The organism is Labrys sp. 22185, from assembly GCF_052045555.1.
Taxonomy (GTDB): domain Bacteria; phylum Pseudomonadota; class Alphaproteobacteria; order Rhizobiales; family Labraceae; genus Labrys; species Labrys neptuniae.
In genome coordinates, this window is the sequence record NZ_JBQEPH010000035.1 from 1 (window position 1) to 55,481 (window position 55,481).

General features: G+C 60.8%; 58 protein-coding genes and 3 pseudogenes (1 of these 61 running past the window's edge). 21 read left to right on the top strand and 40 right to left on the bottom strand.

The window, feature by feature from the left end; translation table 11 throughout:
• The 3 genes from ACTJKX_RS32985 to ACTJKX_RS32995 form a co-directional block, all read left to right on the top strand.
• Positions 1–318: ATP-binding cassette domain-containing protein (locus ACTJKX_RS32985; RefSeq protein WP_440727868.1), on the top strand; the 318-nt coding region annotated here is incomplete at its 5' end.
• Positions 315–1,781, top strand: coding sequence for an HlyD family type I secretion periplasmic adaptor subunit (locus tag ACTJKX_RS32990; RefSeq protein WP_394314840.1), 1,467 nt, complete (start codon positions 315–317; stop codon positions 1,779–1,781). The genes ACTJKX_RS32985 and ACTJKX_RS32990, both read left to right, overlap by 4 nt.
• Before the next feature lie 828 nt (positions 1,782–2,609).
• Positions 2,610–4,475: a hypothetical protein gene (locus ACTJKX_RS32995; protein ID WP_440727869.1), complete on the top strand. Its 1,866-nt coding sequence runs from the start codon at positions 2,610–2,612 to the stop codon at positions 4,473–4,475.
• 72 nt (positions 4,476–4,547) lie between these two features.
• Here the strand turns inward: ACTJKX_RS32995 and ACTJKX_RS33000 are convergent.
• Positions 4,548–5,318, bottom strand: a pseudogene (locus tag ACTJKX_RS33000) (DDE-type integrase/transposase/recombinase); the annotation flags it as partial.
• Between ACTJKX_RS33000 and ACTJKX_RS33005 the strand changes: the two are divergent.
• Positions 5,318–5,608, top strand: a pseudogene (locus ACTJKX_RS33005) (transposase); the annotation flags it as partial. The pseudogenes ACTJKX_RS33000 and ACTJKX_RS33005 sit on opposite strands and share 1 nt — an antisense overlap.
• Before the next feature lie 68 nt (positions 5,609–5,676).
• Here ACTJKX_RS33005 and ACTJKX_RS33010 read toward each other — a convergent pair.
• The 3 genes from ACTJKX_RS33010 to ACTJKX_RS33020 are packed head-to-tail and all read right to left on the bottom strand — an operon-like array spanning position 5,677 to position 9,919.
• Positions 5,677–6,114 carry a ribbon-helix-helix protein, CopG family gene (locus tag ACTJKX_RS33010; protein WP_440727870.1) on the bottom strand — a complete coding sequence of 146 codons (438 nt, stop codon included), beginning with the start codon at positions 6,112–6,114 and terminating at the stop codon, positions 5,677–5,679.
• A 3-nt stretch (positions 6,115–6,117) separates the two neighbouring features.
• On the bottom strand, positions 6,118–8,106 hold the full coding sequence (locus tag ACTJKX_RS33015) for a conjugal transfer protein TraG (protein WP_440727871.1): 1,989 nt from the start codon (positions 8,104–8,106) through the stop codon (positions 6,118–6,120).
• A gap of 43 nt (positions 8,107–8,149) precedes the next feature.
• Positions 8,150–9,919: a relaxase/mobilization nuclease domain-containing protein gene (locus tag ACTJKX_RS33020; protein WP_440727872.1), complete on the bottom strand. Its 1,770-nt coding sequence runs from the start codon at positions 9,917–9,919 to the stop codon at positions 8,150–8,152.
• Positions 9,920–10,164: 245 nt separating this feature from the next.
• Here ACTJKX_RS33020 and tnpA point away from each other — a divergent pair, with 245 nt between their 5' ends.
• The 3 genes from tnpA (at position 10,165) to tnpC (ending at position 12,995) form a co-directional block, all read left to right on the top strand.
• Positions 10,165–11,043: an IS66 family insertion sequence element accessory protein TnpA gene (gene tnpA, locus ACTJKX_RS33025; RefSeq protein ID WP_440727873.1), complete on the top strand. Its 879-nt coding sequence runs from the start codon at positions 10,165–10,167 to the stop codon at positions 11,041–11,043.
• Positions 11,040–11,393, top strand: coding sequence for an IS66 family insertion sequence element accessory protein TnpB (tnpB, locus tag ACTJKX_RS33030; RefSeq protein WP_440727874.1), 354 nt, complete (start codon positions 11,040–11,042; stop codon positions 11,391–11,393). Before tnpA ends, tnpB begins: the two co-directional genes overlap by 4 nt.
• Positions 11,394–11,465: 72 nt before the next feature.
• Positions 11,466–12,995 carry an IS66 family transposase gene (gene tnpC, locus ACTJKX_RS33035; protein WP_440727875.1) on the top strand — a complete coding sequence of 510 codons (1,530 nt, stop codon included), beginning with the start codon at positions 11,466–11,468 and terminating at the stop codon, positions 12,993–12,995.
• Positions 12,996–13,111: 116 nt separating this feature from the next.
• Here tnpC and ACTJKX_RS33040 read toward each other — a convergent pair whose 3' ends face one another.
• The 14 genes from ACTJKX_RS33040 to ACTJKX_RS33105 form a co-directional block, all read right to left on the bottom strand.
• Positions 13,112–13,885 (bottom strand): lytic transglycosylase domain-containing protein, encoded by a 774-nt coding sequence (locus tag ACTJKX_RS33040; protein ID WP_440727876.1) that lies wholly within the window; start codon positions 13,883–13,885, stop codon positions 13,112–13,114.
• A gap of 3 nt (positions 13,886–13,888) precedes the next feature.
• On the bottom strand, positions 13,889–14,224 hold the full coding sequence (locus tag ACTJKX_RS33045) for a DUF736 domain-containing protein (protein WP_440727877.1): 336 nt from the start codon (positions 14,222–14,224) through the stop codon (positions 13,889–13,891).
• Positions 14,225–14,291: 67 nt separating this feature from the next.
• Positions 14,292–14,837: a S26 family signal peptidase gene (locus ACTJKX_RS33050; protein ID WP_440727878.1), complete on the bottom strand. Its 546-nt coding sequence runs from the start codon at positions 14,835–14,837 to the stop codon at positions 14,292–14,294.
• Positions 14,834–15,352: a DUF2840 domain-containing protein gene (locus ACTJKX_RS33055; RefSeq protein WP_440727879.1), complete on the bottom strand. Its 519-nt coding sequence runs from the start codon at positions 15,350–15,352 to the stop codon at positions 14,834–14,836. The genes ACTJKX_RS33050 and ACTJKX_RS33055 overlap by 4 nt, the downstream gene beginning before the upstream one ends.
• 682 nt (positions 15,353–16,034) lie before the next feature.
• On the bottom strand, positions 16,035–16,919 hold the full coding sequence (locus ACTJKX_RS33060; protein ID WP_440727880.1) for a replication initiator protein A: 885 nt from the start codon (positions 16,917–16,919) through the stop codon (positions 16,035–16,037).
• A gap of 14 nt (positions 16,920–16,933) precedes the next feature.
• On the bottom strand, positions 16,934–17,209 hold the full coding sequence (locus tag ACTJKX_RS33065) for a helix-turn-helix transcriptional regulator (protein WP_440727881.1): 276 nt from the start codon (positions 17,207–17,209) through the stop codon (positions 16,934–16,936).
• A 142-nt stretch (positions 17,210–17,351) separates the two neighbouring features.
• Entirely contained in the window at positions 17,352–17,678 is a 327-nt protein-coding gene (locus ACTJKX_RS33070) for a DUF2285 domain-containing protein (protein ID WP_440727882.1), read from the bottom strand.
• Between the two features lie 226 nt (positions 17,679–17,904).
• On the bottom strand, positions 17,905–18,120 hold the full coding sequence (locus ACTJKX_RS33075) for a transcriptional regulator domain-containing protein (RefSeq protein WP_440727883.1): 216 nt from the start codon (positions 18,118–18,120) through the stop codon (positions 17,905–17,907).
• Between the two features lie 265 nt (positions 18,121–18,385).
• Entirely contained in the window at positions 18,386–20,038 is a 1,653-nt protein-coding gene (locus ACTJKX_RS33080; protein WP_440727884.1) for a DUF6138 family protein, read from the bottom strand.
• Between the two features lie 271 nt (positions 20,039–20,309).
• Positions 20,310–20,519, bottom strand: a complete 210-nt coding sequence (locus ACTJKX_RS33085; RefSeq protein WP_311945041.1) for a cold-shock protein — start codon at positions 20,517–20,519, stop codon at positions 20,310–20,312.
• Between the two features lie 161 nt (positions 20,520–20,680).
• Positions 20,681–20,884 (bottom strand): hypothetical protein, encoded by a 204-nt coding sequence (locus ACTJKX_RS33090; protein WP_311945040.1) that lies wholly within the window; start codon positions 20,882–20,884, stop codon positions 20,681–20,683.
• A 308-nt stretch (positions 20,885–21,192) separates the two neighbouring features.
• Positions 21,193–21,594 (bottom strand): single-stranded DNA-binding protein, encoded by a 402-nt coding sequence (locus ACTJKX_RS33095; protein ID WP_440727885.1) that lies wholly within the window; start codon positions 21,592–21,594, stop codon positions 21,193–21,195.
• A 432-nt stretch (positions 21,595–22,026) separates the two neighbouring features.
• Positions 22,027–22,248: a helix-turn-helix domain-containing protein gene (locus ACTJKX_RS33100; RefSeq protein ID WP_311934714.1), complete on the bottom strand. Its 222-nt coding sequence runs from the start codon at positions 22,246–22,248 to the stop codon at positions 22,027–22,029.
• Positions 22,249–22,455: 207 nt separating this feature from the next.
• A complete protein-coding gene (locus ACTJKX_RS33105; protein WP_440727886.1) occupies positions 22,456–23,307 on the bottom strand; it encodes a hypothetical protein in 852 nt (283 codons plus the stop codon).
• A gap of 201 nt (positions 23,308–23,508) precedes the next feature.
• Between ACTJKX_RS33105 and ACTJKX_RS33110 the strand changes: the two genes are divergently transcribed.
• The 7 genes from ACTJKX_RS33110 to ACTJKX_RS33140 are packed head-to-tail and all read left to right on the top strand — an operon-like array spanning position 23,509 to position 30,056.
• Positions 23,509–24,195, top strand: a complete 687-nt coding sequence (locus tag ACTJKX_RS33110; RefSeq protein WP_440727887.1) for a GntR family transcriptional regulator — start codon at positions 23,509–23,511, stop codon at positions 24,193–24,195.
• Between the two features lie 14 nt (positions 24,196–24,209).
• Positions 24,210–25,337: an ABC transporter ATP-binding protein gene (locus tag ACTJKX_RS33115; RefSeq protein ID WP_440727888.1), complete on the top strand. Its 1,128-nt coding sequence runs from the start codon at positions 24,210–24,212 to the stop codon at positions 25,335–25,337.
• 28 nt (positions 25,338–25,365) lie between these two features.
• Positions 25,366–26,436 carry an ABC transporter substrate-binding protein gene (locus ACTJKX_RS33120; RefSeq protein WP_440727889.1) on the top strand — a complete coding sequence of 357 codons (1,071 nt, stop codon included), beginning with the start codon at positions 25,366–25,368 and terminating at the stop codon, positions 26,434–26,436.
• Entirely contained in the window at positions 26,433–27,608 is a 1,176-nt protein-coding gene (locus tag ACTJKX_RS33125; protein ID WP_440727890.1) for an ABC transporter permease, read from the top strand. The genes ACTJKX_RS33120 and ACTJKX_RS33125 overlap by 4 nt, the downstream gene beginning before the upstream one ends.
• Complete coding sequence (locus tag ACTJKX_RS33130) at positions 27,605–28,420, top strand: ABC transporter permease (RefSeq protein WP_440727891.1); 816 nt, start codon at positions 27,605–27,607, stop codon at positions 28,418–28,420. The genes ACTJKX_RS33125 and ACTJKX_RS33130 overlap by 4 nt, the downstream gene beginning before the upstream one ends.
• Entirely contained in the window at positions 28,417–28,650 is a 234-nt protein-coding gene (locus tag ACTJKX_RS33135) for a hypothetical protein (RefSeq protein ID WP_440727892.1), read from the top strand. Before ACTJKX_RS33130 ends, ACTJKX_RS33135 begins: the two co-directional genes overlap by 4 nt.
• Positions 28,647–30,056, top strand: coding sequence for an amidase (locus tag ACTJKX_RS33140; RefSeq protein WP_440727893.1), 1,410 nt, complete (start codon positions 28,647–28,649; stop codon positions 30,054–30,056). The genes ACTJKX_RS33135 and ACTJKX_RS33140 overlap by 4 nt, the downstream gene beginning before the upstream one ends.
• A 15-nt stretch (positions 30,057–30,071) precedes the next feature.
• Here ACTJKX_RS33140 and ACTJKX_RS33145 read toward each other — a convergent pair whose 3' ends face one another.
• Entirely contained in the window at positions 30,072–30,827 is a 756-nt protein-coding gene (locus ACTJKX_RS33145) for a GntR family transcriptional regulator (protein ID WP_440727894.1), read from the bottom strand.
• 13 nt (positions 30,828–30,840) lie between these two features.
• The gene (locus tag ACTJKX_RS33150; RefSeq protein ID WP_440727895.1) at positions 30,841–31,989 is read right to left on the bottom strand and encodes a M24 family metallopeptidase; all 1,149 of its coding nucleotides are present in this window, start codon (positions 31,987–31,989) and stop codon (positions 30,841–30,843) included.
• A 130-nt stretch (positions 31,990–32,119) separates the two neighbouring features.
• Here ACTJKX_RS33150 and ACTJKX_RS33155 point away from each other — a divergent pair, with 130 nt between their 5' ends.
• The 5 genes from ACTJKX_RS33155 (at position 32,120) to ACTJKX_RS33175 (ending at position 36,391) form a co-directional block, all read left to right on the top strand.
• On the top strand, positions 32,120–32,854 hold the full coding sequence (locus tag ACTJKX_RS33155; protein ID WP_440727896.1) for a maleate cis-trans isomerase family protein: 735 nt from the start codon (positions 32,120–32,122) through the stop codon (positions 32,852–32,854).
• Positions 32,855–32,862: 8 nt separating this feature from the next.
• Positions 32,863–33,564, top strand: coding sequence for a GntR family transcriptional regulator (locus ACTJKX_RS33160; RefSeq protein ID WP_440727897.1), 702 nt, complete (start codon positions 32,863–32,865; stop codon positions 33,562–33,564).
• Between the two features lie 59 nt (positions 33,565–33,623).
• On the top strand, positions 33,624–33,866 hold the full coding sequence (locus ACTJKX_RS33165) for a helix-turn-helix domain-containing protein (RefSeq protein WP_311934702.1): 243 nt from the start codon (positions 33,624–33,626) through the stop codon (positions 33,864–33,866).
• Positions 33,867–33,947: 81 nt separating this feature from the next.
• Positions 33,948–35,129, top strand: coding sequence for an ATP-binding protein (locus ACTJKX_RS33170; protein ID WP_440727898.1), 1,182 nt, complete (start codon positions 33,948–33,950; stop codon positions 35,127–35,129).
• A 257-nt stretch (positions 35,130–35,386) separates the two neighbouring features.
• The gene (locus tag ACTJKX_RS33175) at positions 35,387–36,391 is read left to right on the top strand and encodes a LysR substrate-binding domain-containing protein (RefSeq protein WP_440727899.1); all 1,005 of its coding nucleotides are present in this window, start codon (positions 35,387–35,389) and stop codon (positions 36,389–36,391) included.
• 21 nt (positions 36,392–36,412) lie between these two features.
• Here the strand turns inward: ACTJKX_RS33175 and ACTJKX_RS33180 are convergent, their stop codons facing one another.
• The 16 genes and pseudogenes from ACTJKX_RS33180 to ACTJKX_RS33255 all read right to left on the bottom strand — a co-directional run bounded on the left by ACTJKX_RS33180 (position 36,413) and on the right by ACTJKX_RS33255 (position 48,727).
• Entirely contained in the window at positions 36,413–36,646 is a 234-nt protein-coding gene (locus tag ACTJKX_RS33180; protein ID WP_394314809.1) for a DUF2274 domain-containing protein, read from the bottom strand.
• A gap of 2 nt (positions 36,647–36,648) precedes the next feature.
• Entirely contained in the window at positions 36,649–37,791 is a 1,143-nt protein-coding gene (locus ACTJKX_RS33185) for a TrbI/VirB10 family protein (protein ID WP_440727900.1), read from the bottom strand.
• Positions 37,788–38,774: a P-type conjugative transfer protein TrbG gene (gene trbG / locus ACTJKX_RS33190; protein WP_440727901.1), complete on the bottom strand. Its 987-nt coding sequence runs from the start codon at positions 38,772–38,774 to the stop codon at positions 37,788–37,790. The genes ACTJKX_RS33185 and trbG overlap by 4 nt, the downstream gene beginning before the upstream one ends.
• A complete protein-coding gene (trbF, locus tag ACTJKX_RS33195; protein WP_440727902.1) occupies positions 38,771–39,460 on the bottom strand; it encodes a conjugal transfer protein TrbF in 690 nt (229 codons plus the stop codon). The genes trbG and trbF overlap by 4 nt, the downstream gene beginning before the upstream one ends.
• A complete protein-coding gene (gene trbL, locus ACTJKX_RS33200; protein WP_440727903.1) occupies positions 39,457–40,815 on the bottom strand; it encodes a P-type conjugative transfer protein TrbL in 1,359 nt (452 codons plus the stop codon). The genes trbF and trbL overlap by 4 nt, the downstream gene beginning before the upstream one ends.
• Positions 40,816–40,818: 3 nt before the next feature.
• Complete coding sequence (gene trbK-alt, locus ACTJKX_RS33205; protein ID WP_440727904.1) at positions 40,819–41,106, bottom strand: putative entry exclusion protein TrbK-alt; 288 nt, start codon at positions 41,104–41,106, stop codon at positions 40,819–40,821.
• A 16-nt stretch (positions 41,107–41,122) separates the two neighbouring features.
• Positions 41,123–41,887 carry a P-type conjugative transfer protein TrbJ gene (gene trbJ, locus ACTJKX_RS33210; protein ID WP_440727905.1) on the bottom strand — a complete coding sequence of 255 codons (765 nt, stop codon included), beginning with the start codon at positions 41,885–41,887 and terminating at the stop codon, positions 41,123–41,125.
• Positions 41,884–44,340, bottom strand: coding sequence for a conjugal transfer protein TrbE (gene trbE, locus ACTJKX_RS33215; RefSeq protein WP_440727906.1), 2,457 nt, complete (start codon positions 44,338–44,340; stop codon positions 41,884–41,886). The genes trbJ and trbE overlap by 4 nt, the downstream gene beginning before the upstream one ends.
• A gap of 11 nt (positions 44,341–44,351) precedes the next feature.
• Positions 44,352–44,633, bottom strand: coding sequence for a VirB3 family type IV secretion system protein (locus ACTJKX_RS33220; protein WP_440727907.1), 282 nt, complete (start codon positions 44,631–44,633; stop codon positions 44,352–44,354).
• Positions 44,633–44,968, bottom strand: a complete 336-nt coding sequence (locus ACTJKX_RS33225) for a TrbC/VirB2 family protein (protein WP_440727908.1) — start codon at positions 44,966–44,968, stop codon at positions 44,633–44,635. The genes ACTJKX_RS33220 and ACTJKX_RS33225 overlap by 1 nt, the downstream gene beginning before the upstream one ends.
• Positions 44,965–45,945: a P-type conjugative transfer ATPase TrbB gene (trbB, locus tag ACTJKX_RS33230; protein WP_440727909.1), complete on the bottom strand. Its 981-nt coding sequence runs from the start codon at positions 45,943–45,945 to the stop codon at positions 44,965–44,967. Before trbB ends, ACTJKX_RS33225 begins: the two co-directional genes overlap by 4 nt.
• Positions 45,946–46,213: 268 nt before the next feature.
• Positions 46,214–46,405 (bottom strand): transcriptional regulator domain-containing protein, encoded by a 192-nt coding sequence (locus tag ACTJKX_RS33235; RefSeq protein WP_440727910.1) that lies wholly within the window; start codon positions 46,403–46,405, stop codon positions 46,214–46,216.
• 208 nt (positions 46,406–46,613) lie between these two features.
• Positions 46,614–46,880, bottom strand: a complete 267-nt coding sequence (locus ACTJKX_RS33240) for a hypothetical protein (protein ID WP_440727911.1) — start codon at positions 46,878–46,880, stop codon at positions 46,614–46,616.
• A 2-nt stretch (positions 46,881–46,882) separates the two neighbouring features.
• A pseudogene (locus ACTJKX_RS33245) lies at positions 46,883–47,093 on the bottom strand (cold-shock protein).
• A gap of 310 nt (positions 47,094–47,403) precedes the next feature.
• Positions 47,404–47,928 (bottom strand): hypothetical protein, encoded by a 525-nt coding sequence (locus ACTJKX_RS33250; protein ID WP_440727912.1) that lies wholly within the window; start codon positions 47,926–47,928, stop codon positions 47,404–47,406.
• Positions 47,929–48,355: 427 nt separating this feature from the next.
• Positions 48,356–48,727 (bottom strand): single-stranded DNA-binding protein, encoded by a 372-nt coding sequence (locus ACTJKX_RS33255; protein ID WP_440727913.1) that lies wholly within the window; start codon positions 48,725–48,727, stop codon positions 48,356–48,358.
• A 761-nt stretch (positions 48,728–49,488) separates the two neighbouring features.
• On the opposite strand from ACTJKX_RS33255, the gene ACTJKX_RS33260 reads away from it, so the two are divergent.
• Together ACTJKX_RS33260 and ACTJKX_RS33265 are read left to right on the top strand one after the other, a co-directional pair.
• Positions 49,489–49,779: a nucleotidyltransferase family protein gene (locus ACTJKX_RS33260; protein ID WP_394314795.1), complete on the top strand. Its 291-nt coding sequence runs from the start codon at positions 49,489–49,491 to the stop codon at positions 49,777–49,779.
• On the top strand, positions 49,776–50,156 hold the full coding sequence (locus ACTJKX_RS33265) for a HepT-like ribonuclease domain-containing protein (protein ID WP_440727914.1): 381 nt from the start codon (positions 49,776–49,778) through the stop codon (positions 50,154–50,156). Before ACTJKX_RS33260 ends, ACTJKX_RS33265 begins: the two co-directional genes overlap by 4 nt.
• Positions 50,157–50,270: 114 nt before the next feature.
• Here the strand turns inward: ACTJKX_RS33265 and ACTJKX_RS33270 are convergent, their stop codons facing one another.
• From ACTJKX_RS33270 to ACTJKX_RS33285, 4 genes are all read right to left on the bottom strand, one after another.
• Complete coding sequence (locus ACTJKX_RS33270) at positions 50,271–51,206, bottom strand: DUF2493 domain-containing protein (RefSeq protein ID WP_440727915.1); 936 nt, start codon at positions 51,204–51,206, stop codon at positions 50,271–50,273.
• Between the two features lie 320 nt (positions 51,207–51,526).
• A complete protein-coding gene (locus ACTJKX_RS33275; protein ID WP_440727916.1) occupies positions 51,527–52,558 on the bottom strand; it encodes a DUF7146 domain-containing protein in 1,032 nt (343 codons plus the stop codon).
• Positions 52,559–52,631: 73 nt separating this feature from the next.
• A complete protein-coding gene (locus tag ACTJKX_RS33280) occupies positions 52,632–54,749 on the bottom strand; it encodes a ParB/RepB/Spo0J family partition protein (protein ID WP_440727917.1) in 2,118 nt (705 codons plus the stop codon).
• 172 nt (positions 54,750–54,921) lie between these two features.
• A protein-coding gene (locus ACTJKX_RS33285; protein ID WP_440727918.1) for a DUF932 domain-containing protein crosses the window boundary here: on the bottom strand, positions 54,922–55,481 show its final stretch. The gene runs 634 nt beyond the window's last position; 560 of the gene's 1,194 nt are visible here — the last part of the coding sequence; its start codon lies off the right edge, out of view; its stop codon occupies positions 54,922–54,924.

Here is a 55,481-nt window from a genome sequence, read left to right on the forward strand (position 1 = left end):
CAGCGCCAGCGCATCGCCATTGCCAGAGCCCTTGCCACCAATCCGCCGATCCTGATCTTCGACGAGGCGACCTCGGCGCTCGATTATGAGAGCGAGCGGGTGATCCAGACCAATATGCGCCAGATCGTCCAGGGGCGCACCGTGATCATCATCGCCCATCGCCTTGCCGCGGTCCGGCCCTGCAACCGCATCGTCGGCATGGCGGATGGCCGCATCGTCGAGATCGGCAGCCATGCCGAGCTGCTGGCCAGGCCAGACGGTGTCTATGCCCGGCTCTGGGCCCTGCAGAACGACAGGATGGAGGCGGCCTCATCATGAACGCGCAATCCCCACCGCCCAATGCCGGCCGGCCCATTCCCAGGCCGCCCAAACGCCTCAAGCCGCGCCGCTCGGACCAGGAGTTCCTGGCGCCGGCCCTGGAGATCCTGGAGACGCCGCCGTCGCCGGTGCGCATGGCCCTGATCGTGATCATCTGCGCCTTCGTGGTGGTTTCCCTGCTCTGGTCCTACTTCGGGCGCATCGACATCATCGCGGTGGCGCAGGGCAAGTTCGAGCCGGCGGGCAAGGTCAAGATCATCCAGCCGTTAGAGGCAGGCAAAGTCAAAAGCCTGCCCCCCGTCGACGGCAGCCATGTCAAACGGGGCGAGGTGGTCCTCGCGCTCGACGCCACCGAGGAATTGGCGGAAGAGGCAGGGCTCACCCGCAGCCTCGCCTCCTTCAAGGCCGAAGCGGCACGGCGACGGGCGGCCATCGATGCCGCCCATCAGCGCAAGCTGACGCCGCCACCTTCCATCGCCTGGGCTGACGACATTCCCGAGTTGCTCCGCAGCCGCGAACAGCACATCCTCAATTCCGATCTGAGTCAGCTTGGCTCGAGCCTCGCCTCGCTGCAGGCCCAGCGCCAGGCCAAGCTGATCGCGCGGGATCGTAGCCAACAGACAGTCGAGACCCAGAAATCGCTGATTGCGACGCTGCAGGAACGTGTCGCCATGCGCTCGACAGCCGAGACCAAGCAGGCGGTGACCAAGGCCAGCGTCATCGATGCCACCGAGACCTTGAAGTATCAGATCACCCAGCTGAGCATCCATCAGGGTGCACTGGCGGAGGCCGAGTCCGGCGCTGAGGTACTGGCGCGCGAGATCGACAAGACGGTCGAGACCTTCGTCTCCGACAATGCGGTCAAGCTCGGGGATGCCGAGCGCCAGGTCGACGATCTCACCCAGAAGCTTGCCAAGGCCACGGCGCAGCGCGAACGCAAGACCATCCTCGCGCCGATCTCCGGCACGGTGCAGGCTTCCGTCATCGGCACCATCGGCCAGGTGGTCGTTCCCGGCCAGGAGGTCATGCGCATCGTGCCGGATGACTCCAAGCTTCAGCTCCAGGTCTATGTTCTCAACACGGACATCGGCTTCGTCAGGCCGGGGCAGCAAGCGGTGGTGAAGATCCAGTCCTTCCCCTTCACCCGCTATGGCACTATCAATGCCACGGTGAGCCGGGTCGCCACCGATGCCATTCCCGAGGCCGATGCCGCGCAGCTCGAGGGCAATCCGGCCGCGCAGATCGCAAAATCCACCTTTGCCGGGGCTGAGCGTACCCAGAACCTCGTCTTCCCAGTCACGCTTACACCTGATCGGGAAGTGATGGATGCCGATGGTCATCGCGTCACGCTTACCCCCGGCATGGCCGCTACCGTCGAGATCAAGACCGATAGCCGAAGGATTCTCGAATATGTGTTCTCGCCGATCGTCGAGGTCGCAAGCGAGGCCTTGAAGGAGAGATAAATGGCGATATCTAGGAACAGGCCAGCGGTCATCCAGCGCGAGGTCACCAACGACTATTGAGCATATTGGGCTACTCGCCGCGAGGCTGATATGCGAGCCGCCGTCAGTGCCAAGCGCCTCAACGGTGCCGCTCTCTACAACTCTATCCTGAAATCATCAGCGTCAGACCAAGGCCTCGGGTCTCCGACGGCCGCCGTACCGGCGCCTGCCTGCGAAATCGCACCTAAAGTAATTATACTTTGATTTAAGAATTTAATTCAAGAATAAACATATTTAAAAATATATTGTTCTATAATATTTATGTAAATAAATTCGTTATTCAGTTTTTGATCGTCACAATATTGACATGTTAGGTTTTCTGCGAAACTATAATGCTATCGCCCGTTGCACACATCAGAGGAAGGGGGGTGCAACAAAAAATGCTAGCTCGCCGTTGCCTTGTGCAGTTGACAGGATGCCATGACAATGGGGCGTCAAAGATGGCAGACGAGAGCAACGCACTCTTCTCGCCACTGCCCGATACAATAACGGGTGGCACTTGATACATCTATGACAGCCCGTGCGAAGGCCAAGGTCTTCGCGGTCCTTGTTCTTCAGGACAATGAGTACCGGGGAGCTGAGGCCCAATGTAAATTGGAGGATTACCACGGGAAATTGGTTCAAGTCGCCCTATTACCTCCGTGAGATAAGTGAACGACGAAGCAAAAGAAGGGTGCACCGAAACAGGAAAAGTAATCTAGATTAATGAAACTGGGGCCCGCGCTTATCTTGGCGATGACGATACGCGGGACCGTTAGGAACAAAAAATACAAAAGAAGGCTATCCAGGATGAGTATTTTTGGGTGGGTTGCGTCGGCTGTCAGCAGCGTCGGCAACCTTGTCAGCAAGAGCATTATCGAACCGACAAAAAAAGTTTTAGCCGGCACCATAAAAGCAGCTTCTAATTTAATAAGTATACCTTTCGTTGCTGGCGCGGATCTTGTAAATGTGGCATCAAACCTTACGATAGGCAGTATTAATGCAAGTATGAATTTTCTTGCCGGAATTACCAGCGCAGTGACAGACGGTGCCAAAAGATTCTTTTCTGGAGATTATCTTAATGGTATTGTAGATGCCGTTACGCAGTTCCTCGGAAGTTCTTCTAGATTGGTATACGATCTATCAAACATCTCCGGGAAGTTTATTGGTAATTTGATAGGCAACCTGGATAAAGTCATACCAGGAATAAAGACTCCAATATTAGGAGTTCTTGACGCATCAGCAAGCATTTCTAAGTATATTACAAGTATTTGTCAAAATATTATATCAGAATGTATAAACATAGGCAACAATTCTATCTCATTTATTACCAAGGAGGCTGAAAATGTACTGGGAAAAGGAAACTTAATTACTTTAATATTGGATACTATATCGAAGGCATCAGCAACGGCAAGCTCCGTTTCAGAGGCAATTATTCCCATATTAGGTAATTTAGCTAGGTCAATTATTGGCCGAATTCCTGATGCGGCATCGGACAGCTCATCCTCGCGGGTTGAGAATGTGTATGCACTTATATTGCCAAAAACTGAAGAAAATTATTCCGAAATTAAGGTCAATGTTGTTGTAAAAAATGGCACAGAGCGGCCAATCCTTGCTTTTGCGCACCAGGTGCTCACAGCGGATGCCGCAGAACGGGCAATTAATGATGGGGCTAATGGTATCGAGATAGATCTGCGCTATAAAAATGACGAGTGGGTAGCCGATCATGACAATAGACCAAATGGAGACTCTCAGCGCGACCCTCTAGAAAAGATATTGAATAAATATTTAGAACTAGCAAAAACTCATAACGTAAACTCGATATGGTTTGATATTAAAGAACTGGAGGACAACACATTAACCGAAATCGCTGCGTACAAAATGAAGGACTTGGCAAAAAAATTAACCGAACAAGGTATAAATGTTATTTACGAATCTTATCAGAATTCCAATAATATTGCAGCTAAGATACTTTTCAATGACCTTTCCGAACGGGAATATGTTGCGGCAGGTTGGGACGATCCGGCTGATGGTATAGAATTTTTCAAAAAAATGGGAATATCTCCTGAACACAGGATATTGGTCCCCGGGGGGACTAGTGGTACGATGCTCTTGGCATCTAACGAGCATGTTAAAGAGGCAATCGCCCTCAGGCAAAAAGGAGAGGTCAGCGCGGTATTTACCTGGACCATCCCAGATGGCTACCAAGATATTGCCAAAGAACGTCTTGATTACGGTATTGATGGACTCATATACGGCAACATTAACTTAAAAGATGCAGATTATCTATATGGTCAGCCTGGGCTAACGAAAGACAAATGCGATCCCGGCGAAGTTTGTGAAGATGTAAGAGAGTTGATTTCGCATACGCCTGGAGCCCGGTTAGCGGTTAACGGTGAACATTTGGGGAATAATTCTTCTACAGTCATGCCTCAGGCGGAGATTGTCGGGCCTCAAAAAGAATGGACCCTTGGCGAGTCACAAAGTCGGAGTTTGGCTAAATACGACAGTGATAAAAATGGCTTCCTTGATGCCAACGACGCTAAATGGTATGAGATTGTTATAGGTTATGACCAAAACAACAGTGGAATGATTGAATCTAATGAAAGATATCACTTAAAGGATATTGGCATTAGCCGTATTATTTTACCACCGACTACTCAGTTTCCGAATTAATTAATTGGAGAAATCGGGGGGCGCGAAGACTTACTCCTCAGTCTGAAGCATCCCCCGGCAATTCTCCCATTTTTAGAAAGATTGGATTGTAGAATTGTTTGGTCCCGGCAATTGATGGTGCGGGTTATTGATGAATTTGGCCGGCTCGCCTGCCCATGCTTTGCAGATTGCTTCGTAGGGCGTGAGGCCGCATAAGGTCTTGAGGCGGCGAGCAAAGATATAGGCCGCGGCGAAGTCGGCGAGGTGCTGGCGCAGTTGGTCGTGGCTTTCGTAGTGGAAGCGCCTGACGGTCGCGTCCTTGATGGTGCGGTTCATTCTCTCCACTTGGCCATTGGTCCAAGGATGGCGAGCCTTGGTCAGGCGATGCTCGATGTCGAGACCGGCGCAAGCAGCCTCAAAGGAGTGGCAGCGGAAGAGCATGCCCAGGGCCCGCATCGTCTTAATGTCCCGCGGCGTCCAGCCATCGCCTGAAGGATCGGTGAAGTGCGTCCCATTGTCGGTGAGCACTGTGTGGGTCGTGTAAGGAACCGCGGCGGCAAGGGCTCGCAGGAAGTTGCCGGCGACACGTCGCGTGGCTTTCTGGTGCAGTTCGGCAAACGCGAACTTGGAAGCCCGATCTATGGCCACAGGCAGGTAGAGCTTGCCTTCTTGGGTGTGCACCTCGGCAATGTCGATATGGAAGTAGCCAAGCGGGTAGTGCTTGAATTTGGCTTTGACCGGCTTGTCGCCTCCCACATCCGCCAGGCGTGAGATACCATGGCTCTGCAAGCAGCGATGCAGGCTGGAGCGCGTCAGGTGCGGGACCGGCCGCTGCAACGCATACGGGCGATCGTCCAGCGGCAGATGAAGCTCGCATTGGCCAGAAGAATGGCGTTGTGCGCCAATGGGCCAGGCGCGGTACACGTCCCCGCCAGCCGGCGGACCAGCGCTACCAGAGCGCCTACCTGTTCGGTGCCGTCTGTCCCGCACGTGGCGTCGGTACAGGCTTGGCCATGCCCTATGCCGACACCGACGCCATGCAGGTCCATCTCGATGAGGCCAGTCGCAAGGTGGTAAAGGGCGCCCATGCCGCCCTTATCCTCGACCGCGCCGGATGGCACATCACCGACAGGCTGAAGGTGCCCAAAAACATTCTTGGCGTCAGAAAACATATCCTAGGGCGAGACAATCTTCTGATAGCCCACCGGTCTTCGTTCTTATATCATTTCTCGCCCTCGGATTGCCCTGATGAGATATCATCACCGACATCGTCCGGAATCTCACGCAGAAAACTCTGCCCTTTTTGCAGTCGCCTGCCGAGGATCTCGACAAAGCCCTCGAAACGTTCGCGTCCTTTGGCCTGGGAAGCAGCCTGCACCTCCGCCGGCAGCGGCGGTGTGATCGAGAGCCAGAAGCGAACGAACAGGGCCAAAGTCTCGGCCGTGACGCCGACATCGCGCTCGATGCGCTGCAGCTGACGAGTGAGCCGGTCGAGGCGGCGGGTGAATGCCGCTTCCCGCAGGTCGGCATTGTCGGGCGAGAGGAAGGAGCCCACAGCTGCCTCCACGATAGCGGAGCGCGCCAAGCGCTTGCGCTCGGCAAGCTCGTTGATCCGACCGATCAACTCGGTGGGCAGGCTCAGATTGAGACGGTCGCGCATGGCTCAAAGCTCCATGCCATCATCGGGATCGAGCGAGACCTGTCGCGCCAGGCCCGTTGTCTTCCGGCGCAATGCCTGACGCTGGCGAGCAAGGGTCTCCGGCTCGTCGTCGAGCAAGGCGGTGAACTCCTTGGCGGGTTTCTCCTCCTGCGTTTCCTTGACGATCGCGACGTGGTCCGCCAGGTCCGGCTCGCGGCGCAGCCCGGCATTGGCCTCGTCCAGATTGGCTACGGCTGCCGCCTTCAGCATCGGGTCGGGCATCTGGGGCTCTCGTTTCGACCAGGCATCGACAGCTTCGGTTCGTTCGAACCGGCGAGGATCAGGCGCGTCCACCAGACGCCCGCGGAAGCGATCGTCCTCATAGTAGCGTGCTTTCCGCGCCCGGATCGGCGGCGTGCCGGCGAGCATGACGATCTCCTCGTCCGGCGGCAGCTGCATCACCTCGCCCGGCGTAAGCAAAGGCCGGGCCGTTTCCGAGCGGGAGACCATGAGGTGTCCGAGCCAGGGCGAGAGACGATGTCCGGCATAGTTCTTCATCGCCTTCATCTCGGTTGCGGTGCCGAGCGCGTCCGAGACGCGCTTGGCCGTGCGCTCGTCATTGGTGGCGAAGCTCACCCGGACATGACAGTTATCCAGGATCGAATTGTTGGCGCCATAGGCCTTCTCGATCTGGTTGAGGCTCTGGGCGATCAGGAAGCTCTTGATGCCGTAGCCGGCCATGAACGCGAGTGCCGACTCGAAGAAGTCGAGCCGTCCGAGCGCCGGGAATTCGTCCAGCATCATCAGCAGGCGGTGGCGCTCGCTCGTGGCATCAAGGTCCTCGGTCAGGCGCCGGCCGATCTGGTTGAGCACGAGGCGGATCAGCGGCTTGGTACGCGAGATGTCGGAGGGCGGCACGACCAGATAGAGTGTGGCGGGACGCAGATCGGCTGTCAGGTCGGCGATACGCCAGTCGCAGCGGCTGGTCACCGCGGCGACGACGGGATCGCGGTAGAGGCCGAGGAAGGACATGGCGGTCGAGAGCACGCCCGAGCGCTCATTGCCTGATTTGTTGAGGAGTTCGCGCGCGGTCGAGGCGACGACGGGATGGGGTCCCCTTTCGCCCAGGTGCTTCGTCGTCATCATCGCCAGCAGTGTCGCCTCGATGGAGCGCTGCGGGTCGGAAAGGAAGGCGGCGACGCCGGCCAGCGTCTTGTCCTTCTCGGCATAGAGAACATGGAGGATTGCGCCAACCAGGAGTGCATGGCTGGTTTTCTCCCAATGATTGCGCCGCTCGAGCGAGCCTTCGGGATCGACCAGCACATCGGCGACGTTCTGCACGTCCCTGACCTCCCAGTCGCCCTGGCGCACCTCGAGCAAGGGATTGTAAGCGGCAGAGTCCGAGTTGGTGGGATCGAACAAAAGGACGCGACCGTGCCGGGCGCGGAAGCCGGCGGTGAGCCGCCAGTTCTCGCCCTTGATGTCATGGACGATGGCCGACCCCGGCCAGGTCAGCAATGTGGGCACCACCAGGCCAACGCCCTTGCCCGAACGGGTCGGGGCAAAGCACAGGACATGTTCAGCTCCGTCATGGCGCAGATAGGCACGCTCATGCCGGCCGAGGATGACGCCATCGGCGCCGAACAGACCGGCGGCGGCAATCTCCCTCAAGTCGGCCCAGCGTGCCGAGCCATAGGTCTCAACCTTCTTCACCTCGCGTGCCCGCCACACCGACATGGCGATGGCAACCATGATGGACAGAAAGCCGCCAGAGGCTGCGATGAACGCGCCTTGGTTGAAGATCGCTGGCGCATAGGCATCATAGAAATACCACCACCAGAAAAAGGCTGGCGGGTAATAGACGGGCAAGCCTAGCAAGTCGAACCACGGCGCTCCCAACTGACTCTGGAAGCCGAGCTGCCAGGCGACATATTGGGTGGCGACCCAGATGGTCGCGAGGACGATAAGAAAGACCACTGTGATCGGCCCCCACAGGATCCGGGTCGCGGACATGGCAAGGTCCTTTCTGCTCGTGGGTGTTGGGGCTATGCGCACGTCAGAGGCCGAGCCCGAGGTCGCGCTTGCGGCCAAGGCTCCATTCGATACCACCGCCTTCCCTGGCAATGCCGGCAACGTGCTGGCCAAGCTTGCGATCAAGCTCGCGCGACCAGGGCACCAGCTGGAAGCCAAGACCATTGTCGATCACGGCAAAGCGGCCAGAGGAGAGGCTGAGGCGCTGGCGCAGCGTGCCGGCAATGGAGGCGCCTGCCTCAGCCTTCAGGTGCGGCAGACCGGTCTCGGCCGAGAGCTGATTGCCGACCGTTTCGAGCTCGCGACGCCGCAAAGTCGAGAGCAGGTTGCGCTGCAGCACCAGGCGCTGGCCGTCGCGTTGTGCCAGCCCCTGACCGGCCAGATGCTCCGCCCGCGCCAGCATGGCCTCCCGCACCTCCTGGCCGAAGCCGGTCTGAGCCATCGCCATAGGCTCACGCTCGACCAGGCGATGATCGAGCCAGGTGGAGCCGGGAGCGCTGACCTGGGCCGTAAGATCGAGATCGGAGCGCAGGGCAAGAACGAGGGTCGGTCGCCGGTCGTCCGTTCCACCAAAGCGGCGCACCTCAACGATGCCGCCATCGGGCGGCGCCTGTTCGAAGGCTTCGATGCCCTGGAAGCGGACATGATGGGCCCGGCCATCCGTGCCGTCGATGACGGCATAGGCTTCACCGGTCAGCTCGTCGTGCAAGCCTCTGTCGACGAGACGGCCGATGATCGGCGAACCACTGCCGACATCATCGATGACATAGTCGGCCACGCCACGCTCCCCTCCCCGCTCGGCAAAGGCGCGGTGCATGGTCTTGATGATGTCGCTGCGTTCCCCCAGATCGCGCAGCGTGCGCTCGGCTTCGAGGCCGACCAACCATTCGCCTGATGCTGATTGAACGGCGAGGCCCATCTTCTCCAGATGCTGGAGGCGCCCGACCATCAGGCGCCGCAGCTCGGGATCGGCAAGGCCGGTATTGCCAGGGCGCAGGTCGATATAGCCTGCCTCATCGGCGGTGTGCTGGATCTCGGCGTCGAGGCGGGTCCAGCGTTCGGCCGTGATCTCCTTCTCGAGCGCATTGCGGATCTCATGCTCGGGTCTGGGGCCGAGTTCGAGGCAGATCAGGTCCTCGGCGCGCGAGCGCTGGCCCCGGCTGACATAGTCACGCGCAATCACCAGATCCGCGCCGGTGTCGTCGACGCCGCGTACGATGAGATGCACATGCGGATTGTCGGTGTTCCAGTGATCGGCGGCGACCCAGTCTAGGCGGGTGCCGAGATCGGCTTCCATCTGCCGGGCAAGATCGCGGGTAAAGGCTTTGAGGTCGCTCATCTCGGCAGCGTCCTCGGGCGAGACAATGAAGCGGAAGTGATGGCGGTCGTCCCGGCAGCGCTCGGCAAAGGCGAGATCGTCGGCGCGATCGGTGGCAGCGTCGAACATCACGCCCCTGCCCCCCTCGCGGCTGACGCCCTCGCGCTTGAGGTAGGACAGGTGCGCCGAGACCGGCGCCGAGCGGAAGGCCTGTCCCTTGTGGCGGGCGATGCGGGCCTTGACCACGACGCGGCGCGTGGGGGCGAATAGGCGTGAGCGGCCGAAGGCGGTGCGCCCGCGCCCGAAGGTGGAATGGCCAGGCCGGCCGCCCGTCGTTCTTGCGGATCGGGTGCCGGCGATGTGTCCGGCCCTCTGCGCGGCTCGCAGCACCCTGTTGATGAAGCTCTTGGGCTTGGGCGCACGGGTGGAGCGGATACGGCCAGGCCGGATGCAAAGGTCGCTGTCCCGCCCGCTCATGGCAAGGCCTCCAGCGGGCTGTGCATGCGGGAGCATTGAAAACTCTCACAAAAACCGGGCAGCATGCCCGCGACCGACCGGCCTGCACTGGAAAAAACGAGCCACGTCAGTGGCTTGGCGCATTCCGGGCAGGCGCTTTTATCTCGCCATACTCCGGTCGCCTGTAAGCGTGCCCCGCTTGCACGCTCTTTCCCCCGTGCAATATCGCAACATGTCGGGTTCCTTCGCAGTAAGGAGGATCTGCGATGAATTTGAGACATTATGGGAACAAGGTACGCCAGTCCTACCGGCTGATTCACATCGATGCCTGGCGCCGCAGCGGTGTGACCAGGACGGAATATTGTCGCAAGCATCGCCTGACGAAGGGCACGTTCGACCGCTGGCTCGAGTACCTTCTTGGCGCGGACGCCGCTCGTAAACATGCGGAATATCAGGCACAATTGCGCCGCGAGAAGAGATTGGCTGAGCGCGAGAAGCGCCGAGGGAACGGTGTCCGGCGGCACTTTGCTGTCAGCACGGACACCCGCAACAGGGCGCTTCAAGCGTTCTGGGCAATGCATGTGGAGGCGATGAACTGGAGCGGGATGAGCATCCGCGACTACGCCGGCTCGCTGCATTTGTCGCCGCGTACGCTGCGCCGATGGTGCCTTCTGCTGGAGAGCGGCGAGGTGGAAATCGACTGGCGGGCGCATCTTCATCCCTCCGCTCGACCGGTCGTTAGCACTAGTGCTAACGCTATGACGCCGGAAACCGGCTTGACAGACGTTGTGAAGAGTGAGCCGTCCCGGCGCTTCTTCAGCGACGAAGATAAGCGAGCCATCGCGCTGGAAAGTGACCAGACAGGCGTCAGCGTCTCGCAGGTCGCGCGCAAGCACGGGATCGTCACGGGAATGCTGTTCCGCTGGCGTGTGCAGTTCGGCGTGGCGCAGAAGAAGCGCGCGCGGCTGGCGACCGTGCCGTTGGCTGACGACGCAGCGACAACACGCGCGTTGCGGAAGCTTGTGCAGCCACCGAGCGGAATGGAGGCTGTCGATCTGCCGGACGGGCGACGCGTCTTCGCGCCGGCAGGCAGCGATCCCGCTGCGGTGCGTGCGCAAGCGGGTAGCGGAGGGACCGCACCATGATGATGGTCCCGGCCGGCGTGAAAGTGCATTTGGCTTTGGGCTACACCGACATGCGCAAGGGCCTGGATGGGCTTGCCATGTTGGTGCAGGAGACGCTGAAGCAGGATCCGTTCTCGGGCCATCTGTTCGCCTTCCGGGGCAGGAAAGCCTCGATGCTCAAGATCCTGTTCTGGGATGGGAACGGGTTGTGCCTGTTCACCAAGCGGCTCGATCAGGGCAGCTTCGCCTGGCCGGTAATGGCCGGCTTCGATGGCTCGATCACGCTGACGCCGGCGCAGCTTGCCATGCTGATCGAGGGTATCGACTGGCGCGCACCCGAACGGGTGTGGAAGCCTGCTCGGGCGGGCTGAGAATCCACCGCCAAACAGCACGTAAATGCCCGGAATCCTTGGGGTTTGGGGCACGTCATGATAGAGTCGATCATGTTGATCGATCTCGACAATCTGCCTTCCGATGTCAGCCTCCTGCACCAGCTCGTGCGCGAGATGGCTGGTGTCGTCGAGAGCCGCGACGGCGAGATCGAACGCCTGCAGTCGATCATCAAGAAGCTTCAGCGGGCGCAGTTCGGCCGCCGCTCCGAGCGTCTCGACGCCGACCAACTGGCACTCGCTCTGGAAGATCTCGATAGCGACATTGCCCGCATTCGCGAGAGCCATCCTGCTGCCGTAAGGAGACCCTCCGATCAACCATCCCGTCGCAAATCCTTGCCCGATCATCTGCCGCGCGAAGACGTGCGGATCGATATCGATAGTGCCGTCTGCACGGACTGTGGCGGCGCGTTGCATGCAATCGGCGAAAGCGCCAGCGAGATGCTGGACTGGATCCCAGCTCAACTTCGCGTGATCCGCACCGTTCGTCCCAAATATGCCTGCCGGACCTGCGAGACGGTGGCGCAAGCTCCAGCGCCGGAGCGGTTGATCGCCGGCGGCACGGCAACGCCGGCGCTGATTGCCCATGTGTTGGTGAGCAAATATTGCGACCACACACCGCTCTACCGGCAGTCGCAGATCTTCGCCCGGCACGGTGTCGAGCTGGCGCGTTCCACCTTGGCCGGGTGGGTCGGCGGTGCCTGCTGGTGGCTCGAAGCCCTGCACGAAAGGCTGTGCCGCAACGTATTCGCTTCCGGCAATCTGTTCGCCGACGACACGTCGATCCCGGTGCTCGATCCTGGCCGTGGCCGCACCAAGACCGGCAGGCTTTGGGTCTATGCCCGTGAGCAACGGGCCTGGTCCGGTCCTGAGCCGCCGGCCGCGGTCTATCTGTACGCTCCGGATCGCAGGGCCGAACGTCCCGTATCGCATCTCCAGCACTTCAAGGGCGTGCTGCATGTCGATGGCTATGCCGGCTTCGAGCAGCTCACCGCCAAGGGCGAGATTATGTTGGCCGCCTGCTGGGCTCATACGCGGCGCAATTTTTACGATGTGTCCCAAACCACGGGATCGCCGGTAGCAGACGAGGCTTTGCGCCGGATCGGCGAGATCTATGCTGTGGAAGCGCAGCTTCGCGGCCAATCTCCACCCCACCGGCTGGCCGCCCGACGGAGACGATCGCGGCCACTGGTCGACCAACTGCATGCCTGGCTGGGCGCACAGCTCAAGCGCATCTCTGGCCGTAGCACACTCGCCGATGCGATCCGGTATGCGCTGTCGCGCTGGGACGAATTGACCCGCTTCCTCCACGATGGCCGCATCGAGCTCGACACCAATCCGGTCGAGCGAGCGATCCGCCCCGTGAAGCTCGGACGCAAGAACCATCTGTTTGCCGGCAGCGACGCCGGTGGCGAGCGCTGGGCGATCCTGTGCTCGCTGATCGAGACGGCAAAGCTCAACAACGTCGAGCCCTATGCCTATCTCGCCGATATCCTCCAACGCATGGTCGACGGTCACCCCGTCAACCGGCTCGATGAACTCTTGCCCTGGGCGTGGAAGGCTGCAAATCCTGTCAATAGATAGGGCCATGTGCCGGCGCCGGACGCTTACGGTCGCCTCCCCTGGCTTCCCCCTGCGCTCCCTCCAGACCACGCCAGAACCCGAGACAGCGCGAAACAGCATCGGCTCGCTCAGCGTCCTCATGGCACCCTCCTTCCACCTGCGTGCATTGCGAACAAGCTCTCCGAATGCGGCACGATGACTGCGACGCTGCGCGCCTTGGCTGCCATCGCGCTGTCATTTGACCGACGATCGACCAGCAGTCCCGCTGCACCCGGTCGGCCGTCCAGTTGGGCGATGAAGAGCGGTGCGCGCTTCCAAGCCTTGGGATCGACCGCCGCAAGAACGAAAGGGCGCAATCGTTTGTCGACGCCCATGATCGGCGCGAGCATTGCGACATAGGCGCGGGTCTCGGCCGGCAAAGGACGCCCGGCGAGATAGGCTTCATAGCGCGCCGGACCGGCATTGTAGGCGGCCAGGAAGCCGGGCGAGCCGTACCGGTCGTAGAGCTCGCGCAGATAGGCGGTGCCCGCCAGGATGTTGTCGCGCGGATCGAAGGGATCGGGGCCGAGGCGATGCCGAGCACGCAGATCGAGCCAGGTCGCCGGCATGATCTGCATCAGGCCGCGGGCGCCCTTGCGCGAGACGGCAGCAATCTCGCTGTCACTCTCGGCACGCATGACAGCCCGGATCCAGGCCGACGGCAGACGGAAGCGCTGTGCGGCATCGGCAATGTGCCTGGCATAGGGATCCCTTGGCGAGAGACGATCGACGACGGCTGGTTGGGCAATGGCTGCGCCAGGAGGCACGATCACAACAATCAGGCCGGCAAGGGAAAGGAGGACCACGCGCCGTGCAGTACGGTGCAACCAAGGCACCGCCGGGTTGCTCACCGGGGAACAGTGCGATGCCATTGCTCAGTCCTTCTCCGTGCGATCGCGCGGGCGGCTCCAGTGCAGTGACCAGGAGGTTTTGTCGCCGCCGTCCTGGAACAAATTGGCGCGGATCGGTTGCGGCAGGGCCGGATCGTCGATGACCAGGGAGATGAAGGCCCCAGCCTTCTCGCTGGTGCGTTGCCATCCGGCACCGATCTCGGGGCCTTCTTCACCACCGACATGCAACCGGTAGTCGGGCGTATTCTCGGCTTCGTTCGGTTCGGCCGGAAGAAGGGCCAACTCCGTGTTGAGGAACAGCGTATGAATGCGTCCGAAGAACCCCTTCCTCTCGCGCGTGAACTGTCCGATCTGTGCCATGTCTAGCTCCATGTCATGGTGGTTCAGTGATGAGAACGATGACGGCAGGTAGGCCGCCGGCGAGCGTTCAGCGCGTCGGCGCGCGCCATCGAAACCGGCCCTCGCCGGCTTCGTCGGTGAACAAGGGGATGGCCCGGCCGATCACGCTGCTTGCCGGCAGCACACCGAAATAGCGGCCGTCGAAGCTGTCGCGGACGGCCCGGTTCATGACGAAGATCTCGCCATCGGACAGCCGACGGCAGCCTTGCCAGACCGGCAGGGCGCGGCCCTGCCGGTCGCGATCGAGCGCGTCGCCGACCAACGCTCCATCGACCCGGATGCTGCGCTCGCGACGGCACACCACCTGCCCTGTTCGCGCAGCGACATATTTGAGGAGTGGCACGCCTTGCCCGACATAGCCGCGCTCGACCATGAAGTGGACAACCGGCTCGAGCGGGAGAACCGCGATAAGGTCGTCGGTATCGAGAGCGTCCGCCGATGTGACCAAATACAGACCGATCGGCGTGCTGGCCGAGGCGTTCCAGACGAGCCGGAGGGGCATCGGCACAATGGTCGGGATGGCGGTGCCGACCACCGCGAGCGTCGTCGCGATGACATAACTTCGACGGGTCATCGTTCGATCTCCCGCCGTTTGAGCCAGGCTTGGTGACGGCCAATCGTGTAGGGACGTGGCGACAACCCGACGTTCATGCGGTTGTGAACATGCCGCCAATGGTCGGGCGCGACCTCGGCCAGATCGATGTCGAGCGCTTCGATCGCATCGATATGCCGGAGCACCTGCTCGACCTTCGGCCAGCCCTCGATCCGGAGCAGGATGTCGGCACCCGGCCGCACGAATGGCAGAGTCTGATAGGGCTCGCCTTGCTCGACAGCCCGCACAATGTCGATGCAGGACAGGATCGTCCCATAGTCGTTGGCGGCCCAGCGCAGGAAGGCAAAGATGCTGCCCGGACGGAACGAGAGAATGCGCCGCTGCCGGTCGATTGCCTGCTCCTGCGCCGCATGGCCGAAGCGGATCCAGTTCGACATGCGTCGGTCGATCCAGGTCAGCTCGACATGCGTGAGAGCGTCTTCTCGCGCGGTCGGCCGAAGATCGCCGCGCAGGCCGTGACAAGCTGCGCCGGTCATGCTGGTTCTCCGAGGTGGAATGGAAATGGCCGCGCGGGCACGAAGCACCGCCTGTTGGCGACAGCTGCACTGCGCCGAACTGTTGCGCTCTCGGACCCGCCACATTGGCTGGGCTTCAGAACTATGGTCAGCCGGCAAACAAGGTCGGCAACATCGCCGTTGCGCGGCGAGGTATCAGCCACAGAGCATTTGGCGCGCGAATTCCATGTCATATCCGCGAACTCGTGCCCCGGTTCACGGGACGTCGCGCACTGGTACGAGATCAGGGAGCTGATCGGCTGGATCACGGCTTCACCGCCGAACGGCAGCGCCCGGATCGCACTGCCAAGGTGACAGCTTGGAGCATCTATATCGATGCCATGGGCGAGGTTGAGCGAAGGCTCCGCCTGCGTTGGGGACCAAGAAGGCAGCCCAAGCCCTGGACGAAGAGAAGACCGGCCTTTGCTCGATGCGACGATCGGAGGGAAGCGGGTCTGCGCTTTGAGAGAACCCGATAGGTTATCCTCAGGCTGGCAGAAGCGCTGATCCGTTAGAAAGATTCCGAAGGAATCTAAGTTATATAAGTTACGAGCGCTGTAAGCCTTTGAAATGACGGGAGGGAACGACGATTCCGGTCCCCGATGGCACGCGGATCGGGTCCTCGATGGCACGTCAGGTCGGGTCCTTGATGGCACGAGACTATTCACAGCTTATCCACAGAGGTCAGAGCTGGTCGCAGGCGGCGCCGCCGGGCGAACGACATGGGATCGACAGGAGTAAAGGACAGGGTTTGCGAACCGCTCGCGCCGTGGTCCAGGCTCAGCCGATAGCCGGGCAAAGCCTGCCGGCGGACGATGTCGCGCAGGTCGTAGGCGAAATGCTTGAGGGACGAGAGGCTGCCGGATTTGCGATGGAGCTGAACGAAATCGAAGCTCCAGCCATATTCCTGGCGGCCGCCATGCTTGCGTACCAGGCGATAGAGCCAGCGCTCGAGCCCACCGGTCAGCCCAAAATAAGCCCTGTCGATGGTGAGCACGAAGGCATCGTCGACCACGGCGCGGTAAAACCAGTCGGGCAGGATCAGTTCGAGGCCGAGGGGCCGCCCGCGCTGATCGGTGCACTCCTGCCACTCATTGATCCAGGAGAAACGGTGCCGCCTGCCCTCTACCGGCTGCCGGATTGAGGTGCATACGGTGGTCGATTGCAGGCGATCGAACGCGGCCTTGAGACGCTGATAGTCGCGCAGACTGGTGCCCCGCCCGATGAATCTGAGGATCTCGTAGGGCGTGGCGGCCATGAGCCGCGACGTGCCCAGCCCGGAATCGCGAGCCTCGATGATCTGGCTTGCCGCCCAGATCAGGATATCGGCATCCCAGATCGTGGCCATGCCATGTTCAGGCACGGCTTCGACCCGGATCGAGACATCACCGGCGCGGAAATCGATCGGCGTGACCCGATGCGACTTGGCGAGGGAAAAGAAGGGATAGGCCATGAGGTCCTGCGCGTCTCGGGGCGCGATGTCGCCGGGTCGGGACTGGAACAGGTCGAGCTGTCCGCGTTCCGAGGAGGGTCGACGCCGCGCCGTCATGAACGGGCCGCCGGTCAGCGGGGAAAACGACTGGCGTGGAGCGGCGAGGCATGCCGCTTGGCCGGCAGGACCGATCCGCGCGGATCGCTGGTCGAGGTGACGGCGCCGCGGTCAGTCCAGGCGAGAAGCTCGTCGATGGCGTAGACGACCCGCCCGCCGAGCTTGCGATAGGCCGGGCCGGTTCCGTAGGTGCGATGCTTTTCCAGCGTGCGGGCGGAGAGGCTGAGGAAGTGGGCGGCTTCCTTGGTACGCAGGAACTTCGGCGGCAGGGCAGCTAAATCTGATCGCATGGAATGGGCCTTTCGTGGCGTTTGGATCACCACTGACGACCAGCGGCGAGCACGAGACCACGATGGCGAAGTGAGGGTGTCGAGATGCAGTGCGAATTTAGGGGTACCCAAAATCGCACACCGGCATCGACGGCGGATGCGGCTAGGATCTACGGCGATGACGAAGCAGTTTGCGATAGCCGCCAGCAATCATGGCGCGGGCCTCACGCAGCAGGGCCATGACGACAAAGCGGGTCGAGGCGACCTGCCAGTCGTCGCGAGCAAGTGGCTCCTGTCGCAACACGACCTGGGCGATATCCTGCTGGGTGGCGCCGTGGCGCGAACCGTCCCAGGCCTGCAGCATACGGCGAGCACGGGCCCGTTGCTGGGGTGTCAGGCGGCTATCGGGCGGTACGCGCCGGCGATGCAAGGCGGCCAGGAAACGATAGAGCGCTTCGAGACGATCAAAGCCCTCGAGGCCAAGTGGCACAAGGGCCGCCAGCGCCCCTGCGCGCTCGCTATGCCCGTGACAGAGGAGTTGCGTGCGCCGTTGTGTGCCGAGCTCAAAAAGGACGTGCGTTCCCAGCTCATCGGTTCGCGTCACCTGTCCCGCGAGCTGTGCCCGAATATCGCTGGAATCGATCAGCCCACCCGGGGTCGGCGCCAGCAGGACCGTGCTCGTGTCTTCGAGCGGGGACCAGAAGATAGCGGGTCGATCATGCGAAGGATCGGCCGGGAAATTGCAACCTCCAGCGTTCGCGGATCCGGTTGCCAAGCGAATGGCGGTCGACGCCGGTCGTGGCAAATGCGACATAGTCCCGGCGATAAGCCTCGTTGCGGCGCAGCCACTCCCAGGCCAGATCGGAAGCTGTCAGCTCATTGATATGATCGTAGTGCGCGGCGGTGCGCCACCGGGATGCATCTGGTCCCATCGTTCCCCCAATCCGCCTCCTCAATGAGGCAGAACTAGGATTCCGGGATCGACGGCTCACGGGGAGTCAGAGAATGGGCAACAGGTGTTGCCGTTTCGGCATCACGTTGTCTGTAACCAGGCTTGACCCTATGCCTTTGCAAGGACGGAGCGTGATCATTCGGCCAATTTTTGAGGTTACCCTGGGAACTTATCGCCAACATGCCTATGGTTGGACCTATCAAGAACAAAATTTCTTTCCGATTGATCGCCTAGATACGTCCGACTTATGCCGAGATGTCTCTATCCATTCCCAAGATTGTTCGATACAGGCTTCGCAATTCCTCCGGCGCCGCTTCCACGATCTCATCCGGCCGATCTATGGCTGCGTCACCCCAGATAGTTGCTAGAACATTTCGCCAAGCGCGATCCGGGTCTCTAGCCCACAAGGTACTTTTTCTAGGCTCCTCAACAAGCGTTTCGCTCATCTCGCCTTTTCGGGCTTGAACGAGGAGAGCCAGGCTATTCTTATTCGCGATCAGCGCTGGATAGATCTTGCGAGCGGTCATGTGCTGAATGTTTTCGGCAGAGGCAATCAGCAGGCGGATCGCATCACGTGTGAAACCGTATTTCGCGATATAAGCATGGACCAGGTTGGCATGAGCCGACTGATGTTCTCCATCACAGATGCGCAGATAGTCTAAAGCGAGGCCACCATAGGACTTATCAGCCAGAGTCAAAGCAAACACAGCGAATGTGCCCGGCATCACCGGGTTCTCCTCCGGCGAGTTCGAATACCATTCGAACTCGCGCATGGCCAGACGAGCATACCGCTCGATCAGCGGCCAGAGGGCGGGGTAGATTGCGGCATTAGCAAATAGTTGATTGACACCCTTTTTTGGCAATCCGCCGATTGGTAGGAACATTTTGTTCGGGCTACGGAACTCAATGGCGTAGCTTCGGGGAAACTCTGCTTCTAATACATCGGCAAGGTGGTCGAGAATTTTTCGATAATTCTCCTCGCTCTCAATCTTGATGGCCATCCGGATCGTGGCGAAGGCATCGTTTGCTTTAAACGTTAAATCTTCATCTTTGTAGTCCGTGATAGCTTTTGGCAGCTCGCCACTTCCGTACTGCTTTAGTTGAGATGGCAATTTAGACCCCAGGGCAGTCATCTTTCTGAATATTTCTTCTGCAGTGAAGTAGTCCCAACTTGCTCCATATTTTATATTACAAATAGCAATATAGCACGCGAAATGTGCGATATTATATTCGACCTCTCCTACGATCAATTTCTCGTGAGCGCGTTGAAGCCACTCGTCTAATTTTGGCTTTAACTCATGCCATCTTCCGATTTTACGCAACTTTTCACAAAAGTTTTTAGATTTTTCGTAGCTAAACCCCTCTTTATCCTGAAAATAAAGAAATATTTCTAAAAGATGATCATTGCCAATCCCCCAGCGCTCAATCGACGAGCCACCTTGATAGCCAAATGTCAAACACCATGGGTAATCAATTTTATAATCGTCTCCGCTTTCAAGAACGATACGAACAAATTCCTCATATATAGGCTTTAATGTGAGTGGATTCTTCTGATATTTCTGATAATCAAGGTAATTCGTGATTATGTTATTCGCATCGGCCCAGGCCTCGGTAAGTGAACGCAGCCCAACTTTGCGCTCACTGAGAAGGCTCGCGATCATTGTCAGTTCATGTTTTCCGTGAGGATCCGCCAGCCGATCAAGTTGGGTGACAACAAGAGTGTCACCTTCACGAAGCTCATCAAATACGCGTTTTCGTTTCGGTCGGGGATTGCCCATTGTGAGCCGATCCTCATAAATCGAGGTACAGCCGGCTGCCGTCAGTGCAGAACGTTGGCGACTTAGATCCTGATTGCCGGCTGAAGTTTTGCCGTAGGTATACGCATAACCAATTAGCATGGGCAAATCCTCTACCGGAACTTAGTCGTGTTGTGACCTAAATTTATTTCAGAAATAAACTCCGCCTGATCTTGGAAATTCAAACTCAGATAGATATTTTTCTGTAATATATAAAAGAAATCTGCGATATCGCTTGTGGAATACTCGCCCGCCCTATGCATGCGACATAACTTTTTTTGTCTGCAGTCTTTTAGCTTGGGGGCTTGCCGCGCGGCTTTCCCTGAGCGCGTGCGACGGGCCGGAACGACGTAGTAGGTGAGACGGGCCATGATCACACAACCTTCAGATTCCCGGCCTTGGCCTTGCCCGTCTTGCGGTCGGTCACAAGTTCATAGGCAACCTTCTGTCCCTCGTGGACATCATCAAGGCCTGCCTTCTCAATCTCGCTGACATGGAGGAAAACATCGCCACCTCCGTCATCGGGCTGAATGAAGCCATATCCCTTCTGGGCGTTGAACCATTTGACGGTACCAGTGGCCATCCAAAGATCCCTCCACAAAAAAAGAGCAGCGAACGCTAACCTGAGGCGGCATGGTACGCCAGCAAGGATTTTGGTGCGCCGCGAATGGGCTCGATGCCCACGAGCGGCGCTGTGCACAAGGAGAAGAGAGACAGGCGCATCCGCACCTGCCTCTCGAAGCCTCAGAACGGGATGGCTGCGGCCGGGACCGGTTCGGTCGGAGCGAGGAAGGTAGCCCAGAAGCTATCGGCTTCCTCGGCAGCGAGGGCCTTGCGGGCTTCCTGCAAGGCGTTCCCGATCGCCTCGCGTTCAATGGGATCGAGGCAGGTTTTGTATTCGGCACGCAATTCTTCGATGTGCTGCTCGAGGCTAAATTCGTAGGTCATGGTGTCCTCCTTGGTCTCGATGACCGGAGGCGGGCACGGTCGCAGCGAAGACAGGGTCGAGGAGCGCGCAGCGACCGACGGAGTCGGCGAGTGGGGGAGCCGAAATTCGCCAGAATTTTGGGGGAACCGCTCGTCCTTGAGGCTGGCTGAGCGAGCCGTAGACTTGGATGTCCGAGAGAGAAAGGGAGCGCGGCCCCATCAGCGCCGGCAGGCGCGGGGCCGCTCCGTTCCGGCTGGCAAGCCGGAGTGTTGGACGCGATGATCGCAAGAACCCGGTGGCTTGCGCCACCGGGCTCCTGATACTCGGCTTAGAATGGGATACCCGAGTCGTCGTCCTGCCGATCCTCGCCGTTTTCGGTCTGTTTAGCCCGGCTCAGGAAGTCGACCGTCTCGGCGATGATCTCGCAGCCATAGCGCTCGACGCCGTCCTGGTCGGTCCATTTGGTGTAGTGAATGCGGCCGCGAACCAGAACCTTCATACCTGCCTCGCAATGCTGCCGGATCGTCTTGCCGAGTCCGTTGAAGGCGGTGATGCGGTGCCATTCGGTGTCCTGAACCCGGTAGCCGTCCTTGTCACGAATGACCTTGCCTTCGGTGTAGCGGGGACGCGAGGTAGCAAGCGTGAAGTGGGTGATGGTAGTGCCGTTCTGGGTGGTGCGAGTTTCCGGGGCCTGGCCGATGTTGCCGGCGAGAATGACGATGTTCTGCATTGTGGGTCTCCGTTGCTTCTCGAAGGGACCATTCCCTCCGACGAGACCCGGCCGAGGCCGTCGAGAGAGGCCTGCATTGCCGCCTCAGGCGGCAACCTGACCCCTAAGGTCCGCAGTGGTGCGGGCAGGCGCTTGCGCCCACACGGTGCGGAACCGCGGGGGTTGCTGGAGAATCTCGAACGGACTTAGGGGATCTGTCAGTCGGAGGGATTGGTGCTTTCGCAAGCGCGACCTCGGGGACATACAGCAAAACCCACGTCCTTGCCGGCCGCGATGATACGCCCGGTTCCCCGAAATCCCCGTCCAACGCCGAGGCGCTCGACCGCCTTCCACATCGTGCCAAAGTCGAGACCGGCAACATGCTCAGTCAGTCAAGCAACACCTGACTGGAGGGATACTTGGGTACGTGCCGACGTCCGCAGCTTCTAGGGCTTATGCCTCTTCGCCAGGAGGAAGAAGGAGCTCGACATGACTGACCTCAAGGGCCTGTGCCAATTCATAGAGCGTAATGATGGTTGGGTTACGCTTACCCCGCTCCAGGTTGGAGAGATATTGCTGGCTGAAGCCCGAGCGCGCCTCGACCTCTTCCTGCGTCAGGCCTCTTTCCTGTCGCAGGCGAGCGAAGTTCTGCCCTACCAGCTTGCGCATATCCATGCGCCAATGGTTGGCGTAAGGCGGCGCGTATGTGTATCAACTATAATATGTAAATGCGATCCATCCCGAACAATCTAAAGGCGTGGATGCCGGGTGGAGAGCGGCATCAATCGCTGTTATGCCCCCAGACTTTTCGCGGGTAATTCATCTTGAGCAGTCCAAATCTGAGACGGACCTTAAGGCACCGCGCTCCTGTTCCGGCAATGATCACGGCCGATGCCGCTGATCAGGCATTTCGTCTGGCAGGGCCGAAAGATGAAACGATGCATAGATGTAGCCGGTCGTACGTTCGAGACGAGTTTCAAAGCCCCGCTCCTGCATCACCTCAAGGAGGCCATGTTGCTCGCTGGCCGTGGAAAACCGACGCTGACGAGCAGCCAGAACCTCCCTGGACTGCAAACCATGGGATGCCAGCATGGTGGCTATGTCGGTGTAGGAATAAGGATGCATGACGAAGGCTGCCACCCATGGACGAGATATCCTGGCTGCCGCGTATATTCGCGCGAAGGTACGCTCGGTGGCATAGCCGACACTTCCCGTCGAAATGATGATGTCAGCTCCTTCCAGCGCCCGTTTTTCGGGGACGGTAGGCTCGGTGCGCTCCAGGTCGGTGGTGACGATGGCATCGACCAATCCAACGGACCGGGCGTAGCGGGCAGCCCGTTCGCTGGGGTCGACGCCGACAATATGAAGGTCGGCTCCCACACTCCGGCTTTCAAAGAAGGCACGATGGTCGACGCTGCGCCGACCGGCCAGAGGTCCGTCCTCGGCGGCATAGGCCGCGTAGAGGTCATCAAGGCTCATGTCGGTACGTAGGAGCGCGGCATTGATGCCGTAGGAACAGCCGATATCGATGATCTTGAGCCGATCCTTTTGGCGCAGCGACCTGTAGCGATCGAAGATCGACAGAAAGACGGGCTTGGCTCGATCGGGAATGATGTAATCCAGCGCCAGATGCGCCTTCAGATAGCTGTGCGGCCAGTCCCGATTATAGCTGGCCGAAAAGTCATGCTTCACCATCCGGATACCATCTGGAGAGCTCGGGCCGGTCTTGATCATCAGGAATCTCCCTGCGTGCCATTTCTCGACTTCAGCTTGTGCGCCGCCAGGTGGGTTTGCAAACTACATTGCAGAATATATTCGACATACCAATTGGTTAGCCTCAATTCGGCAACCGGTATACCGGCTTAGGTAATCGGTATCCCACCGTTGACAATACATATTATAATATGTAAAAGCGATATATCGGGAGGTTGTTTCATGCCGTTGAGCATCGAACATCAGGCGCCATCGCCACGGCAGCGTTTTGCCGCCATTCACCAGACGTTGCGCAATCGGATATGCCTGTTGATCTATCCACCCGGGGCGGCGCTCAGCGAGGCGGAGTTAGCGCGCGAATTCGGGGTCAGCCGAACGCCGATGCGGCGAGTGATGCAGGCATTGGAGAACGAAGGACTGATCGAGACCACGCCGAGTGTCGGCTCCATGGTCACGGCCGTCGACCTGCGAGCGCTGCGCGATGCCTATTCACTGCGCATCAAGCTTGCTGAGTTGCTCGGCGAGCTCAGCCCTGCGACGACGTTCACCCGCACGATTGCAACGCTGCGTGAACTGGCTGCCGAGTGCACCCCCTTGGTGGTGGACCATGACGTTCGGGCACTGGCTCAGATCAGCCACAGGCTGCAGGATGAAATCCTGCAATTGTCCGGCAACGCCGAATACCGGATCATTTCCGAAGTTCTCTACTACAAGACGATCCGGGCCTATCTACAGATCCTGCCCGAACTCAACTGGTCCCCGGAGATCCTCTCCCAAGCCGAGGAGATCGGCGAGATCATCGCCTCGCTGGAGGCCTGTGACGTCAAGGCCGTCGGCTTCATCCGACGCAACCACATCGCTCGCACTCTCAACCGCATTACCAGCTTCATGCTCGGTGAACGGGATTGATGGAGGAGAACCGGATGACAGCGAATGTCGCCATTTCCAACCAGAGCCGCACCCCACTCCAGGCCGAAGCCGTCTTTTTGCATGATGTCGACAAGAGCTATGATGGCTCATCGAATGTTGTCGAGGGGCTCAATCTCGAAGTTGGCGCCGGCGAGTTTCTCACCATCCTGGGACCATCCGGGTCGGGCAAGACCAGCATCTTGATGATGCTGGCCGGCTTCGAGCAGCCCAGCGCCGGTTCGATCCGCATCGGGGACAGGGACGTTTCGCACCTGCCGCCCTATCGGCGCAATATCGGCATGGTGTTTCAGCATTATGCCTTGTTTCCGCACCTGACCATCGCCCAAAATCTCGCTTATCCCCTGCAAGCCCGCAGATGGCCGCGCGTAGACGTCAGCGAGCGTGTCGGCTGGGCGCTTTCCCTGGTTCGTCTGGGTGACATGGGGGAGCGCTATCCCGCGCAATTGTCGGGTGGACAGCAACAACGCATCGCGCTTGCCCGAGCGCTCATCTACAATCCACAGCTGGTGCTGATGGACGAACCCTTGGGCGCGCTCGACAAGCAGCTGCGCGATCAGATGCAGGACGAAATCACCCGCATTCATCGTGACCTGAGGCCGACCATCATCTATGTGACCCACGACCAGGGCGAGGCCTTGTCCTTGTCAGATCGGGTCTGCGTCTTCGAGGGCGGACGCATCGCCCAGGTCGGCACGCCTACCGACCTCTATGAGGCCCCGGCCAGCTCCTTCGTGGCGGGCTTTCTTGGAGAAAACAACGCCATCTCCGGCACGTTTCTATCATCGGATGGGGACTGCTGCCACATACGGCTCACCGGTGGCGAAGTCGTTTGCGCACTCAACATGGGCAATGCCCACTACGGCGAACCGGTTTGTGTCGCCATCAGACCGGAGCGCATAAGAACCGTCCAGGAGGGTGGCTGCAACGCTCTCCAGGCTGAAGTGATCGATGCAACCTATCTTGGTGACGTGCACCGAGTACGCCTGCGCACGAGCGATGGCGCTGAGATCATCTGGAAACTCCCCAATTGCGGCAGCCAGCCCCTGCCCTCACAGGGTGAAACAATAAGACTGGGCTGGAACACACAGGACGCCCGGGCCTTTCCAGCCCCTCGTTCCTGACACTCATTCCATCCATCCGGAGGTCGAAATGAACTGTCGTCTGACAGCATGCGCGTCCTATTGTCTGATGCTCCTCACCACGACTGTGCCGGCGCGAGCCGCCGAGGCCCTAACCGTCGTCTCCTATGGCGGCCAATACACCGCGAGCCAGGCCAAGGCGCAATACGAGCCCTTCACGGCGAAAACCGGGATTGGCATTCAATCGGTCGACTACAATGGAGGCCTGGCCGAACTGATCGCGCAGGTACGATCGGGAACGGTCAGTTGGGACGTGGTCGACGTCGAGCAGCAAGATCTCGAGCGGGGTTGCGCGGATGGCCTGTTCGTCAAAGTCGATCCGACCAGCCTGCCAGCCGGAAGCGACGGCGCGCCGGCGAAAGCAGACTTCCTTCCGGGGGCGCTGCAACCGTGCGGCGTCGGTTCAGTGGTGTGGTCCAACGTCATCGCCTTCAATCAGACCGCCTTCCCCGGAGCAAAGCCCAAGACACTCGAGGACTTTTTCGACCTCAAGGCCTTTCCCGGCAAGCGCGGCCTGCCTAAACGACCCAACGCCCTGCTCGAATGGGCATTGATGGCCGATGGTGTGGCGGCCAAGGACGTCTATGCGATCTTGAGCACGCCTGAAGGCCTGGATCGCGCCTTCGCCAAACTCGAGACTATCAAGGATCAGGCCGTGTTCTGGGAAACCGGCGCCCAGATGATCCAGCTTCTGGCCGATGGCGAGGTGGCCATTTCGGCGGCCTATAACGGGCGCATTCAAGGGGCGATCACAGACGACAAGAAACCCCTTGCCATCATCTGGGACCGCCAGATCTGGAACGCCGACTATTATGCGATCGTCGCCGGCACCAAAAGACAGGACATTGCCAAAGCCTTCATCGCGTTTGCGACCGGCACGCAACCGCTTGCCATGCAAACACGCTATCTGAGCTACGGCCCTGTGCGTCGTTCGGCACAGGCTCTGGTGGATCCCTCGCTGGCTCCCAGCTTACCCACCGCTCCCGGCAATTTTCAAAGCGCACTCGCCTTCGATGCCAAATGGTGGATGGAGCACGCCGATGCCGTCAATGAGCGCTATGCCGCCTGGCTGTCGCAATGATGATCGCCCGCACCACGCGAACGGGCTGGCTATTGGTCCTACCCCTCTTCGCCTTCATCATCGTTGCCTTCATCGGCCCGATCGCGCTGATGCTCGCCCGCAGCGTCTATGACCCCGAGCTCGCCGAGCTGATGCCGCGAACACGGACGGCCCTGTCGACCTGGAATGGGGATGGCATGCCACCAGCCTCTGCTTTCGACAGCACCCAAGCCGATCTGAGAGCGGCCGTCCAACAGGGCCGTGCGGGACGCCTTGCGCTGCGCCTCAACCGGGAACAGTCTGGCTTTGGTTCGCTGATCGACCGGACCACAACGGCCTTGAGCCTGCAACCGACCGCACGGCTGGCCGACCTTGATCCGCGGTGGGGGGCGCCGGCGATCTGGCAGATCCTCGCCAGCGGGACGCAACCCTTCACCGCATCGCATTTTCTCAACGCGCTCGATCTCAAGATCGCAGCAGGCGGCGGCATCGAATTTCAGGACAAAAGCCGGCGGATCTATGTGGAGCTGTTCGTACGCACACTCAGCGTCGCGGCAATCGTGACGATTTTCTGTGCATTGCTGGGCTATCCTCTCGCCCATGCGATCGCCCGATCCGGACCACGCCTGCGCCTGGTCCTGCTGTTTGTAGTCATGTTGCCGTTCTGGACCTCCCTCCTGGTGCGGGCAACCGCATGGATCGTACTTCTTCAGCGCAGGGGTGTTCTCAACGAAGCCCTCGTGGCCAGCGGGCTCCTTGGCGACAATCAGAGGCTCGCGCTGATGTATAACCTGACCGGCACCGTCATCGTCATGGTGCATGTGTTGCTGCCCTTCTTCGTCCTGCCCCTGTACTCGGTGATGACGGGACTGCCGGGCGCCTATGTTCGAGCTTCCGCAAGCCTGGGCGCGCGCCCCTTCTATACGTTCTGGCGCGTCTACCTGCCCTTGACTTATCCGGGCATTGCATCGGGCTCGGTTCTCGTCTTCGTCCTGTCGCTTGGCTACTACGTCACGCCGGCCCTGGTGGGCGGGCGGACGGGCCAGCTCATTTCCAATCAAATCGCCTTCCACATGCAAAAGAGCTTGAACTGGGGCTTGGCCGCGGCACTCGGCAGCATACTGCTTACCATTGTCGTGGCGATTGCGCTGATCCTGCCCCGCCTGCCCCAACGAGGAGGATTGCGGGCATGAGCCGTCTGGGATCTATCGTCTTTTGGACTTTCTGCGGTGCCATCTGCGCTTTTCTGATCGGACCCGTGCTGGTCGTAATTCCCCTGTCCTTCAATCCCGAGCCCTATTTCTCGTTCACGAGGCAGATGGTCACATTGGATCCGGCTGGCTGGTCGCTGCGCTGGTACCGAGAGATCGCTCTCAATCCGCAATGGCAGTTGGCGTTCCGCAACAGCCTGATCATAGCGGCCATCGTCACGCCCACGGCAACGCTCCTGGGGACGCTGGCAGCCTTCGGCCTGCGGCGCCTGCCGGCCCGGCAAAGGAGCATGGTGGCCATCGTGCTTTCGTCCCCCTTGATCGTTCCCATCATCATCTTCGCGACGGGTAGCTATTTGTTTCTGGCGCCCCTGGGGCTAACGCAATCTTTCACCGGCATCGTCCTCGCCCATACCGCACTGGCAGCACCCTATGTCGTCGTCACCGTCGGAGGCGCTCTGGCGACCTTCGACGAGCGGCTGCTACGTGCGGCTTCCATCCTCGGCTCGCATCCGCTGTCGGCATTTTGCAAGGTGACAGCACCCCTGATGGCTCCGGGCATCATCGCCGGTGCGCTTTTTGCTTTCATCACCTCCTTCGACGAGGCGGTCGTTGCCCTTTTCCTCGCCGGCTATGATCAGAGGACGGTGCCCCTGCAGATGTGGTCGGGCATGCGCGACCAGCTCAGTCCCGCCGTCCTGGCTGCGGCGACGGTGCTGATCGTCGTGGTGGCGACCGCCATGGCCGTGATTGCCATCGTCCGCAGCACCCTCTCGCCCATGAGGGCACGATGACCACCTCACCTTCGCCTCTGCAACTTGATTTTCTGGAGTCGGTATCGCTCATCTTTGCTGGCTATGCATGGGAACGAGCGGATCTGGCCCAATTGACGGCCGTGGCCGGCAGTGGCCTGGTTTCTCCCACCCAGGACCTTCTTCTTGCCTTGCAGACCCTGTCCGACCTCGATTTTGGCGCCGTGGCCATTCCACGGCGTTCCGTCTTCTGCGTTTGCGAGTCCAAATGACAAACGGTTCTGTCCCCTCTTCACTGCGTGCCATGCGCAAGAACATGATGTCCGGCATCGTCCGCCCCATCGATCTTGCGGAAACCTGCTTGCGCCGGGCTCGTCGGTTGCGCCGATGTAGCCATGCTTACATCGCCCTCGCGAACGATACCGCTCTCAGGCACGCCAGGGCGCTGGAGCATTGCGAGCAACCTGGCCCGCTTGCCGGTATTCCCTACGCCTGCAAGGATGTCTTCGATACGATCGATCTGCCGACGACCGCGGGCTCGCGAGCAATGTTGGACTATCACGCACGCGATGACGCCAGCGCTATCCGGCGTCTACGCGAAGCGGGAGCTGTTCTCATCGGCAAAACCAACCTGCACGAATTCAGCTATGGCATCACCGGCGAGAATAGCGTGTTCGGAACACCGCCCAACCCGCATGACGAGAGCTGCATCGCTGGTGGATCGAGCAGCGGGTCAGCGGTCGCGGTTGCGCAAGGAAGCGCGGTTTTCGCGCTGGGAACCGATACAGGCGGATCGGTGCGCGTGCCTGCCGCCTTGTGCGGCCTGGTTGGATTGAAGCCGACAATGGGCCTGATCGACACCCAGGGCGCCATCCCCTTTTGCTGGTCCCTCGATCATATCGGCCTGATTACCCGCTCCTGTATCGACGCATCGGACGTGCTCGAGGTGTTAGCACAAAGGCAAGGAATCGTCCCACAGCCCGCCGAACCATGGGCGACGGCAGGCCGTAGTCATGAGGCCAACGCGCTGAACGGTCTGCGGATTGGCGTTCCACGCCCCTATTTCTTCGACAACGCCGATCCCGAGATCATCACCGCCGTCGATCGGGTGTTGATACGCTGTCAGGATTTGGGCGCGCGTCTCGTCCCTTTGCCTGTGCTCGACATGGACCATGTCCGCACCGCTTCGCTCGCCATTCAGCTCGTGGAAGCTTTCGCCTGGCACAAGCCTCGTTTGAAGACCCACACATCGCTTTATGGCCCGGATGTTCGCGACGGCTTGTTGCAGGGTCAGTTCGTGCTCGCCGAGCACTATGTGCAGGCCCTGCGTTTCATGGAGGCCAAGAGGCTCGAGCTCGATCGCCTGTTTCGCAGCACCGACATCATGATCACGCCGACGACGCCCATCGTGGCCCCACGGTTAGGGGCACGGTCGGTGGTCTTCGGAGAGATCGAAGAACCTGTCGGCAACGCCTTGGCTCGCTTCACTTGCTTGTTCAACCTGACCGGCCATCCGGCCTTGTCTGTCCCCATCGGCCGGCATTCCACAAGGCTACCTATCGGTCTGCAAATGGTTGGCCGTCCGTTTGAGGATAGGAGGCTGCTGTCGATCGGTCATTTGCTCGAAAGGATCGGGGTGGTGCGATGGCGGTCGCCGTCTCTTCGCGATGAGGCATAACGGCCAGACGGCCCGTCACGCCGCTTCTTCCTGCCTTATGACCCAATTGGCCAGATCCGTCAGTTCGGCCGCATAGGCGGCAGCCAACGCGTGGCTTACAAGGTGGGGCAAGGCCTGCGCAAACAGCTGCGAAAACCCAACGAGCTTGTCTATAGCCACCTCGCGATCGCGTCTACGCAATGCCGCGACCAGCTCCGCCAAAGCATGGCGCAGCCTGCTGCCGATGCGCCGACTTTCAAAGGCGCGCAGGCGAATATGATGGGTCTGCTCGCAAAGACGATGGATGCATATTGGAATTGTCTTCTCGCCCGTTGCGCGGCCGAGCGCCTCGAACAACATTTCGGTCTCGCGGGCCAGACTCAAAGCCGTGCCGCGTGTCTTGAACTGGAGAGGTGGTGTCGCCCCATCGGCTTCCCGCCGCGGAGCCAAGCAAAGATCGAGATCGGCTCCTTCAAGACAATACCGAGCGATGACGCAGAGCATCTCGTTGAACTCGACCATGTCCTGAAGGCGTATTTCTCGGGCAAAGAACCCCTTAGCGGGTACGGCGTCAACCAGCCCCTCTGCGTGGAGCCGCATCAACGCCTCTCGGACCGGTGTGTTTGATACTCCCAGAAGTTGGGCAATCACACTGATCGGAAGGTGCTGACCCGGCTTGAAGCGACAATGCAGAGCATGGGTCCTGAGTGTCGAGTAGACGCTGGTTCGGCGTTTGCCCCCGACGACCCCATTCGCCATTGGCGCATGGGGCACGGCAGTCCAGTTATTCATTCACTACAATCCGTCAAACAATGGAATTATCGCGCGGATAGGGGGTGAGCCAATCGTATCCTTCTTGCGTGACGACGATCGAATCTCCAATCCGTCCCCCTCCTTTTCCGGGCAATGTGATGCCGCCATCAACGGCGAAAGTCATGCCTGCTTCGATCAAGGCGCTTTCACCGCGTTTGAGCTCTGGAGCCTCCAGAAGCGAGAGGCCGATGGCGCGTCCGGTTCGATAGCCGGGCTCAAAGCCTGCTTGAGCATAGGCTTCCTCGGCGGCCTGGTTCACCGCTTCACAAGTCACACCTGGGCGGATCGTTCCCAAGGCCGCCTTCTGAGCCTTCACGGCTGCTTCCTGTACATAGAGCTGCTCGTCACTCGCCTGACCGACAAAGAATTGGCGATCGAAGCCGAGTTTGTAATTGCGAAAACGGACCATGCCGCAAAAACAAAGATAGACCGGATCACCGCTCTCCAGCCGGCGGGTAGAGGCCCGACGATGGACCATGCAGGTGTCGCGGCCTGATTGCAGAATCTGCAGATCGTGAATGAGCGGGGACACGAACCGATCGCCCGTCTCTTGAAGCAGGCCAGCTGCCTTGCGCGTGCCAGCCGCCATTGCTGCCAGCGCAATTTCATATTCCGGTACTCCAGGTCCGATCGCTCGCCGGGCGCCTTCCATCATCGCGACGGCAACCTCACCGGCCTGGCGCATGGTTGCGATCTCCTGCGGTGACTTGATCTGGCGCAGGGCGCCGACGACCGGACCGATGTCCTCGAACTGGCTTTGGGCTAGGAAATTCCGCAGCTCAGCAGACACGATATTGGGAATGAAACGTTCCTCCACACCGATGCGCGCTCGGTCGGCATTCGTGAGCAGATCCCTGAGCGGCCGTCGCCATTCCTCGCCACCATCCGTCCAGGGCCGGATGTCTTCGGTCCAACTCATTGAAGCGCACATTTCGGCTTCCATGAGCGGGGTGATTATCGTCGGTGTGGAACCGGGTTTCACGACCAGTATCGTCGGCCGGCCGAACTCCATGCCGAGATAATTCCAATAGCCAGCAAAGTAAGCGATCGCGTCGGGATGGGTCAGGATCGCGGCGTCGATTTTCGCAGCCGCTATCGCCTCGCAAAGGGCGGATACGCGTCGAGCATATGGACTTCTCATTTTTCAACCTGTATGCAGCTTAGGCGATATAGTCATTAAGGATGAAGGTAAATCCATGTCAAGCCCTGAAAATTGCTCACGAAATAGTGAAGGAAAAGGATTGCTGCATACAGCAAAGTGGCCCGGGCCCGTGAAGATCGAATTCGATCGCGGGCGGCACGACCGGGCAAAGATCGGATTCGTGCTGTTGGCCATGGAGCAGACGATCGAGGACGACATGTTTCGTTTGTGTCCTCCTGGCGTGGGCATCCACTTTTCGAGGGCGCCCATGACCAATCGGATCAGCGTCGCCACGCTCGGTGCAATGGCAGTCGGCATCGGGGATGCAGCCACCCATCTGTTACCCGACGAGGATCTCGATGTCGTTTGCTATGCCTGCACATCAGGCAGTGTGGTCATCGGCGAGGAGCGCGTATTCGCCGAACTCAAACGCGGCAAACCCATGGCCAAGACAACATGTTTGATCTCATCGGTGATGCGCGCCCTGAAGACGCTCAGAGCGCGCCGCATCGCGATCGCCACACCATATTTGGCGGAGGTCAATGCAATCGAAAAAGCCTACATGGCCGCGCGAGGCTTCGAGATTGTCAACATGCAAGGACTGAGCATCGAAAATGATGCGGACATGGTCAAGGTTGCGCCCCGCACCATTCTCGAATTCGCCGAATCGGTCGACCATCCACAAGCAGAGGCTGTATTCATCAGCTGCGGAGCCTTGCGCTCCATCGACATCATAACCGAACTGGAGGTAAGGTTGGGCAAACCCGTTATAACCAGTAATCAGGCTATGATGTGGGATTGCCTTCGGCTGGCCGGCGTTACCGACCGTCGTACCGATTGTGGAAGGCTGTTCCAGGATCATTAGGGCGAGCGATGGAGCCTGCAGACAAGAGCGCAGTGACACCTGCCCTTCCCGCCCCGCGGGGGCAGGCTCCGGATATCTACCGCGTCTTGCGAGAGCGCATTTGCCTGTTGCGCTATCCGCCGGGCATGCGACTGAGCGAACACGAACTCGCCATTGAATTCGCTGTCAGCCGCACGCCGATACGCCAGGCTCTTCAACGGCTCGAATATGACGGCTTGACCACCGCCCGCAACGGCGTGGGTACCATCGTCACGGGATTGGACGATCTTGCTTTCCAGGAGATCTACCGGTTTCGCCTTCGGCTCAGCGAGATGATCGGAGATTTCCCTGACGAAGGTGAGATTCCGGGCGCGCTTAGTGATGTGAACCTCCTGCGCCAGCGCCTGCAATGTCTCGAGAAAAACCGGGAACTAGAGGTCTTCTGGTCGCTCAATCACGGTCTTCACCATGCGACCAACCGCCTGATCGCAAACAAGGCCCTGCGCGAAACCCATGAGCGCTACTACTTTCAAGCCTCACGGATTTGGTACAGCGTCATTCATTCGTTCCTGAGTGAACAGTTGGAGGACTTTGCCAGCGAACTTGAGGAAACGGCGCGCGCTCTTGCCACCGGCGACGTACGGGCGGTCGGCTATATTCAACGCAATCACATTGCCTTTGGTCTGTTGCGCGTCGAGCACGCGCGCGGAAACTGGTACCCGCAGATCTAGGCGCATTTACATGTTATAAGTGATTCACATCGACGATTGCTTTGCGGATGCTCGGTTCTATGGAACTGAGCAAGATTCTTGGCCAGAATGCACGGCGCATGAGAAAGGCGTTAAGGCTGAATCAGGCAAATTTTGCCGCGCAAGCCAAGCTGAGCCAGCAGCAGATCAGCAAGATCGAGCGAGGCTCTCAGAACGTCACCCTGAAGTCGATCGCAAAACTCGCAAAAGCCTTTGACGTCCCTGATATCGAACTCTTCCTGCCTCCCGACATGGAAGTGCGCAGAAAACACGATGCGAAATGATCGCACCAGTTGCAGAGCGGATCGGCTAAGCTAGGCGCATCGATCCTTGCAAATCAAAAAATCCTGTTTTAATTTGCAAGGATGCTGAATCGTCGCATCCATCCTGTCGTTCGCCAGGCCCTTGGTCGTCAAGCCGCGGTCGCCCTCATCGGCCCCCGACAAGTAGGCAAGACGACACTGGCTCTGGAGATCGCCGAGGAAACCGGCGCCCTCTACCTCGATTTGGAGTTGCGCGCCGACCGGGCCAAGCTAACCGATCCCGCCTTGTTCCTGAAAACCCATGAGGACAAGCTGGTCATTCTCGATGAAATCCATCGTGCCCCCGAGATCTTCCAGGAACTGCGCGGGCTCATTGACCAGGGCCGTCGCCGCGGACATCGCAATGGCCGCTTCCTTCTCCTGGGATCGGCATCGATCGACTTGCTGCGCCAGTCTGACGAAAGCCTGGCCGGTCGCATCGAATATATCGAAATGACGCCGCTCGACGTTTCCGAAGTTGCGGGTTCGCCACCCTCTTCGGCCGCGAACGAGCGGCTATGGCTCCGCGGCGGCTTTCCCGACAGTTTTCTGGCAAGCTCCGATGCTGACAGCCTTGCCTTCAGGCGCAATTTCATCCGCACTTATCTGGAGCGTGACGTCCCGCAATTCGGCCCCCGAATTCCAGCCGTAACCCTAGAGCGCCTGTGGACGATGCTGGCGCACAACCAGGGTGGCTTGCTCAATGCATCCCGGCTTGCCGCAAGCTTGTCGATCAGCGCCCCGACCGTCAGTTCCTATGTCGATCTCCTGGTTGACCTCCTATTGGTTCGCCGGCTGCAACCCTTTCATGCCAATATTGGCAAGCGTCTGGTCAAATCGCCGAAAGTCTATGTCCGCGACAGCGGCATCGTGCATGCCCTGCTCGATATCGAAAACGCCAATGCGCTGGCGGGCCATCCTGTCGCCGGTCTCAGCTGGGAAGGATTTGCCATCGAGAACATTTTGGCAGTGGTTTCCTCGTTCGCGCAACCCAACTTCTACCGAACCTCGGCGGGAGCCGAGATCGACCTGGTTCTCGACGGTCCCAAGGGGCTGATCGCCGTCGAAATCAAGCGCAGCCTGGCGCCCACTATCAGCAAGGGCTTCCATCAGGCGATCGAGGACATTCAACCCGCTCGATCATTCGTGGTTTATGCCGGTGACGAGCGTTTTCCACTCAAGCCTGGGATCGAGGCCATAGGACTACAGCCGCTCCTCGCAGAGTTGTCGGCACTCGGCCGGTAATCGCCAACTGTCAGGATTGTGCAAAGGAAGCGTTCGGCCGCTCCGGTGACGGCAAGAACAGCCAACAAACGACGCTGAGTCCGCAGAGCCAATCGAATCCATTCGACAATATAACTTGCCATCATGCGTTCGGCGCGGGCTGATGAATGCGGATGCATCGTGCAATTTGCTTCAAAATCGCAGGCATCTCAAAGGATCAGGGACAACCTCACCCTATTGGAGCGCTCCCGAACGGATATTGGCAGGTAGGGCGGGGAATGCACGATCGACGGTCGACAGTCTTTCTCGAGCGATGGCGATCCGGGCAGAATTCGATCGATCTGCGCCAGCTTCGCTATATCATCCTGGCGGCCAAGCATCACAGCTTCCGGCGCGCGGCGGCATCGCTAAATATCCAGCCTTCCGCGATCAGCCGCCGTATCCGGGACCTTGAATTTCGTCTTGGGACAGCGCTTTTCATACGATCATCCACCGGTGTCGAGATTACCAAGCAGGGCCGCGAATTTCTCGAACGCGCCCAATCCGTGTTGGAGGAGCTGGACGCTGCCACGATGGCGATCTCGACAGAAGCCTGTGAGACATTGCGCATCGGCATATCTCCAGCCACCAATCCACGGCTGCTTCATATCTTGCTGGACACGCTCGGATCCCAATATCCGGCAATCCAAGAGGCCCTGTTCGAAAGCGAGGAAGAAGAGAATATGGCGTTAGTGCTCCGCGGCCGACTGGATGTCGCAATCGCCGCGGCCAAGAGCCCCCCGTCGCACTACCAATCGATACCTCTGTGGCACGAGGACGTCTTCGTCATCGTGCCTGCAGACCATCGCCTGGCGACTCTCCCTTCGATCGGCATTGCTGATCTCCTCCAGTATTCCCTTTCGATTAGCAAGGACGAGCCGGCCAGTCAGATCATCGACGCTCTGCGATGGCGCGATAGGGAGGCGGCCACGCCTATACCAATAGAGGTTTGTGACCAGGGTCGGCTTGCCCTCTTGAGCCAGATAGCGCTGGGGCGACGCCTTGGTCTGTGCGGTGAGGCGGCCACCGCTATGTCGTTTCCGGGGTTGACGTTTCGCCCGATCGCAAAGCTCTTCTGCCCACTGACCTTCAGTGCGATCTGTCTGTCCGATAACAACAAGCCTGCCTTGCGCAACTTTCTCCAGATCGCCCGATCACTCACGTTCGTGCGGCAGGCTTCCTACGGCCGACCTCCGCTCGCGCCACCTGGTTGCTTCGATGCCGGCACCCACGGCAGGACATAGTCGCATTGGTTGTCGCCGAGCCTACATAGACCCAGGCTTGCCCGCACTTCTGGCCTTGGCAAATCCGCGATCGGTTGCCATGAACCGTTCCAGCATGGGGACGATCAGCCTGATTGCGTCCGGAGGCTTGCCAGCGCTCTCACGACCCAGGATTTCGGCATAGGCAACAAGATCGCGATGAAGGCCGGCCGGAAGATCCAGCGTCACCTTCACCGGTTTGTCGTCGGCGATCGGTCCGAGTTTCAGCTTGGTCATGGTCATCCTCTGTAGGGTTCGAAGACGAGGTCGCGTGTGACGATGACGCGCACCGGGAACCCCGGGCGAATGGTCAGCGTCGGCGCAACGTTGAGCTGGCGTCGGATGATCTGCTGTCCAGCCTCGTTGATGGTGTCCTGCGTGCCATTGCGGATCGCGCGCAAAAGCCGGTTCTGATCATCGACGGCCAGTTCAGCCCCGACCGCGAGCAGCGTCGATAGCCCCGCCGCCTTGGCGAGGTCCCACCAGTGGTAATCGACACCATCCTCAAGGCCGGCATAGCCTTGCGTATCGGCACCAGGCTGGCGTTCCAGGACGATAGAGCGACCGTTCGGCAGGATGAGCCGGTTCCAAACGAGCAACACCCGGCGCTGGCCAAACTGCACGTTGTTGTCATATTGGCCGATGATCCGGGTTCCCTGCGGCACGAGCAGGATGCGGCCTGTCGGGCTGTCATAGATGTTTTCCGTGACCTGCGCTGTGATCTGACCAGGCAGATCCGAGCGGATCCCGGTGATGAGCGCGGCCGGGATGACAGCGCCGGCCTGCAGCACATAGGGCGATGCCGGAGGTGTGACGCGATCGGGCGCAAAGGTGCGCCGATCAGCGGCCGCATTGAGGAAAGCCAGTTGCTTGTCCTGCGCGGTTGGGGTACCGCCCTGACCGGCGAGATCAAGCCCTGCAATACCGGGCGTCGGCCCGCCTGCCATCCCTGCCGCCGCCGATCCCGCCCGTGCTTGGAAGAAGACGGTGCTGGTGCGGGCCGCCTCTTCCTCGGCCCGCCGCCGCTGCTCAGCCTCATCGATGCCCGGCGTGGGAACGATCGGCGACGCGACAGGTTGGCCCTTGTTCTGCGCGTCCAGGATCGGACGGCCGAGATCACCAGGTAGCGCCGGCCCGAGGATCGGGCCTGTATAGTCACGCGGCAGACCAGCAAGGCCATCGGCAGGCTGCCGGTTGGCGGTGGAATAGAGCTCTTCTCCGGCCGATCCGCCGCCGGGTCCTTGAAGAGCATAGATCAGCGCCCCGCCGATACCGAGCGAGGCGACGACACCCATGCCGACCAGCACCTTGCGCGACAGCCGGGTGACGCGCGGTGGCTCGGCACGCAGACGCATGGCCGCGGCATTGTCGTTCTCGGTCATGATGAAGGCCTCGCATCGGTGCGCACGATCCTGACGGTCTGCTGGCGATCGCCGCTGCCAAGACGCAGTTCGGCGGCGCCGAACAGGCGATCGACGATCAGGATGTGCCGGTAGGTGCGGCTGTTGACGATCTGGGCCTCGCCATCCGAGCCGATGACGAAGAGGGGCGGCATTTCGCCTTGTACGATACCGCGTGGGAATTCGACATAGACATGCCGGCCATCATCATAGACGGCAAGGGGCTTCCAGGGCGGATTGTCGCCGGTGAGGCCATAGCGGTAATTGCGCGCTGCAACCGCAGGGATCGCCGGAACGGGTGGCACCGCCTGGCGCTGTCCATCGGCTGATCGGGGATAGGCCCAGGAAACCGCCGGCATATAGGGCTTTTCGCCCGAGCGGAGCTCCAGCATATAGGTACGGCGGTCGGTGGTGATGACGAGATTGGTGACGATACCCGTGCGGCTGGGCTTCACCAGGACATGGACGCGTCGCGTCACGCCCGATCCGCTCTCGGTGTCACCGATGATCCAGCGGGCGGTGTCGCCGGCGGCGATCGGTCCCGCGCCGGTCAGGCTCTCGCCAGGCTCGAGCGCAATATCGCTGATCTGGCCGGGGGCGGCATAGACCTGATAGAGCGCGCCTTCCGACCAGGGATAAACCTGGATGGCGTTGTAATAGCCTTCGCGACGCGGCTGGACGCGAGCGGCGGCGTTGGCATTCTCGACACGAGCGGTCGGCACCGTCGTAGCCGCCCCGCCGCGACCCGGTGACCAGGCCGGGGGAGTGTGTAACGGTCGCGCCCGGTCGCCGATGGCTGCGGGCGGCACGGTCGGAAGCGGCGGCACGTCCCTGTCATAGCGGATCTCAGGGGGCTTTTGCGGCGTCGCGCAGCCTGCCAACATGGCGCCGGAGAACAGAACGACCGCTATTGCGGATTTGCGGAAAATCGTATTGCCGTCTTTATGGGTGCTTAGCCAGCTCATTGGCTCATCTCTCGCGACCAGTTGATGGCATTGACGTAGATCCCGAGTGGATTGGCCTTGAGGCGGTCGGCATCGCGTGGCGGCTGGACGGCGATGGTCAGGATCGCGGTCCAGCGTTCGGTCGCCGACAGCTTACCGTCCTCATAGCGGCGCTCCATCCAGGCAACACGGAAGGAATCCGGTGAGGCGCGGATGACCGACGACGCCTCGACGGCGATCTGCTGCTTGCCGACCTTGGTGAAAGGATCGTTGGCGCGGGCATAGTCGTTGAGTACCCCGGCGCCGCGATCCGTCGTCCATTCATAGGCGCGTAGCCAGTTCTGGCGCACGATGACCGGATCGGCGGGAATGGAACGAACCTGCTCGATAAAACGAGCAAGATGCCAGGCAATCTGCGGATCGGTCGGGCGATAGTCGGCCACAGCGGGCGCAACCGCCTGCGCCTGGCCGAGCTTATCGACCTGGACTACCCATGGCACGACCGTGCCGTTGGCCGATTGCCAGATCAGCGAAGCGGCGAAACCTGTCGACAGGGCCAACGAACCGAAGGCCATGTAGCGCCAGTTCCTGGCCTGCAGCCGGGCCGAACCGATACGCTCGTCCCAGACCTGCGCGGCCTTCTGGTAGGGGGTCGCGGGCTCAGGAGTTTTGCCGTAATGCGCGGTATGTCGCCGGAAAAGATTCATGAGCGGTCACTTTCGGAGAGATTGACGGAAGAGCCGGTGCCATGGCCGTCGCCGGAACGAATGGCATGGGCGGCCGTCTGGACTGCATGGCCCGTGTGGATGGATCGGCGAAGACGCTGCGCCCGGCCTGGTGCTGCATCCACGGGCCGGGCCTGTCCGGGCGATGGCTCCGTCGCCTCGCCAATCGTCCCCTTGGTCGAGGAACCGCCAGTCGCGGAGAAGCCGGATTTTATGCCTTCGGCAAAGCTGGATTTCCCAGCCGCAACAGCCCTGCGAAGAGGGGAAACCATGGTGCTGCCGGCAGCCCCTGCCGCTGCCCGTCCCACACCACTGAGACCGGAGGCGATGCCAGCCGTGCCAGACTTTCCCAAGGCGCCCAGGGAATAGGCTGAGCTCGCAGAGCCGGCTGCGGTCGCGCCGGCGCGGATGGCAGAGGCACCGCCAGCCAGCGCCGCAGCCCCTCCCCTTGCGGCCAACATGGCGCCACCGCCAACGGCGAGGGCGGCCCCACCGGCAACGAGCCCCGTACCGACGGCTGCGCCAGCGCCAAGCTGCGGTCCACCGGAGACCAGGCCATTAGCGATGCCGGGACCGAAAATGCCAAGGCCGAGGAGCGACAACGCGGCGAGGACGACAGCCATGGCGTCGTCAATGGTCGGCGTCTGCCCGCCAAAGCCGCGGGTGAACTCATCGAACAGGGTCGAGCCGATGCCGATGACGACAGCGAGCACCAGGACCTTGATGCCAGAGGAGATCACATTGCCGAGCACACGCTCGGCCATGAAGGCGGTCTTGCCGAACAGGCCAAAGGGAATCAGCACGAAGCCGGCCAGCGTGGCGAGCTTGAATTCGATCAATGTGACGAAGAGCTGGATCGCCAGGATGAAGAAAGCGAGGATCACCAAGGCCCAGGCAAAGAGCAGGCAGGCGATCTGGATGAAGTTCTCGAAGAACGCCACCCAGCCCATGAGGTCGGAGATGGATTCGAGCAGGGGGCGAGCGGCGTCGAGGCCGGTTTGCGCGACCTTGCCGGGCCGCATCAAATCGGCCGTCGAAAAGCCTGTGCCACTGGCCTTGAGGCCGAGGCCTGCGAAGCTGTCGAAGACGATCTTGGCCAGATTGTTCCAATTGGAGATGAGATAGGCAAAGGCGCCGACGAACAGCGTCTTTTTCACCAGCCTGGCGATGATGTCCTCATCCGCACCCCAGCTCCAGAAAAGCGCCGCCAGCGTCACGTCTATGACGATCAGTGTGGATGCAATGAAGCCGACTTCGCCACCGAGCAGCCCGAAGCCGGAGTCGATATAGCGGGTGAACACCCCGAGGAAATTGTCGATGACGCCGCTGCCCCCCATGCGTCACCGTCCTTCGCTGGATGGCGGCGCGAACGGCTCCGATGTCCGGCCAAGGAAGCGATCGCGGGTCTGGCCCCATACACGCAAGCACTCGGCATCCTCGACCGCCTTTTGTCCAAGCTGCTGGCAACGGCGCTGGCCTTCACGCAGCAGATCGCCGTCGGATGGGATCAGGCGCACAGGCGAACTCAGCGGCCTTTCCTGCCTATCGGTCAACTCAATCACCGTCACCGTCAGGGCGACAGCGACGAACACGATCGCGCCCAGGCGCGCAAACGTCTTGCCGTCCATGGCGATGTTCCCCACCTCAGTTGCCGCTGTTGAACATCCGGGCATTGCCCGGTTGATAGGCCGAGCCTGGCGCGAGGAAGCGACGACGCTGCTCGCGCCCCTGTTCGGCCGCGGCAGCACGCTCCGCATCGGTCAGTGCGCTTGCCCGACCATTGGCAGCGAGCAGCGCGAGCAGATCCGACAACTGCTGGGATTGCAGAGCCAGAATCTGATTGCCGGCTTGGGTTGCCTGCAGCGCACCGGTCGCGCCCTGGCTCTGGCTGACCAGGGTCGACATCTGCGTCCGGTTCGCATCGATATTGCCGACGACACCGGCCTGTACCCGCATGGCGTCCTGGAGGCCGCCAACCGTGTTCTGCCAGCGCGAGCGGGCGTCGGCGACGAGTTGCCGGTCGCTCGCAGACAGCGGGATATTCGCGTATTTTTGGCTGAAGATCTGGTTGACCTTCTGGACATCGAAGGCAATGTTCTGCGCTTGGCCGAGAAGTTGCTGGGTCCTCTGGACTGACTGCTGGATCTGCTGAAGCGAGGAGAACGGCAGGCTGGTAAGATTGCGGGCCTGATTGATCAGCATCTGTGCCTGGTTCTGCAGGCCGGTGATCTGATTGGTAATCTGCTGCAGGGAGCGCGCCGCCGTCAGCACGTTTTGCGTGTAGTTCGATGGATCGAACACAATATCCGCGCAAGCCGGCGGCGCCATGACCGGCGCCAATACCAGTGGCGCAGAGAACAAGGTCGCCGCCAGAACGGCAGCGTGCGGTCGGAGATGGAGAGTTCTCATGAGTGAGCCTCCTGTTCGACTTGGGGAATGGGGAGGTGGAGTGTCGGAATGAGATCAACCGCCCAGCCGGCATTGCGGGCCTCGAGCCAGGCTTTGAGAAAGCACTCGCGGCCGTGGTCGGCGAATAGCTTGGCAATGAGCGTCTGATCGGATTTGGAGGATGTTGCGCACAACGCGAGGCCCACCTCTGAAAGGCCGAGCTCGAAGAGACGATTGCCGCGCCGCGACTGGCAGTAGTAATCGCGCTTGGGTGTTGCTCGCGCTAGGATCTCGATCTGCCGGTCATTCAGCCCGAACCGGCGATAGATCGCCGTGATCTGCGGCTCGATCGCGCGCTCGTTCGGCAGGAGAAGCCGGGTCGGGCAGCTTTCGATGATGGCCGGCGCGATCGCCGAATTGTCGATGTCGGACAGTGACTGCGTTGCGAAGATGACGCTGGCGTTCTTCTTGCGCAGCGTCTTCAGCCATTCGCGAAGCTGGCCGGCAAACCCCTCATCGTCCAGCGCCAGCCAGCCCTCGTCGATGATGAGCAAGGTGGGCCGCCCATCGAGCCGGTCGCCGATACGATGAAACAGATAAGACAGCACTGCGGGTGCCGCTCCCGTGCCGACCAAGCCCTCGATCTCGAAGGCTTGCACATCGGCGATGCCGAGATGTTCGGCTTCGGCATCAAGCAGCCGGCCATAGGGGCCGCCGACGTAATAGGGTCGGAGCGCCTGCTTGATGCTGTTGGACTGGAGCAGGACCGCCAGGCCCGTGATGGTACGCTCTTCGATGGGGGCCGAGGCGAGCGAGGTCAGTGCGGTCCAGATATGATCCTTGACCTCCGGCGTTACGGGTACACCTTCGCGCGCCAGGATCGCGGCGAGCCAGTCAGCCGCCCAGGCGCGTTCATAGGTATCATGGATGCGACCCAGCGGCTGAAGCGCGACGGAGGCATCGGCCCCTTCCGTCAAGCCGCCGCCGAGATCATGCCAATCGCCGCCCATGGCGAGTGTCGCTGCCCGGATGGACCCGCCGAAATCGAAGGCGAAGACCTGGGATCGTTCGTAGCGGCGAAACTGCAGGGCCATCAGAGCGAGCAATACGGATTTGCCGGCACCGGTCGGGCCGACAACGAGCGTATGGCCGACATCGCCGACATGAAGGGAGAGCCGGAACGGGGTCGAGCCTTCCGTTCTGCCGTAAAGCAGCGGGGGCGCATCGAAATGCTCGTCCCGTTCCGGCCCCGCCCACACGGCGCTGAGGGGGATCATGTGGGCGAGATTGAGCGTCGAGATCGGCGGCTGGCGGACATTGGCATAAGCGTGTCCGGGCAAGGAGCCGAGCCAGGCGTCGACGGCATTGACGGTCTCGATCATGGCCGTGAAGTCGCGGCCCTGGATGACCTTCTCGACCAGGCGGAGCTTTTCGTCGGCAAGGCGGGGGTCGCCATCCCAGACCGCGATCGTGGCTGTGACATAAGCCATGCCGGCAAGGTCTTGTCCGAGTTCCTGCAAGGCGAGGTCGGCATCACCAGCCTTGTTCGCCGCATCCGTGTCCACGAGCACGGATGCCTCGTTGGTCATGACCTCCTTGAGGATCGCGGCGATGGACTTGCGCTTGGCAAACCATTGCCGCCTGATCCTGGTCAGCAACCTCGTGGCATCGGTCTTGTCGAGCAGGATGGCACGGGTCGACCAGCGATAGGGAAAAGCCAGTCGGTTGAGGTCGTCGAGCAGGCCTGGTGTGGTCGCGGTCGGAAAACCGATGATCGTGAGGATGCGCAAATGCTGGTCGCCAAGGCAGGGCTCAAGCCCACAGGTCAGCGGCTGATCGGCCAGCAATGCGTCGAGATAGATCGGCGTTTCGGGGGCACGGACGCGATGGCGCTTGGTGGACACGCACGAATGCAGATAGGTCAGCGCCTCAGTGTCATCGAGCCAGGCGCATTCCGGCATGAAGCCATCGAGCAGGGCTAGAATGCGATCGGTGCGGTCGGTAAAGCCGCGCAAGGTCTCAGACGGATCCACCCCGGCGCGTTCCTTGCCCTCATAGAGCCATGTCTCGGCGCGTGCCGCCTCCTCGGCCGGTGGCAGATAGAGCAGAGTGAGGAAATAGCTCGAGATGAAATGGACGCCCTGCTCCTCGAAATCAGCCTTGCGCTCGGCATCGACAAGGCCGGAGGCCGGATCGGGAAATACGCTGTCGGGATAGGTCGCTGCTTCATGCCGCTGCGCTTCGACGAAGATGCTCCAGCCTGAGCCGAGGCGACGGAAGGCGTTGTTGATGCGACTTGCCACACCGACCAGTTCAGCTGCAACGGCAGAGTCCAGATCTGGACCGCGAAAGCGTGCGGTGCGCTGAAACGAGCCATCCTTGTTGAGCACGATGCCCTCGGCGACGAGCGCGGCCCAGGGCAGATAGTCGGCCAGGCGCGCGGCGGAGCGGCGATATTCGGCAAGGTTCATCATGACGGCATCCCTCACACCGACAGATGACCGGGAATGCGCAGATGCCGGCGCCCTACCTCGACGAAGAGCGGATCGCGCTTTGCGGCCCAGACCGCCGCAAAATGCCCGACGGCCCAGATGACGAGCCCCACCAGCCACAGACGCAGGCCAAGGCCGACGGCTCCGGCCAATGTGCCGTTCACGATGGCGATGGCGCGCGGTGCACCACCAAGCAGGATGTGCTCAGTCAGCGCACGATGAACCGGGACCGTGAACCCGGGTACGGCATCGAGCTGTTCAAAAGCCATCGCCATCAAACCAGTGCTCCACCGCCGAAGGAGAAGAAGGACAGGAAGAAGCTCGAGGCTGCGAAGGCAATGCTGAGACCAAACACGATCTGGATCAGGCGGCGAAAACCGCCTGAAGTATCGCCGAAGGCAAGCGCGAGGCCGGTTGCGATGATGATGATGACGGCAACGATCTTGGCGACCGGCCCCTCAATCGACTGCAGGATTTTTTGAAGTGGCTGTTCCCATGGCATCGACGAGCCGGAGGCATGGGCGGCGGAAACGAGGGCAAGATTGACATAGGTGAAGGCTGCAACAGTCGCGACCGTGTGGCGGACGCGCATGGCAGTGGCGCGGATCATGAGAAATCTCCAGTGTTCGAGGTGTCCTGCTTGATGCGGTAATCGCCGTCCGGGCCGAGGCCTTCGACGAAAGCGAGTTCGGTCAATCGCCTTGCAGCGCCGCGGCCGGACAAGACGGCGACGAGATCGATGGTCTCGGCGATCAGGGCACGGGGAACGGTGACGACCGCCTCCTGAATGAGCTGTTCGAGCCGGCGCAATGCGCCGATGCCGGATCCGGCATGGATGGTGCCGATGCCGCCCGGATGGCCTGTGCCCCAGGCTTTCAGGAGATCGAGGGCTTCCGCACCACGAACCTCGCCAATGGGGATGCGGTCTGGCCGCAGGCGCAGCGATGAGCGCACGAGATCGGACAAAGTGGCAACGCCGTCCTTGGTGCGCATGGCAACCAGATTGGGCGCCGCGCATTGCAGCTCGCGCGTGTCCTCGATGATGACGACACGATCGGTGCTGTTCGCGACTTCGGCGAGCAAGGCGTTGGTGAGCGTGGTCTTGCCCGTCGAGGTCCCGCCTGCAACCAGGATATTGGCGCGCGATACAACAGCCGCGCGCAAGGTCGCTGCCTGACGGGCAGTCATGATGCCGGCGGTCACATAGTCGGCAAGGGTGAAGACGGCGACCGCGGGCTTGCGGATGGCAAAGGTCGGCGCCGCGACAACGGGAGGAAGCAAGCCTTCGAAGCGCTCGCCAGTCTCGGGGAGTTCAGCGGAGACGCGCGGTGCGCGCGCATGAACTTCCGCACCGACGTGATGGGCGACCAGGCGCACGATGCGCTCGCCATCGGCGGCCGATAATGTCTTGCCCGTATCGGCCAATCCTTCAGAAAGACGATCAACCCAGATGCGGCCGTCGGGGTTCAGCATCACCTCGACGACGGCGGGCTCTTCCAGGAAGCGAGCGATGGCCGGACCGAGCGCGGTGCGCAACATGCGCGCGCCGCGCTGGATCGCCTCCGGCCTGAGATGGGTGGATGCCATGTCGTCCCCGTTTCCGCGGGGAGGCGACAGATCGTTCCCCGAACGGGGACGATTAAAAGAGCCCTGAATTAGGTTGATTCAACAACTATCTGGGCCGGTGCGGGGATCGATGGCCATCGGCGGTAAATAGGAGGGGTAGACATCTAAACGGGGTCCGCATCACCTAAGGCATCGGCTTGTGCTTTGTTTCGTCGTGGCGAGCCATATGATTGATGGGGTAACGATTGGCAGCCAGAACAAAGACGCGCGATCATACGTAAGGTTCGAATTACGCGGGAAATCGCAACCCCCAGCGTTGCGAAAATGCCTCGAGCTGAGAGGCGGCGCTATGCTTTAAGTTTTGGAAATCGCGGCGATACTCCTCGTCGCGTCGAACATACTGCCAGGCAAAACTGGCGGCGGAAACACCGTCCATGTGCCGATAGGCTACGGACGAACGCCAACCGATACGCAACATCATATCACCTCTTGCTTTGAGCCGGCGAAGGGCGGCCACTGACAGGAGGTTTGTCGACCCGCGATCACTTTTGAAGGCTGGATGTTGCGATACCTTGATCGGGAATCGCGATCACTGGAACCTTCTCTTGAGGTGTTGCAGTGTCTCGCCAGAGCTCGGATCAAGAGACTTGTGGCCGGCGCACCGGATTGATCGCGGCAATTCTCGGCGATTACTCCATGCCGAACAAATCGTCCGGCGTCTCGCCATACCGGGCGAGAATCTCAGCTTCATCAAAGTGGCCCGAGCCCGGATTGCCGCGACGCGAGAAGGCAATGGCACCGACAATCTCATCGTCGCCCCGCCAATGGCCAATGATGGCTGCAGCCTGAGCACGGGCGATGTCCCTTGAGGTCGTCTCCTCGCCATCGAGAGCCAACAACGCACCGTCCTGTGTGCGGGAGAAAGGCAAGACGACGTAGTATGTGAGGCAGGACATGCTCACACGACCCTCAGATTCCCGGCCTTGGCATTGCCTGTCTTGCGATCAGCCACAAATTCATAAGTGATCTTTTGTTCTTCGTGGACATGATCGAGGCCTGCCTTTTCAATCTCGCTGATATGAAGGAAGACATCGTCGCTCCCCTCATCTTGCTTGATGAAGCCGTACCCCCTTCGCACAGTTGAACCATTTGACGGTACCAGTCGGCATCCAAGCGTCCCTCCGCAAACGAGACAGCCGAACGCTAACGTGAAAGGCATAGTAAGCCAACCTTCGATTTCGGGTTGGGCAGGATCCAGAACCATCTTAATCTTGCTAGCCTCGTCCCAGGTGGCCTGGCGTAACTCTTCTGAGGTTGGGCCGGAATCATGAGATTTGCTGATTGATGCAAATAATGTGCCACGCGGAAAGTCGAGTGAACTCAATGATTATTCTACATCACTGACAATCGGTGCTAAACAAGCTCGGTCAGCTCTTCGTTTCACCACTGGAGGCGCTGGCAAGGTCCGGCCGGTGCCATTCATTCGTCCAACCGGCCGGACCACTTAGCACTCGCGGATAAATTTGGACATTCGGGACACAACGCTCCAGCGTTGGATGGCGAAGCACGCGGGCCCCTTGGTCGGGCAAACGGATCGATCACTTTGATGATCGTGTCGTCCTCGCTTCCGTATTTGCAGGCCGAAGCCACCCCATCGGGAAAAGCGCCAGAAAGAGGGAGCGGGAAGGGAGAGGCTGCAGCCTTTGCCTTCGCAAGGACCATACAGGCGCTCGATGCGCCTTTATGGGCTTTGTGGCGCAGAAAGAGAAATAGGCGGGACGTGTGCCTGTCTCCCAAAACTCGGAATGGCAGGGCTGCGGCCGGCGCTTTGTCCGCGGGGGCGAGGAAGGCGCTCAAGTAGCCTTTGGCCTCGTTGGCGGCGAGGGCCGAACGGGCTTGGCGCAAAGCGTTCCAGATTGCCTCGCGCTCGGCCAGCTCGCAGCAAGCATTGTATTCAGCACGCAGTTCTTCGATGTGGTGTTCGAGGGTGATGTCGTGGGTCATGCTGTCCTCCTTGGTCTCGACGACGGGCGGCGGGCACTGCCGAGCGAAGACTGGGTCAAGGATCGCGTAGCGACCGGAAACGCCGGCGAACGGTACCCCCGAAATTCGCCAGAATTTGGGGGGGGGGCCGTTCGTTCTTGAGGCGGGCTGAGCTGGCTGTAGAATGGGAATTCAGAGAGAAAAAGTGGCTCAACCGATCCGCTGCGCAATTGCCTGAATCGGGGATCGATCCCCGGTTCAGGCAACCATGCCGGCAGGGCATCTTTGATGGCCTGACCTTGGACCGCAACGGCCCCGAATACCGGCACAGTTCATCCTGCCGACGACGGGCCAGTGCGCCGTTCCGGTGCAACGAAAGATCCCGGCGGCTTGCGCCGCCGAGATTTTGGTATCCGGTTCAGAAAGGGATTTCCGAGTCCTCGTCCTGCTAATCGTCACCGCTCTCGGTCTGCTTGACTCGGTTCAGGAAGTCGACCGTTTCGGCGATGATCTCGCAGCTATAGCGATCGACGCCTTCTTGATCCGTCCACTTGGTGTAGTGGATCCGGCCGCGAACCAGGATCTTCATGCCCACCTCGCAATATTGCTGGATCGTCTTGCCGAGGCCGTTGAAGGCGGTGATGCGGTGCCATTCGGTATCCTGGACCCGCTGGCCCTTGTCGTCCCGTACAACCCGGCCTTCCGAATAGCGGGGACGGGAGGTGGCGAGGGTGAAATGGGTGATGTTGGTACCACCGTTGGTGGTGCGGGTTTCGGGAGCCTGACCGATGTTGCCGGCGAGAATGACGATGTTCTGCATGGTGTTTCTCCGTTGCTTCCCGGAGGGGCCATTCCCTCCGATGAGACGCGGCCAAGGTCGTCGGGAAACGCCTGCAACTGCCTGCATGCAGGCAGCTCGCCCCCAAGGCCCGGAGTGGTGCGGACAGGCGCTTTGCGCCAACACGGTCTGGAGCTGCGGGGGTTGCCGACGGAAACAGAACGGACTTAGGGGATCGATCAGTCGGAGGGATTGGCGCCACCGGAAGCGGGGAAGAAGAGCACACCTGAACCATCGTCCTTGCCTGCATGGCCCTTCACCAGGCTTGATGACGCCACACATCGGTGCAGCTCTTCCATGCTTCCTCATCCGCCATGGTATCCCCCTCGGCAGACTGCGCCATTCGGGACGAACACCTCGACCTGGGTCCACGCCGACGAACAGCGCTGCACCACCGCTTTCAGGGCCATTCAGGCGCGATCCTCGCAATGTGGAAGACAAGACCTAAAGAACCTGCAACCGGCGCCGAACTCACGACACTAGGGGATGGATTGGCACTGAAGCGATAGCCCATCTCCATGCGGATCATCCGGCCGATTGCAGCCTGTCGTTGGCCGGGCTAGGTGAACCGAGAGCGGTGACGATCGGCATTGGGCCCCGCTATCTCTTTGAGAATGCGGAGCCAGGAATCTGGCAGTGCGCTATGGGGATTGATCGCGAAACACCCTGCCCATGAAAGCAATCCCTTGAAATTCCATTCTTGATTCCACATCATTCGAACAATTGTTTGGGAAAGGCTGGCCGTGCGACCGTCCGTCATGCTCGACATGAAGCGAAGTGCAGTGCGTGAAGCGGCAGGCCGCTTTCGCGCGACGAACCCGCGCATCTTCGGTTCAGTCCTGCACGGCACCGACAAGGACGGTAGCGACATCGATCTCCTGGTCGACGCACTGCCCGGCGCGACATTGTTCGATCTCGGCGGATTGCAGGACGAACTAGAAACGCTGCTTGGTGTCCATGTCGACCTGCTCACGCCGGCCGACCTGCCCTCCAGGATCCGAGCCAAGGTGCTGGCGGAAGCATTGCCGGTATGAGCGAGAACCGGTTATCCGACTATCTCGACCATATGCAGCAAGCCGCCACCGAGGCGTGCGGCTTCGTGGAAGGCCAGACCAAGGACGACTTTCTGGCGGACAAGCGTACCCAGCGGGCTGTGGTCATGAGCCTCGTCATCATCGGCGAAGCCGCCACCAAAGCCATGGATCGCTATGCCGCCTTCATCGCGGCCCATCCCGGGTTGCCGTGGCGCAGCATGCGCGGCATGCGCAACCGTATTGCCCATGGCTATTTCGACATCAATCTCGACGTGGTGTGGGATACCGTGCAGGTGGCGCTGCCGGACTTGCTCAGGCAACTGCTTGCCGTGCGCCAGGACGCCGAAGACCACAGTGACAGTGCGACGAAACCGTAACGATCGACACGATCGGCGCTGCGGAAAGCGTGCGCCACTACAAAACCAGAAGCGTGGGCAGCCCAGCCGGCAGATGGGATCCGCGAGACTGCGGATCCCCTCGCAAGGCTTCGGCTAAGCGCTACCCTCTATTTTCATGACGGGGATGCCGAGTTTTCGGGCCTTGTCGCCGAGATTTTCCTGGATGCCAGTACCAGGAAAGAGCAGCACACCGATCGGCAAGCTTTCCAGCATGGCATCGTTGCGCTTGAAGGGCGCGGATTTGCCGTGCCTGGCCCAATCTGGCTTGAAGGCAATCTGCTTGATCTTGCGAGTGTCTGCCCATTTGGCGGCAATGAGTTCGGCGCCGCGGGGCGAACCGCCATGCAGTAGCACCATGTCCGGATGCCTGGCATGGACCCGGTCGAGCCTGTCCCAGATCAGGCGATGATCGTCGAAGTCCAGGCCACCGGTCAGGGCGACCTTAGGGCCGGCCGGCAACATTACCTCGGCCTCGACCCTGCGGAGCGCGTTGAGAAAATCCCGGCTGTCTATCATCGCGGCCGTCAAACTGCGATGGTTGACCATGGAGCCGGTGCGTGGCCGCCAGGTGGAGCCGATGTGGTGCTCGAACTGCTCGGCCGCGACATCGCGGAAGAGCTCCATACCGTTGCGCCGCTCGATGAGGGTCTGGCCCTCGGCGGTCAGGCGCTCGAGCTCGACGGACTTCACCTCACTGCCGTCCTGCTCGCTCTGCAAGCGGCGTTGCGCCAGCTCATTGTCGTCCAGTTCGCGTTCGATACGGCCGGTGGCGCGATGGAACAGGTTGACGGTCGACCAGAGCAATTCGTCGAGGTCCGGTTCGAGGCGGGTGTCGCCGAGCGTGGCAATCAGGGCATCGAAGATGTCGGTGACAGCGCCGGCAATCGTATTGCCCTCTGGTAGCGGCCTGGGATCGGGCTCGTCCTGAAACGGATGCCAGCCATAGAGTTGGAGGGTAGTGAGGACATGATCGGTGGGGGATGTCGTGTGGATCGGCTCGAAACCGGCATCGGCGTCGTCGTACATCATCGGATGCTTCCTTCATCGGAAGCCGCGCCCATCGCGGCCTTCACAGGCGTCGAAAGCCCACAGACTGGACGGGTTGGCAGCCCTCGCGCCCAGACGAGGGCCTCGATGGCCAAACCCGGCTATTTTGTCTCGCGCTGCAAAGGCCGGCATGCCGGCCGGCGGAAAATAGCCGGAGAGCGGCCATTGCCCACACGGCCCCTCTATGGGCCGATCGCCCTCTCCAGAAGGCCGTGGACGCGGGCTCTCATTCGGAAGCATCCAACGATAAGCGGAGACCACGGGTGGAGAGCGTCAAGCAGTTCCCTCCCCTGCCGGCTCCCTTACCCCGCCATGAAGCGTGCAACATCCTCCGGGCGAAGCTGATCCTGCAAGATCTGCCGAAGAGCCTCGGCACCGGCTGTGCACAGATCCTCGTTGAAGTCCCCCCGCTCTGGCGACAGGTCTATCGCCTCAATGCCAACATCCGATGCCCTGCCGATCAGGTAATCGCGTGCGCTGTCCCCAGCCGGATCGCGATCCCTGAGCACATAGAGCCTGCGCAACATTGGCGGGAACAGGATGGCAGCCAGATGCCCGGCCGAGAGGGCCGCCAGCATCGGCATGTCGGGCAGTGCCATACGGGCAGATAGCACGGTCTCAATGCCCTCGCCGGCGATGAGTACATCGTCGGCAATCCCGAAGCGGACGCCATACCCGAGGAGGTCGCCCATCGCGCGCCGCGGTGTCTCGACGGGTGCCTTGTCCAAACCGTCGCGCGCGAGCCAGGTACGATGCGCGCCGGTCTGATGCCCACCGAGATCGGTGACGGAGGCAATCATAGCCGGCCAGATCTGTCTGGGCGAATTATCGTCCGGCCGATAATAGCAGCGCGGATGGAAGCGCAGAGCTTTCGTTCCGTGTACATACGTGATGCCACGATGACGCAGATAGGCCTCCGCCAAGGAGCCGCCGATCGGTTGCGCCATGGCGAAGAGACGGTGCGATGCCTCTGGTGAGCCGGCCTGCACAGGATGCTGATGTCCGCCCGGCCGCCCCTCGCCCGGCTCCGGGGACGGAAGCGAGAGGAATCGGCGGGCCTCCTCAGCCACGTCCTTGAAGTCTACGAGGCCGAGAACCTCGCGGATGATGTCAAGCAGATCGCCGTGCTCGCCCGTCGCGGCATCCGTCCATTTGCCGGCTGGCCCCCTCGGCGAGTCCTGCAGCCGCACGAACATCGAGCGGCCGGGTGTGTTGCTGATGTCGCCGACGGTCCAATAACGGCCCTGGCGGCGGCCGGCGGACAGATAGTGACGGCATACCGCCTCGGCCCGTTCGGCAAGCCGACGCGCCAGATCTTGTGCCTTCCCCGTCATGGTGGCCTCCTCAAGAAAAAAGCCCGCCGGCAGAGCCAGCAGGCCAGGTGAGCCAAGTCCGTGGGAGTACGGGTTAGGCTGCCGCGATCGTGTGAGGGGTGTCGATCGCCTCATCACTATCGTCGATGGTGCCCTCGATGCCCATGGCCGTTATGCCGTCCTTCGCCGCCGTTTCCTCGCCGCCCACTTCGACCGCCGGCAGGCGCAGCGGTTCGGGCAGCCAGCCGGTGTCGGCGAGCAGGGTTTCGGCTTCGCTTGCCATCTCGCCTTTCTTGAGAAGAGCGATCCGGTCGGCGGCAGGTTGCCCCTTCCCTTCTGCCACAGCCTGCAGGATGCGGGCCTTGGTGATGCGGCCAAGATAGTTGCAGGCCATCGGTCGCCAGCCGGCCTCCGCCATGTCGAGCCCGGTCGCCCGCGCCAGTCGGTCGGCCTGGCCAAGGCGAAGCTTGAGACCGTGCTCACTGACCCCACTGCCGCCATAGGGGTTCGGCTTCTCATGGAGGGCGTTCACCCCATAGCTGACGCAATGAGCGAGCAAGGCCATGCGGCTGGCCTCGTCGAGCCCGGCGAGCCAGTCCCACAATGCAGCGTCACCGTCTGGGATTTCCTGTATCCAGCCCTGGTGGCGTTCGGCGATGGCCTTGGCCGAGGGGCTGTCCTTGAGATCGTCCGCCTGAGCCGGGAAGAAGACATGCCGGATCGAGGCCTCCAGGCAGCCTGTCGTGGAACGATGCTGGAAGGTGTCGCAGACGAGCTTATGGAGCAGCATGGTCATGGCGACCTCAGGATGCTGTGCAACCGCATCACGCAGCGCCAGGGTGCGATGGGCCGTCAGCTCAACGAGAAGGCGTTCGGGCAACGGCCTGATGCCATCCTCTTCCTCCTCTTCGATTTGGACGGGCTGTCCGCCGATGGCAATGACGACACGCTGAGAGGCAGGCGCGGCCGGATCATTGGCGTCTCCATTGACTTCGTTCGCATCCCCCTCTCCTCCCGCGACCGGCACTTCATCCTCTGGGCGGACATAGCCGCGATCGACCAGGAGGGAGCCATCGGTAGCGACGCTGACGAAAGCGCCGGCGATCGCGATCTCGGCGGGCGCAAACGATACTGGCCTATCGTCGAGGGCTTCCATCGCCGCCTCCAACTCGGCGAAGCGCCGATCGACCGCGTCCGGCAGTTCCTCGACGCCATCATGCTCGTCCGACAGGCAATTGTATTCCGCCTGCAGGGCAGCCCGCGCCGCCTTCTCCTCATCGGTCAGGTCGATGATCGTGCCGACAAGTTCGCGCAGGCCATGGTTGGCACCATAGGGGTGGGTGATGGCTACTTCGACCCACTTCCAGCCTTCCCTGGCAATCTCGTCCGCCGCAGCCTTCAGCTTCTCCATCACCAGCCGATCGAGCAGGCCGACATCCTGCAACCAACAACCATCGTCCGACTGGAACAGGTCGCGCAACACGATGCCGCCGGCAGCTTCATATTGCTCGATGCCGACGAACACCGCCCGCTTGTCACCGGCGCGCACCGTGGTTTCCGTGAGAAGGCGCCGGATATGATAGGGGTCCTTCTGCCAGCTGTTGCGGATGGCATTCCAGACCTGTTCCTGGCGCTCATGATCTTCGCAGACCGTGAAAGCCATCAGCATCTCCAGCGTCATGCCATCCTCGGCATAGACCTCGAGCAACACCGGCGAGACTGCTGCCAGGCGCAGGCGCTGCTTCACCACCTGCACCGGCACGAAGAAGGCGGCGGCGATCGCCTCTTCGCTCATGCCCTTGTCGCGCAAGGCGAGGAAGGCACGGAACTGATCGAGGGGATGCAGGGGAGCGCGCTCAATATTCTCGGCCAGCGACACCTCGTCGATCAGGATGCCGCTATCGGCCTCCGAGACCACGCAGGGCACCGGCGCAGTCTTTGCAAGGCGCTTCTGTTTGATGAGCAATTCCAGGGCCCGGTAACGACGGCCGCCAGCCGGCACCTCGAATATGCCGGTCTCCACTCCCTCGGCATCAACGACCGGCCGCACATGCAGGCTCTGGATCAGGCCCCGTCGGACGATGGACTCGGCCAGGTCCTCGATCGAGACGCCAGCCTTGACACGCCGGATATTGGCCTGGCTCAGCACCAGCTTGTTGAAGGGGATTTCGCGCGACGACGACAGGGTGATCTTGCGAACGGCATTGGCCATGATGTTCACTCCGCGACGGGCGCCGAGAGACCCTCTCTCCGGCATCAAACCCGTCACGAAACCAGGCGCCGCCCTCTAACTCTGGAGGGCAGCGCCAGGCGACAACCGAAGCGAGAAGACGCCAGACGCTGGGCCGGGCACGGAACACCGCGGCGCCGCCCTTGCGGAACTCCTAGCTGGCTCGCTCGAGCAGCTTCTTGGCCTTGCCCTCGAGTTCGAGCCGGGCATCCTGGTGGGGCCTGTCGCGTGCAATGGCGGTAATGCCGGCCACGAAGTCGAAGATCGTTTCGGGCGGACGCCCCTCCTCGGCCAACACCATCTCGATGATCCTGCCGGTCTCGGCCTTGGAGAAACCGCGCTTGCGCAGGAAATCCGAGCGATCCGCATCGGATCTTGCCACGATCCGCTCGCGTGCCGCCTTGATTCCATTGACGAAAGGCGCCGGCGAAGAGTTCGCGAAGTTCAGCAGTGCCGGTGCGGCTTCGTGGGCAAAACGAGAGGCGGCATATTTGGAGTGGCGGATGGTGATTTCCTCGAAATCCTCCACGCCCCACAGATTGCGGTTCTGGCAGACGGCCCGGAGATAGAAGCTTGCCATCCCGAGCGTCTTTGCCCCGACTTCGGAATTCCAGCAGTAAAAGCCGCGAAAATAGAGATCCGGCGATCCGTCCGGCAATGTGCCGGCTCGGATGGGGTTGAGATCATCGACCAGGAAGAGGAAGACATCACGAT

Coding starts and splice junctions, on each gene's coding strand:
- ACTJKX_RS33250 (WP_440727912.1), bottom strand. CDS start 47,928: ATGACCCACGACATCACCCTCGAACACCACATCGAAGAACTGCGTGCT.
- ACTJKX_RS33045 (WP_440727877.1), bottom strand. CDS start 14,224: ATGGCACAGATCGGACAGTTCACGCGCGAGAGGAAGGGGTTCTTCGGA.
- ACTJKX_RS33175 (WP_440727899.1), top strand. CDS start 35,387: ATGCACGATCGACGGTCGACAGTCTTTCTCGAGCGATGGCGATCCGGG.
- ACTJKX_RS33075 (WP_440727883.1), bottom strand. CDS start 18,120: ATGGGACCAGATGCATCCCGGTGGCGCACCGCCGCGCACTACGATCAT.
- trbL (WP_440727903.1), bottom strand. CDS start 40,815: ATGGGGGGCAGCGGCGTCATCGACAATTTCCTCGGGGTGTTCACCCGC.
- ACTJKX_RS32990 (WP_394314840.1), top strand. CDS start 315: ATGAACGCGCAATCCCCACCGCCCAATGCCGGCCGGCCCATTCCCAGG.
- ACTJKX_RS33170 (WP_440727898.1), top strand. CDS start 33,948: ATGCTGAATCGTCGCATCCATCCTGTCGTTCGCCAGGCCCTTGGTCGT.
- ACTJKX_RS33225 (WP_440727908.1), bottom strand. CDS start 44,968: ATGATCCGCGCCACTGCCATGCGCGTCCGCCACACGGTCGCGACTGTT.
- trbF (WP_440727902.1), bottom strand. CDS start 39,460: ATGAATCTTTTCCGGCGACATACCGCGCATTACGGCAAAACTCCTGAG.
- trbB (WP_440727909.1), bottom strand. CDS start 45,945: ATGGCATCCACCCATCTCAGGCCGGAGGCGATCCAGCGCGGCGCGCGC.
- ACTJKX_RS33125 (WP_440727890.1), top strand. CDS start 26,433: ATGATGATCGCCCGCACCACGCGAACGGGCTGGCTATTGGTCCTACCC.
- trbJ (WP_440727905.1), bottom strand. CDS start 41,887: ATGAGAACTCTCCATCTCCGACCGCACGCTGCCGTTCTGGCGGCGACC.
- tnpC (WP_440727875.1), top strand. CDS start 11,466: ATGTTGATCGATCTCGACAATCTGCCTTCCGATGTCAGCCTCCTGCAC.
- ACTJKX_RS33095 (WP_440727885.1), bottom strand. CDS start 21,594: ATGCAGAACATCGTCATTCTCGCCGGCAACATCGGCCAGGCCCCGGAA.
- ACTJKX_RS33185 (WP_440727900.1), bottom strand. CDS start 37,791: ATGACCGAGAACGACAATGCCGCGGCCATGCGTCTGCGTGCCGAGCCA.
- ACTJKX_RS33235 (WP_440727910.1), bottom strand. CDS start 46,405: ATGATGTTGCGTATCGGTTGGCGTTCGTCCGTAGCCTATCGGCACATG.
- trbE (WP_440727906.1), bottom strand. CDS start 44,340: ATGATGAACCTTGCCGAATATCGCCGCTCCGCCGCGCGCCTGGCCGAC.
- ACTJKX_RS33065 (WP_440727881.1), bottom strand. CDS start 17,209: ATGCGATCAGATTTAGCTGCCCTGCCGCCGAAGTTCCTGCGTACCAAG.
- ACTJKX_RS33110 (WP_440727887.1), top strand. CDS start 23,509: ATGCCGTTGAGCATCGAACATCAGGCGCCATCGCCACGGCAGCGTTTT.
- ACTJKX_RS33135 (WP_440727892.1), top strand. CDS start 28,417: ATGACCACCTCACCTTCGCCTCTGCAACTTGATTTTCTGGAGTCGGTA.
- ACTJKX_RS33265 (WP_440727914.1), top strand. CDS start 49,776: ATGAGCGAGAACCGGTTATCCGACTATCTCGACCATATGCAGCAAGCC.
- ACTJKX_RS33255 (WP_440727913.1), bottom strand. CDS start 48,727: ATGCAGAACATCGTCATTCTCGCCGGCAACATCGGTCAGGCTCCCGAA.
- ACTJKX_RS33240 (WP_440727911.1), bottom strand. CDS start 46,880: ATGTCCTGCCTCACATACTACGTCGTCTTGCCTTTCTCCCGCACACAG.
- ACTJKX_RS33010 (WP_440727870.1), bottom strand. CDS start 6,114: ATGCGCGACCGTCTCAATCTGAGCCTGCCCACCGAGTTGATCGGTCGG.
- tnpA (WP_440727873.1), top strand. CDS start 10,165: ATGAATTTGAGACATTATGGGAACAAGGTACGCCAGTCCTACCGGCTG.
- ACTJKX_RS32995 (WP_440727869.1), top strand. CDS start 2,610: ATGAGTATTTTTGGGTGGGTTGCGTCGGCTGTCAGCAGCGTCGGCAAC.
- ACTJKX_RS33020 (WP_440727872.1), bottom strand. CDS start 9,919: ATGAGCGGGCGGGACAGCGACCTTTGCATCCGGCCTGGCCGTATCCGC.
- ACTJKX_RS33220 (WP_440727907.1), bottom strand. CDS start 44,633: ATGGCGATGGCTTTTGAACAGCTCGATGCCGTACCCGGGTTCACGGTC.
- ACTJKX_RS33120 (WP_440727889.1), top strand. CDS start 25,366: ATGAACTGTCGTCTGACAGCATGCGCGTCCTATTGTCTGATGCTCCTC.
- ACTJKX_RS33280 (WP_440727917.1), bottom strand. CDS start 54,749: ATGGCCAATGCCGTTCGCAAGATCACCCTGTCGTCGTCGCGCGAAATC.
- trbG (WP_440727901.1), bottom strand. CDS start 38,774: ATGAGCTGGCTAAGCACCCATAAAGACGGCAATACGATTTTCCGCAAA.
- ACTJKX_RS33055 (WP_440727879.1), bottom strand. CDS start 15,352: ATGACCGGCGCAGCTTGTCACGGCCTGCGCGGCGATCTTCGGCCGACC.
- ACTJKX_RS33270 (WP_440727915.1), bottom strand. CDS start 51,206: ATGATGTACGACGACGCCGATGCCGGTTTCGAGCCGATCCACACGACA.
- ACTJKX_RS33040 (WP_440727876.1), bottom strand. CDS start 13,885: ATGGCATCGCACTGTTCCCCGGTGAGCAACCCGGCGGTGCCTTGGTTG.
- ACTJKX_RS33060 (WP_440727880.1), bottom strand. CDS start 16,919: ATGACGGCGCGGCGTCGACCCTCCTCGGAACGCGGACAGCTCGACCTG.
- ACTJKX_RS33145 (WP_440727894.1), bottom strand. CDS start 30,827: ATGAATAACTGGACTGCCGTGCCCCATGCGCCAATGGCGAATGGGGTC.
- tnpB (WP_440727874.1), top strand. CDS start 11,040: ATGATGATGGTCCCGGCCGGCGTGAAAGTGCATTTGGCTTTGGGCTAC.
- ACTJKX_RS33180 (WP_394314809.1), bottom strand. CDS start 36,646: ATGACCAAGCTGAAACTCGGACCGATCGCCGACGACAAACCGGTGAAG.
- ACTJKX_RS33140 (WP_440727893.1), top strand. CDS start 28,647: ATGACAAACGGTTCTGTCCCCTCTTCACTGCGTGCCATGCGCAAGAAC.
- ACTJKX_RS33090 (WP_311945040.1), bottom strand. CDS start 20,884: ATGACCTACGAATTTAGCCTCGAGCAGCACATCGAAGAATTGCGTGCC.
- ACTJKX_RS33085 (WP_311945041.1), bottom strand. CDS start 20,519: ATGGCCACTGGTACCGTCAAATGGTTCAACGCCCAGAAGGGATATGGC.
- ACTJKX_RS33165 (WP_311934702.1), top strand. CDS start 33,624: ATGGAACTGAGCAAGATTCTTGGCCAGAATGCACGGCGCATGAGAAAG.
- ACTJKX_RS33050 (WP_440727878.1), bottom strand. CDS start 14,837: ATGACCCGTCGAAGTTATGTCATCGCGACGACGCTCGCGGTGGTCGGC.
- ACTJKX_RS33160 (WP_440727897.1), top strand. CDS start 32,863: ATGGAGCCTGCAGACAAGAGCGCAGTGACACCTGCCCTTCCCGCCCCG.
- ACTJKX_RS33080 (WP_440727884.1), bottom strand. CDS start 20,038: ATGCTAATTGGTTATGCGTATACCTACGGCAAAACTTCAGCCGGCAAT.
- ACTJKX_RS33015 (WP_440727871.1), bottom strand. CDS start 8,106: ATGTCCGCGACCCGGATCCTGTGGGGGCCGATCACAGTGGTCTTTCTT.
- ACTJKX_RS33115 (WP_440727888.1), top strand. CDS start 24,210: ATGACAGCGAATGTCGCCATTTCCAACCAGAGCCGCACCCCACTCCAG.
- ACTJKX_RS33105 (WP_440727886.1), bottom strand. CDS start 23,307: ATGATCAAGACCGGCCCGAGCTCTCCAGATGGTATCCGGATGGTGAAG.
- ACTJKX_RS33130 (WP_440727891.1), top strand. CDS start 27,605: ATGAGCCGTCTGGGATCTATCGTCTTTTGGACTTTCTGCGGTGCCATC.
- ACTJKX_RS33275 (WP_440727916.1), bottom strand. CDS start 52,558: ATGACGGGGAAGGCACAAGATCTGGCGCGTCGGCTTGCCGAACGGGCC.
- ACTJKX_RS33150 (WP_440727895.1), bottom strand. CDS start 31,989: ATGAGAAGTCCATATGCTCGACGCGTATCCGCCCTTTGCGAGGCGATA.
- trbK-alt (WP_440727904.1), bottom strand. CDS start 41,106: ATGGACGGCAAGACGTTTGCGCGCCTGGGCGCGATCGTGTTCGTCGCT.
- ACTJKX_RS33100 (WP_311934714.1), bottom strand. CDS start 22,248: ATGGATATGCGCAAGCTGGTAGGGCAGAACTTCGCTCGCCTGCGACAG.